This window comes from Geodermatophilus sp. URMC 62, from assembly GCF_052931475.1.
Map to the genome: position 1 here is coordinate 1 of NZ_JBRFHY010000002.1, position 45899 is coordinate 45899.

General features: G+C 67.7%; 43 protein-coding genes. 26 read left to right on the forward strand and 17 right to left on the reverse strand.

Translation table 11 applies throughout. From position 1 onward, the window contains the following. Positions 1-1099 precede the first annotated feature (1099 nt). Entirely contained in the window at positions 1100-1735 is a 636-nt protein-coding gene (locus ACU616_RS26815) for a hypothetical protein (RefSeq protein ID WP_446761544.1), read from the reverse strand. Further along, the gene (locus ACU616_RS26820) at positions 1732-2679 is read right to left on the reverse strand and encodes a ParA family protein (protein WP_446761545.1); all 948 of its coding nucleotides are present in this window, start codon (positions 2677-2679) and stop codon (positions 1732-1734) included. Before ACU616_RS26820 ends, ACU616_RS26815 begins: the two co-directional genes overlap by 4 nt. 715 nt (positions 2680-3394) lie before the next feature. On the opposite strand from ACU616_RS26820, the gene ACU616_RS26825 reads away from it, so the two are divergent. Genes ACU616_RS26825 through ACU616_RS26835 form a run of 3 tightly spaced genes read left to right on the forward strand, consistent with a single transcriptional unit; the run spans position 3395 to position 4526 of the window. After that, on the forward strand, positions 3395-3934 hold the full coding sequence (locus ACU616_RS26825; RefSeq protein WP_446761546.1) for an antirestriction protein ArdA: 540 nt from the start codon (positions 3395-3397) through the stop codon (positions 3932-3934). A 20-nt stretch (positions 3935-3954) separates the two neighbouring features. Beyond that, positions 3955-4146, forward strand: coding sequence for a hypothetical protein (locus tag ACU616_RS26830; RefSeq protein ID WP_446761547.1), 192 nt, complete (start codon positions 3955-3957; stop codon positions 4144-4146). After that, entirely contained in the window at positions 4143-4526 is a 384-nt protein-coding gene (locus tag ACU616_RS26835; protein ID WP_446761548.1) for a PIN domain-containing protein, read from the forward strand. The genes ACU616_RS26830 and ACU616_RS26835 overlap by 4 nt, the downstream gene beginning before the upstream one ends. A gap of 570 nt (positions 4527-5096) precedes the next feature. Here the strand turns inward: ACU616_RS26835 and ACU616_RS26840 are convergent. Further along, a complete protein-coding gene (locus ACU616_RS26840; RefSeq protein WP_446761549.1) occupies positions 5097-5405 on the reverse strand; it encodes a hypothetical protein in 309 nt (102 codons plus the stop codon). A gap of 708 nt (positions 5406-6113) precedes the next feature. Here ACU616_RS26840 and ACU616_RS26845 point away from each other — a divergent pair. From ACU616_RS26845 to ACU616_RS26875, 7 genes are all read left to right on the forward strand, one after another. Continuing rightward, complete coding sequence (locus ACU616_RS26845; RefSeq protein WP_446761550.1) at positions 6114-7856, forward strand: 2-isopropylmalate synthase; 1743 nt, start codon at positions 6114-6116, stop codon at positions 7854-7856. Between the two features lie 19 nt (positions 7857-7875). Further along, positions 7876-9426, forward strand: a complete 1551-nt coding sequence (locus ACU616_RS26850) for an amino acid adenylation domain-containing protein (RefSeq protein ID WP_446761551.1) — start codon at positions 7876-7878, stop codon at positions 9424-9426. Positions 9427-9502: 76 nt separating this feature from the next. Next, a complete protein-coding gene (locus ACU616_RS26855; RefSeq protein ID WP_446761552.1) occupies positions 9503-10459 on the forward strand; it encodes a chlorinating enzyme in 957 nt (318 codons plus the stop codon). Between the two features lie 52 nt (positions 10460-10511). Continuing rightward, the gene (locus tag ACU616_RS26860) at positions 10512-10739 is read left to right on the forward strand and encodes an acyl carrier protein (protein WP_446761553.1); all 228 of its coding nucleotides are present in this window, start codon (positions 10512-10514) and stop codon (positions 10737-10739) included. Between the two features lie 70 nt (positions 10740-10809). Next, positions 10810-12075 (forward strand): aminotransferase class I/II-fold pyridoxal phosphate-dependent enzyme, encoded by a 1266-nt coding sequence (locus tag ACU616_RS26865; RefSeq protein WP_446761554.1) that lies wholly within the window; start codon positions 10810-10812, stop codon positions 12073-12075. Further along, positions 12065-12913, forward strand: a complete 849-nt coding sequence (locus ACU616_RS26870) for an alpha/beta fold hydrolase (RefSeq protein ID WP_446761555.1) — start codon at positions 12065-12067, stop codon at positions 12911-12913. Before ACU616_RS26865 ends, ACU616_RS26870 begins: the two co-directional genes overlap by 11 nt. After that, on the forward strand, positions 12913-14184 hold the full coding sequence (locus ACU616_RS26875) for a cation:proton antiporter (RefSeq protein ID WP_446761556.1): 1272 nt from the start codon (positions 12913-12915) through the stop codon (positions 14182-14184). Before ACU616_RS26870 ends, ACU616_RS26875 begins: the two co-directional genes overlap by 1 nt. Before the next feature lie 47 nt (positions 14185-14231). Here the strand turns inward: ACU616_RS26875 and ACU616_RS26880 are convergent, their stop codons facing one another. Beyond that, entirely contained in the window at positions 14232-14987 is a 756-nt protein-coding gene (locus ACU616_RS26880; protein ID WP_446761557.1) for a helix-turn-helix domain-containing protein, read from the reverse strand. Positions 14988-15097: 110 nt separating this feature from the next. Between ACU616_RS26880 and ACU616_RS26885 the strand changes: the two genes are divergently transcribed. From ACU616_RS26885 to ACU616_RS26900, 4 genes are all read left to right on the forward strand, one after another. After that, positions 15098-15529, forward strand: coding sequence for a DUF2000 family protein (locus ACU616_RS26885; protein ID WP_446761558.1), 432 nt, complete (start codon positions 15098-15100; stop codon positions 15527-15529). A gap of 34 nt (positions 15530-15563) precedes the next feature. After that, the gene (locus tag ACU616_RS26890) at positions 15564-16571 is read left to right on the forward strand and encodes a DMT family transporter (RefSeq protein ID WP_446761559.1); all 1008 of its coding nucleotides are present in this window, start codon (positions 15564-15566) and stop codon (positions 16569-16571) included. Positions 16572-16806: 235 nt separating this feature from the next. Continuing rightward, on the forward strand, positions 16807-18609 hold the full coding sequence (locus ACU616_RS26895; RefSeq protein WP_446761560.1) for a BTAD domain-containing putative transcriptional regulator: 1803 nt from the start codon (positions 16807-16809) through the stop codon (positions 18607-18609). Positions 18610-18963: 354 nt separating this feature from the next. Then, entirely contained in the window at positions 18964-19629 is a 666-nt protein-coding gene (locus ACU616_RS26900; protein WP_446761561.1) for a 4'-phosphopantetheinyl transferase family protein, read from the forward strand. A 242-nt stretch (positions 19630-19871) separates the two neighbouring features. On the opposite strand, the gene ACU616_RS26905 is transcribed toward ACU616_RS26900, so the two are convergent. The 4 genes from ACU616_RS26905 to ACU616_RS26920 all read right to left on the reverse strand — a co-directional run bounded on the left by ACU616_RS26905 (position 19872) and on the right by ACU616_RS26920 (position 22668). Continuing rightward, positions 19872-20849, reverse strand: coding sequence for a tyrosine-type recombinase/integrase (locus ACU616_RS26905; RefSeq protein WP_446761562.1), 978 nt, complete (start codon positions 20847-20849; stop codon positions 19872-19874). Positions 20850-20948: 99 nt separating this feature from the next. After that, positions 20949-21575: a methyltransferase family protein gene (locus ACU616_RS26910; RefSeq protein ID WP_446761563.1), complete on the reverse strand. Its 627-nt coding sequence runs from the start codon at positions 21573-21575 to the stop codon at positions 20949-20951. Next, complete coding sequence (locus tag ACU616_RS26915) at positions 21572-22279, reverse strand: cation transporter (RefSeq protein WP_446761564.1); 708 nt, start codon at positions 22277-22279, stop codon at positions 21572-21574. Before ACU616_RS26915 ends, ACU616_RS26910 begins: the two co-directional genes overlap by 4 nt. Continuing rightward, positions 22279-22668 carry an ArsR/SmtB family transcription factor gene (locus ACU616_RS26920; RefSeq protein WP_446761565.1) on the reverse strand — a complete coding sequence of 130 codons (390 nt, stop codon included), beginning with the start codon at positions 22666-22668 and terminating at the stop codon, positions 22279-22281. Before ACU616_RS26920 ends, ACU616_RS26915 begins: the two co-directional genes overlap by 1 nt. A gap of 427 nt (positions 22669-23095) precedes the next feature. On the opposite strand from ACU616_RS26920, the gene ACU616_RS26925 reads away from it, so the two are divergent. The 5 genes from ACU616_RS26925 to ACU616_RS26945 all read left to right on the forward strand — a co-directional run bounded on the left by ACU616_RS26925 (position 23096) and on the right by ACU616_RS26945 (position 27897). Next, positions 23096-24082 (forward strand): hypothetical protein, encoded by a 987-nt coding sequence (locus ACU616_RS26925; RefSeq protein WP_446761566.1) that lies wholly within the window; start codon positions 23096-23098, stop codon positions 24080-24082. Then, the gene (locus tag ACU616_RS26930; RefSeq protein WP_446761567.1) at positions 24072-24665 is read left to right on the forward strand and encodes an O-methyltransferase; all 594 of its coding nucleotides are present in this window, start codon (positions 24072-24074) and stop codon (positions 24663-24665) included. Before ACU616_RS26925 ends, ACU616_RS26930 begins: the two co-directional genes overlap by 11 nt. A gap of 9 nt (positions 24666-24674) precedes the next feature. Then, positions 24675-25622, forward strand: a complete 948-nt coding sequence (gene hemC / locus ACU616_RS26935; protein ID WP_446761568.1) for a hydroxymethylbilane synthase — start codon at positions 24675-24677, stop codon at positions 25620-25622. Positions 25623-25720: 98 nt separating this feature from the next. Beyond that, entirely contained in the window at positions 25721-26650 is a 930-nt protein-coding gene (locus ACU616_RS26940; protein WP_446761569.1) for a hypothetical protein, read from the forward strand. Between the two features lie 143 nt (positions 26651-26793). After that, positions 26794-27897, forward strand: a complete 1104-nt coding sequence (locus ACU616_RS26945) for a pentapeptide repeat-containing protein (protein ID WP_446761570.1) — start codon at positions 26794-26796, stop codon at positions 27895-27897. 252 nt (positions 27898-28149) lie between these two features. Here the strand turns inward: ACU616_RS26945 and ACU616_RS26950 are convergent, their stop codons facing one another. The 8 genes from ACU616_RS26950 to ACU616_RS26985 all read right to left on the reverse strand — a co-directional run bounded on the left by ACU616_RS26950 (position 28150) and on the right by ACU616_RS26985 (position 38502). Beyond that, entirely contained in the window at positions 28150-28368 is a 219-nt protein-coding gene (locus ACU616_RS26950; protein WP_446761571.1) for a hypothetical protein, read from the reverse strand. Between the two features lie 217 nt (positions 28369-28585). Then, positions 28586-29488 (reverse strand): hypothetical protein, encoded by a 903-nt coding sequence (locus ACU616_RS26955; protein ID WP_446761572.1) that lies wholly within the window; start codon positions 29486-29488, stop codon positions 28586-28588. Positions 29489-29593: 105 nt separating this feature from the next. After that, positions 29594-30133 carry a hypothetical protein gene (locus tag ACU616_RS26960; RefSeq protein WP_446761573.1) on the reverse strand — a complete coding sequence of 180 codons (540 nt, stop codon included), beginning with the start codon at positions 30131-30133 and terminating at the stop codon, positions 29594-29596. 328 nt (positions 30134-30461) lie between these two features. Continuing rightward, positions 30462-31166 (reverse strand): hypothetical protein, encoded by a 705-nt coding sequence (locus tag ACU616_RS26965; protein ID WP_446761574.1) that lies wholly within the window; start codon positions 31164-31166, stop codon positions 30462-30464. Positions 31167-31255: 89 nt separating this feature from the next. Further along, positions 31256-31894: a hypothetical protein gene (locus tag ACU616_RS26970; RefSeq protein WP_446761575.1), complete on the reverse strand. Its 639-nt coding sequence runs from the start codon at positions 31892-31894 to the stop codon at positions 31256-31258. 200 nt (positions 31895-32094) lie between these two features. Next, positions 32095-32592 carry a hypothetical protein gene (locus ACU616_RS26975; protein ID WP_446761576.1) on the reverse strand — a complete coding sequence of 166 codons (498 nt, stop codon included), beginning with the start codon at positions 32590-32592 and terminating at the stop codon, positions 32095-32097. 56 nt (positions 32593-32648) lie between these two features. Continuing rightward, positions 32649-34685, reverse strand: coding sequence for a type IV secretory system conjugative DNA transfer family protein (locus ACU616_RS26980; protein ID WP_446761577.1), 2037 nt, complete (start codon positions 34683-34685; stop codon positions 32649-32651). Positions 34686-34728: 43 nt separating this feature from the next. Continuing rightward, complete coding sequence (locus tag ACU616_RS26985; RefSeq protein WP_446761578.1) at positions 34729-38502, reverse strand: ATP-dependent DNA helicase; 3774 nt, start codon at positions 38500-38502, stop codon at positions 34729-34731. 686 nt (positions 38503-39188) lie between these two features. Here ACU616_RS26985 and ACU616_RS26990 point away from each other — a divergent pair. Further along, on the forward strand, positions 39189-39866 hold the full coding sequence (locus ACU616_RS26990) for a LuxR family transcriptional regulator (protein WP_446761579.1): 678 nt from the start codon (positions 39189-39191) through the stop codon (positions 39864-39866). Between the two features lie 37 nt (positions 39867-39903). Then, positions 39904-40362, forward strand: coding sequence for a hypothetical protein (locus tag ACU616_RS26995; protein ID WP_446761580.1), 459 nt, complete (start codon positions 39904-39906; stop codon positions 40360-40362). A gap of 1271 nt (positions 40363-41633) precedes the next feature. Here the strand turns inward: ACU616_RS26995 and ACU616_RS27000 are convergent. Further along, entirely contained in the window at positions 41634-41894 is a 261-nt protein-coding gene (locus tag ACU616_RS27000; protein WP_446761581.1) for a hypothetical protein, read from the reverse strand. Positions 41895-42488: 594 nt separating this feature from the next. Here ACU616_RS27000 and ACU616_RS27005 point away from each other — a divergent pair. The 5 genes from ACU616_RS27005 to istB all read left to right on the forward strand — a co-directional run bounded on the left by ACU616_RS27005 (position 42489) and on the right by istB (position 45841). After that, positions 42489-42980: a hypothetical protein gene (locus ACU616_RS27005; protein WP_446761582.1), complete on the forward strand. Its 492-nt coding sequence runs from the start codon at positions 42489-42491 to the stop codon at positions 42978-42980. Continuing rightward, complete coding sequence (locus ACU616_RS27010; protein WP_446761583.1) at positions 42980-43174, forward strand: hypothetical protein; 195 nt, start codon at positions 42980-42982, stop codon at positions 43172-43174. Before ACU616_RS27005 ends, ACU616_RS27010 begins: the two co-directional genes overlap by 1 nt. Positions 43175-43376: 202 nt before the next feature. Continuing rightward, positions 43377-43556: a ribbon-helix-helix protein, CopG family gene (locus ACU616_RS27015; protein ID WP_446761584.1), complete on the forward strand. Its 180-nt coding sequence runs from the start codon at positions 43377-43379 to the stop codon at positions 43554-43556. Between the two features lie 273 nt (positions 43557-43829). Next, entirely contained in the window at positions 43830-45071 is a 1242-nt protein-coding gene (istA, locus tag ACU616_RS27020; protein ID WP_446758843.1) for an IS21 family transposase, read from the forward strand. Further along, positions 45068-45841 (forward strand): IS21-like element helper ATPase IstB, encoded by a 774-nt coding sequence (gene istB, locus ACU616_RS27025; protein WP_446758844.1) that lies wholly within the window; start codon positions 45068-45070, stop codon positions 45839-45841. Before istA ends, istB begins: the two co-directional genes overlap by 4 nt. Positions 45842-45899 lie beyond the last annotated feature (58 nt).

Here is a 45899-nt window from a genome sequence, read left to right on the forward strand (position 1 = left end):
ATGGGCGTGGATAAGCACGCCCCGAGGTCGGGCAGTTGCACAGCACCGAATGCGACTTAGGTCCGCTCGGACGGCTAACCACCGCCCGCAGTCCCGTCGTCGATCCGCCGCTACCCAAATCGCGGGCTCAGGGGTCGACCAGCCGCCACACATGGCGCAGAGAGGGGTTGTCGGAGCACGCCCACGTTTCAGCCCCCGGCTGGCGCGTGAAGTCTGGCCTCGCTCGACCCCGAGTCGACATGAGCGACCGCCAACCGCCTGGCGTGCACGGGAAGGGAGGTCAAGCCCATGACAGCTTCTGCCTTGGTCGGCAGATTCATCGCATGAGCCTTGGGGTCGACTCGGTTCCTCTCTGCCCATACGGCCGGAACCCCAGCAGACGAAGGACTCTCTTCCTCAGCGGCGTTGCACAACCCCTACCAACACCAGCTCCGGCCTCGAGTTGACGAGGATCGTGAGCTGGGCAGCCTCCCCTGCCGTCTCCTTGTCGAGCCACTGGCGTTCGGCTTTCATCCGGCGGCAAGTGCCGGCGCAGCCGGTGCTTGTCTCGACAACGAGCGAAGCGAGGCGTCAGGAACAACCTCGCCTCCTTCGGAGCCCCCTTCGCCGCCTGCGGCGGATCAGCCCCCCTCCCCCACGACCACCCGGGGTTTCGGGGTGCTCGTACTACTGCGCGAGAGATCAAGGAGGCGCCTTCGGCGCCGCAACGAAGGAAGGGGCGGCCATGGTCAACACCGCTGTCGCCGTTATCTCCCACATGCTGCCGAGAGCAGCTTGCTCGGACCACGACGCCACCCGAGCAGCGGATGGAGCCGGCGGCGGAACTGGAGCAGGTCCGCACGCTGGCCCCGACCGCATCGCCGGCGTGAAGTCCATACCGTCCGGAGCTGGGATGTGGCCGGGCATCTGCCGCACACCAGATGACCCCCGACGACGCCACTCGCCGCTACGCCATGCAGGACCTGCGCAAGATGCGCTCGCGCTACAAGACGGACGGCGTTTGGGTCACCTTCTAGCAAGCGGTCCTCGGGCAGGTCGTCCAAGACGACCAGCGCGCCGACACTGCTGGCCGGGTAGCTAGCAACCAGCTACCTGGTAGCTACCGACTGGTTACCGCAGGCAGATGCGCGTCAAGGGCCACTTCGATCAGGGCACTTCGGTTGGGAGCTGAGTGCTTCTCGACGAGACGGTCCATGACGTCGCGGACGTCGACCGGCGGGCGCAGCGAGATCTGTGCAGTCCCGCGCCGGCCCGGCCTGCGAGACACAGGCTGCGCGCTCTTGCTGAACAGTCCGGAGGTGCGGGACTCAACGTAGCCAGCTGCGGCGAGCAGGTCATCGAGACGTTCGTGTGTGGCGTCGAGTGCGTCGGTGACGAGCTGAAGGTGCGTGCGCCCACTCTGCTCCCCCGCTGCCCTTAGCCGCTCAGCCAGGTCGACCGGGAGGTAGACGATGATCTGCGTCTTGCTGGCCGTCGGCTTGTCGGCCTTGACTGCCCGGGTCTTGCGGGCTGGCGCTTCCTTCCGGGACGCCTCAGTTCGCTTCTCAGCCTCGGAAGCGGCTTCAGCCGCCTTCGGGGCTTCCTCGGGTTCTGCGGGCCTCTCGCGGACGTCTACAACCGTCTCCTGACGTCGAGCGCCCGGTCGCGGTGGGAGCTTCCCGGCGCCGGCGGTGCGCGTTCCGAACGCGCCAGCGAGGCTCTGCTTGCCGATGCCCTGGGGCTCCACGGAGGTCATGCCTGCACCTCCTGGCCCTCGAGGACGTCGACGCGATCGTTCAGATCGACCGTCTCGGCAGCCACGATGCGGTCGATCAGCTCCTCAGCAAGGCGCTGGTAGTCGCCTGCCACGGTGCCGGCACTGGCAGCGAGGGTCTCGGCCTTCCTGCCGGTCTTGAAGCGCTCGTGCCACTTGGGCGCCGTGGCCACGTCGCGCTCCAGCTCATGCATGAGCTGGCCGCGTTTGCGGGCGTCGTAGGCGGCTGCTTCGGCGTGGCGGATGGTCGAGATGAAGACGATGCCGGGGTTGTCGAGGTCCTGGCCGAGGTCGGCGCGAACGGAGTTCTGAACCCGGGTGGCAGTCGAGCCGACACCGAAGAGCACGACGCCGAGGAGCTCGATCCACGGGTTCACCTCTTCGCGGATCTCGGTGAAGAGACGCGCGACCTTGGCAAGGCCAAGGCGGCTGCCGTCGTCGCTCTTGGTCGGAATGACCAGCCAACGAGCCGCAGCCAGGCCGAGGCGCTGGAGCGGCTTGTTACCCGGAGGGCAGTCGATGAGCACGAGGTCGTAGCTCTCGGCGACCTGGGCAAGCGCGGCCGCGAGGGCGGTCACCCCCCCACCGTGGCCCGCCTCGAGTGCGTCGGACAGCTCGTCGAGTTGCTCGCCGCCACAGGCCACGTCGAGGTTCGGCCGCACGTTGGTGAGCGGAATGATCGCGTGTCCGGTGCTGATGGCACTCACGAGCGCTTTGCCGTCGTCGCTGCGGCCGGCGCCGATGTAGCCGAGGTCGTTGCCGACGTTGCCCTGCGGGTCCAGGTCGACGATCAGCACCTTGTAGCCACCGCCGGCGTAGAGGCCGGCGAGGTTGGCGACGAGGCTGGTCTTGCCGACGCCGCCCTTGCCGTTGACGAAGGCAAGGCAGCGGATGAGCTGCTCAGGGCTCCACTTGAGTTCAGGCACGGGTCCTCCTTCAGGGCTAGGTGATCCTCGGCCCTGGTAGCTGGTTGGTAGCTACTGCCACGCCGAACGACGGCAAGTTGGTAGCAACCAGGTAGCTACGTACTAGCCGCTCCCGAAGGGCCATGCGGGGATGCATCATCAGGTAGCAGGCGGCCAGCTACGCGACTGCCATCCGGTAGCAGGTAGGTAGCAGTCAGGCGGCTACCTCTCAGCTACCAGGTAGGCGAATCTGACTGGGCGGCAGGCAGGCGAGGTGCTTGCCCAGACCCCACTCGTGGCGGGCACTAAACTCGACGTGGGCCACCCAGCCGCGGTCGTCATCGTAGAGCCGCCACGCGAACTGGAACCCTGGCCATCAGTGGCCGTCGCGCTCGATCTCCACGGGGCGTGGGGGAGTGAACCGGCGCTCGTCGAGCAGGCGGATCACCACGGAGCCGGACCATACCCACCGTGGGGGGTCCTCGGGCGCGGGCGCATCGAGAGGGAGTGGGCGGCCTCGGTCGTCGCATTAAGCGCTCCCGCGAACTTTCCAGCGCGGCAGCTGAGGAGCCGGCTGGGCCGGCGCTGTCACACCTCAACTCCGCCAGCCAAAAACTCCGCTCCCGCTGCTTGACCCGCCGCCCGTGTCCACCCGAGGGGGGCAGCTATCACCGCTGCAAGGGAGCAGCGGCGTCCTTGGAGAAGGGCGCGAAGCGCAAGATCAGGAGCGAGGCCCATGACAACTGAACAAAGCCTAGAACCCAAAATCTATGTGGCGAGCTTGAGCGACTACAACGCCGGAAGGCTGCATGGTCGCTGGATCCACGCGGCCCAAGGCGTCGAGGCCGTGGAGGCTGAGATCGTCGACATGCTGGGCGAGTCCCGCGAGCTGGTCGCCGAGGAGTGGGCAATCCACGACTACGACGACTTCGGAGACATCCGGCTAGGGGAGTACGAGGACCTCGGCCACGTCTGCGAGCTGGCCGCGGCGCTCGTCGAGTACGGCGAGGTCTTCGGTGCTTGGTACGCCAACGGCGGCCACGAAGACGGCCAGCCGCTAGGCGAGCAGTTTCAAGAATCGTTCTGCGGCACCTTCGACGACTTGGGCGACTACGCCGAGGAGATCGCCGCCGAACTTGGCGAGGTCACCGACCAGCACCTGACGACCTGGCCCTTCCACTGCATCGACTGGGACCTCGCGGGCCGTGAGCTGGAGCTTGGCGGCGACATCTGGACCGCGCCGGCGCCCGTTGGTCGGATCCACGTCTTTCGATGATCGGCGATACTGTGTTGATCATGAGCGAGAGCGGAACTGTCGAGGAGGACCCCCTCCGGGGGTTGGACCCACGACGCCGCGTAGCTCTTGAGCGCATCCGGCGCGAGTTCCGAGAGGCTGGCGGGAGCCGTGTGAGCCTCAGTGACGAGCTGGTCGCCGAGCGCCGATTGGAGGCGGCCGCCGAAGACGGCGACCTGTCCGACCGCAGGTGATCGTCCTCGACGCCTCAGCTTGCCTTGCGCTGCTCAACGACGAGCCCGGCGGCGATGTCGTCGCCCAGCGAGCAGCGAGCGACGACGCCACCATCAGCGCGGTCAACTACGCCGAGGTGCTCCAGAAGGCCGCGCGTATCGGCGTGCTGGCCGAACGAGTCGATGCGACCCTCGACGACTTCGGGATCACCGTCACCCCCTTCAGCCGCCTAGATGCTCGCTTGTCGGCCTCGTTCTACCGACACCGCTCAGGCCTCAGCCTCGCTGATCGGGTGTGCCTGGCGCTGGCGCGCAGTCTGTCGAGTCCCACCTTCACGACCGATCGCCTCTGGTTGAGCTTCGCGGAGGACTTCGGCGTCGAGGTTCAAGTCATCCGCTGACCATGGAACCCAGAGGGCCATCGCCCTCTGGCTGGGAGTCCGCCATCACCTCGTTAGGGGCACCGTTTCGACGCGCCGGGCCGGGAGTCAAGGACGCTTCGCGCTCTGGCGAGTGGCGCTGCGCGCCATCCTTGACTCCCGGCCCGGCGCGTGAAGAGCCTCTACTAGCGAGTTGATGGGCAGGGACTGCGACGGCTCGAGCTTGCATGCAGACCCGCTCTAGCGGGCCGGCAGCTAGCCTCGTGGAGGCCTAACGGGCACGCGATGATGCAACCGCCGGTACGGTAGCTACCTGGTAGCTACCAGGGACCATTGAATGGTGCTCACCGCGCTGCCCGTTGGTCAGCGGCGGGGCGAGGCGGCCTGGTCGGCGTGTCCTCGTCAGCCGCGCTTCGGTCCCCCTGCCAGCGACGTCCGGTCCGGTAGACGTGTGTGCCGCCGCAGGGGCAGGTCACGGTCAGGGCGATGTGGGTGGGGTGGTTGGCGAGGGTGCGGATGTGCCGGGTGGGAACCAGTTCGTCGAGCCCACTGACCGGACAGGTAATCCACAGCACGGCTGATCACCTCAGATCAGGGTTGCAGGTGGCCGGCCTGGGGCCAAGATGCCCCGGGCGGTGATGCGCTGGTCAAATCGGGTGCGGTGGATGGCCGCACGGCGGTGGGTGCCGCGGCGTCGTCAGCGGCCTTGACGGCGAAGGTCAGCTGCCGGCCCTTGTCCGCGGTCGGCTCCGCCTGCACGCCGAGAGGCTGCTCGCTGGGATTTAGTTGGTCGGTGAGGGCGCGGATGCCAGTCCACTCAAGGACGTCAACTAGATAGTCGGTGACCTGTACCGGCGGTAGGGCGGCGAACGCGGCCGACTTGGGCAGCAGGTGCGGCACCGTGCGTTCCGCCGGACCGGGTACTCCAGTCGGGCGGTCAGCCCGGGCCGCAGGGTCGCTCTCATCGGATGCTCATCCTGGCCAGCCGGAGATTCGCGCTGCGCAGGTGGTTCTGGTGTCCAGGGCCAAGGAGCGGTCCAGCTGCGGAGCGATCCAGCTGCGCGGCGCTGAACAACAGCTCAGAGAAGTTCAGCAGCGCCGGGTCGGCGACCAACTGCAGCAGCCGCAGGCAGGTTGTCGCCGGCAGGCCAGTGGCCCGCTGGACCTCGCGGGCCGAGAGAGCCGGTGCCCCGGGGTGAGCACGTCGAGTACCTGGCACATCTTGCGCAGGACCAGGACGGGCTTGGGGGACGACCTGGCTGGGGCATGCCGCCAGACGCCCGCCCTCGTCGTGCACTAGGTCTGTCATCCCCCTTCCCCGCCATGACCGGGTGGGCTACCGCGGGTCCACACCGTGGACATGTCCCTCACTCTGACCGATCGCGTCCCCGCTTCGTCACCGCGCGAGCGGGATGCGACGAGGACGGCCGAAGGACACCTATCCGCAGGATCGGTCGTGCCGCCTCAATCCCGGAGGCGCTCGTTCCCGGACTCACCAGGAGGTGGCCGATAGTGCACACCCAACCGCCCACGAGCACGGAGGCCGCGGCGGCCGCGGGGGGCCGGGGGCCAGTCCGGTCCTGGTGGAACCCGCAGCAGGCATCGCCCATGCGCTTTGACCGGTACCGGCGGGTCGACCGCAGCGCCCGGTTCGGCAACGCGCCGCGCTCGTGGCCCGACCGGACCCTCGACCGGGCGCCGTTGTGGAGCTCGGTCGACCTCCGAGACGGCAACCAGGCCCTGCCCAACCCGATGAGCCCGGCCCGCAAGAGCGCCATGTTCGACCTGCTCGTCCGGCTGGGGTTCAAGGACATCGAGGTCGGCTACCCGTCGGCGAGCGAGGCGGACTTCACCTTCGTCCGAGACCTCGTTGAGGGCGACCGCATCCCCGACGACGTCACCATCTCCGTGTTCACCCCCGCCCGACCGGAGCTGATTGACCGCACATTCGAGGCCGTCCGCGGTGTCCGGCGGGCCGTCATCCACCTCTGCAACGCCACGGCCTGCCTGTGGCGGGAGACGGTGTTCGGGTTGACCCCCGACGAGGTGCGCCGGATGGCCACCGACTCCGCCGAGCGGCTGCTCCGGTTGACCGACACCACACCCGGGTCCGACCTGCGGTTCGAGTACTCCCCGGAGACCTTCAATGTCACCGAGCCCGAGTACGTGCTCGACGTCTGCGACGCGGTTGCCTCGACGGTGGATGCCAGTCCCGACCGGCCGCTGATCCTGAACCTGCCTAGCACGGTCGAAACCGACTCGCCTAACGTCTTCGCCGACCAGGTCGAGTGGATGCACCGCAACCTCGCACGGCGGGACGGGATCATCCTTTCGGTGCACCCACACAACGACCGCGGCACCGCCGTGGCCTCCGCCGAGCTGGCGCTGATGGCCGGTGCCGACCGCGTCGAGGGAACCCTGTTCGGCAACGGGGAGCGCACAGGGAATGTCTGCCTGGCCACCCTGGCGCTGAACTTGTTCAGCCACGGCATCGATCCGCAGCTCGACTTCACCTCGATCGACGAGGTCCGGCGCACCGTCGAGCACTGCAACGAGCTGTCGGTGCACCCCAGGCACCCCTACGTCGGCGACCTCGTCTACACCGCCTTCTCCGGCACCCACCAGGACGCGATCGCCAAGGGCTTCGTTGCCATGGAGCGGTGGGCCGCCTCCAGCGGGACACCGGTGCGCGACCACCCCTGGCAGGTGCCCTACCTGCCCATCGACCCCCAGGACGTCGGGCGCTCCTACGAGTCAGTGGTCCGGGTCAACAGCCAGTCCGGCAAGGGCGGCATGGGGCATGTCCTCCGCAACGTCTACGGACTAGACCTGCCCCGGGAGATGCGGGTGGAGTTCGCCCGGCACGTGCAGCAGGTCGCCGACCGGGAGGGCACCGAGCTCAGCTCGGCCCGGCTGTGGCAGTGCTTCCGGGACAGATACCTGCCCCCCCGTCCTCGCCTGGTGCTACACGAATGCCACGAGCAGACCGAGGACGACGGCGTCGTGCTGACCTTGGTCGTCGACACCTCCGACGGGTTCCGGCGGCGCGTCCGCGGATTCGGTGGGGACACCGCGGCGGCCTGCTGCCAGGCGCTGTCCGCACTGGGTCACCTCGTCCGGGTCCAGCAGGCCGGCCGTCCCTCGCTCACCCGCCTCGATGGGTGCCCCCTCGTGGTCTTCACCGAGGTACAGGCAGGGGACCTACGGCTCTGGGGCGTCGGCCTGGCCGCCACGTCGTCCGAGGCCCTCGTGCAGTCCCTCGTCAACGCCGTGAACCGCGTGCCGGGCGTGCCCCGGCCGGCCGATCCCGCCGATCCGAGCAAGGAGAAGGCATATGCCCCTCATCGGTGAGTCTGTCTGGCTCCCGGACGTGCCCCTCGCCCACCGGGAGTTCGAGCGCCACGCGCGGCTGGCCCCAAACCGCACGGCGCTCACTATCGGCGCCGAGCGCCGGACATACGGGGAGTTGAACGCCGCCGCCAACCGGTTCGCGCACCACCTCCTGGCACTCGGCATGGGGCGGGGAGCCGTGGTGGGCGTCTGCCTAGACCGCTCGGTCGACTTGGTGGTATCGATCCTGGGCATCCTCAAGGCCGGGGCCGCCTACGTCCCGCTCGACCCGACATACCCCGTAGAACGCCTGGGGCTCATGGGTCGCCAGCTCGACACGCTCGCTGCGGTCGTGGCCAATGACGACACGGCCGACCTCGTGGCGACGATGCGCGCTCCGGTAATCAACCCTGCCATCCTGCCGCCCGTCCTCGCCGCCTACCCGAATGCCGATCCGGAGGTTTTACTGAGCGGGGACGACCTCTGCTACGTCGTCTTCACCTCCGGCTCCACCGGCACGCCGAAGGCGACGGCCGTGCGGCACCGCGGCTGGTACAACCTGCTCAACTGGCTGACCCTCGAGTACGGGCTGGACGAAACCTCAGCGAACCTGCTGGTCAGCTCGTTCGGCTTTGATATCAGCCAGCGCAGCCTGATGACCCCGCTGTTCAACGGGGCCACGTTGCACATGCTGCCCAGCCGCTTCTTCGACGTCGGCATGGCATACCGGGCGATCGGCGCGCTCGGGGTCAAGACCCTGCACTGCGCTCCGAGCACGCTGTACCTCCTGGTGGACCGGGAGGTCGCCACCGGGGGCGACGCCCTGGCCCGGATGGATTACGTGTTCATCGGTGGCGAGCCCCTGAAGCCTGCCCGGGTGAGCGCCTGGGCCACCCGGCCGGATAACCGCTGCGTCCTGCTGCACCAGTACGGGGTGGCCGAGTGCACCGACGTCGCCACCTCGCACGTGATGGCGGACTACACCGCGTATCGCTCGGGGGTCGTCCCGGTCGGCACACCGGTCTACAACACCCGCGTCCACGTGCTGGACGACGACCTGCACGAGTTGGACACCGGGGAGGTCGGCGAAATCTGCATCTCCGGCGCCAGCGTGGGTCTCGGTTACCTTAACCCCGATCCGCACAGCACCTGCCGGTTCGTCGAGCCCGTCCTGGACGGTCGACGGGTCCGGCTGTACCGCACCGGCGATCGGGGCTACACCACCGCGGCCGGCGAGCTGGTCGTCGTGGGTCGCATGGACTCCCAGGTCAAGATCCGCGGGATGCGCATCGACCTGAACGATGTCGAGCACGGGGTGCGCAGCAACCCCCGGGTCCGTGACGCCGTGGTCCTCGCGGTGGCCATCGACCCCGGGGACCCACACCTGGTCGCCTTCGTCATCGGACAGGACCCGGTGCTCGATCCCCGTCAGTTGCGCTCGGAGCTGTCCGCGGTGTTGCCGCTGAACATGATCCCGCGGGAGTTCGTCCAGCTCCCGGCATTTCCGCTGAACCCGAACGGCAAGGTCGACCGGAAGCTCCTGGCCAACGCCGCGCGGGCCGGCGAGCCCGTCGTGGGCACGACGTCCTGATCCTTTCGCACCACCGGGCACCGGATCGACCTGGCCGGCTGCCCGCGTACCCGTCCCATCAAATAAGGAGTCAGTCATGAGCGAGACCCAGATTCCCGTCCCCGTCCCCGTTGCCACGGCACCCACCGCCGTGGTGCCCGACGACATCCGGGACGACATCCGGCGGTTCACCACCGACGGCTTCATCGGCCCCATCAAGCTCTACGAGCCCGACGAGGCCGCGGAGCTGATCCGGGAGATCAGGATCCGCAACCAGGACACCTCCAAGGCCCTGTACCGCAACAGCGTCAACTACGACCGCCACTTCGACATCCCGGAGCTGGGCCGGCACGTCGCGCACCCGACGATCGTGAAGTACCTCACGGCCATCTTCGGGCCGGACGTCCTGTGCTGGCGCACCGAGTGGTTTCCCAAGTTCCCGGGGGCCAAGGCGACTGAGTGGCACCAGGTTCGCGACTACAGCTACGCAAACGGCAAGCCGCAGCTGCTGCCGACCGAGACGGACTGGAACGCGTTCATCGACATCACCGTCTGGACCACCTTCACGCCCGCGACGCGCGAGACCGCGTGCATGCGGTTCGTCCGCGGCTCGCAGCGCGACCTCATCTTCGATGAGCACAAGGCGACCGCGACCGGCCGGTCGGAGGGCTACGACGTGGCTTACGCCAACACCGGCTTCTTCGGCTATGACTTCTCCGACTTCGCCGTCGACCCGGACTGGGAGCCGCGGCCGGAGGACGTCGTGGAGATGGAGATGCAGCCGGGGGAGGCGGTCATCTTCACTGCGTCCTGCGTGCACGGCTCGCTGCCCAACATCACCAAGCGGCAGACCCGGTTCGCCATCGCCGCCCGGTACGTGCCGACCCACGTGCGCGTGTACCCGGACCAGGACACATTCTCCGCGCACGGCGCCACCTTCGACCTCGATGAGTACGGGAGCGTCCTCGTCAGCGGTCAGGACGCCTACGGCCACAACCGCCTCCGGTCGACCGACAACCACGGTCAGCCCTTCGTGGGCACCTGGCCGGCCTGACCCCAGCCCCTTTCGACAGACCACCCTTAACTGACCACAGGAGGACAACGGCGTGAACCGAGACGTGATCCGCAAAATCTGGAGCCGCGAGCTGGAGCTCGACGATTTCTCCGACGACGACGATTTCTTCGCCCTCGGGGGCCACTCCCTGATCATGGCGAAGATCCAGCACGCCATCGGCGAGGAGCTCGGCATCGAGGTCCCGATGGACGAGCTCTTCCGACACTCCACCGTGAACTCCATCGCCGCTCACCTCGCGGCCCAGCCCGCGACCGCGTGACCGCGGCGGCGCCGGTGGGCACTCGTCCACCGGCGCCGCCGCGGCGAGACCCTGCAGGTGAGGAGCCGTCATGCAGCTGTCGAGCCGGGGCCTGAAGATGGCACGACGCTCCGGCGTCCGGGCCATCCTCGAGGACATCGCCGTCGCCGCCCGCTCGGGGGGCAGCGAGGAATGGATCAACCTCAGCCCAGGGAATCCGGCGCGCATCCCCGACGTGGAGCAGGTCTGGCAGGAGCTGGCCGAGACCGCGGTGGCCGAGTCCTTCACCGCGGCGTCTAGCCGCTACGGCCCCTCACGGGGCATGGACCGGGTGGTGGAGGCTGTCGTCGACCACTTCAGTCGCAGGTACGGCTGGCCCTTGACCACTGAGAACGTCACCGTGGGGCCAGGCGGGCAGATGCTCTGCTTCGTAGCCGCGGCGCTGTTCGCCGGGGACCACGCCTCCGCCTCGCGGCCCGTCGTGCTGCCGTCCGTCCCGGAGTACACCGGCTACCAGGGGCTGGTGCAGGACAGCTGTGGAGCGGTCGGGGTGCCGCCGCGGATTCGGCTGCAGGGCGACCGGCTGTTCCGCTACGGGATCGACATGGAGCGGCTACGGCGACTGCCCGAGATCGGGATGCTGCTCATCTCGAACCCCAGCAACCCGACCGGCCGTGCCCTCGAGCCGGCGGAGCTCGACCACCTGATCCGGGTGGCCGAGGAACGGGGGGTGCCGCTGATCATCGACCACGCCTACGGGGAGCCCTTCCCACGGGTGGCACGGACGGCGGTCGCACCGCCCTTTCACGCGAACGTGGTCAACTGCTTCACCCTCTCAAAGGCAGGCTTGCCCGGTGAGCGGGTCGGGTTCGCCATCGGGCCGGCGGAGGCCATCGACCCGGTGGTCTCGTTCCTCTCCAACTCGGTGCTGCACGCATCGCAGAGCGCGCAGTGCCTCCTCGAGAGTGGGCTGCGTAGCGGCCGGCTGGAGAAGCTGGCAGACGCGGTCATCCGGCCGTACTACGCAAGCAAGCGGCGTGCCGCCGAGCAGCTGCTCCACGAGCTCCTCCCGCCGTCGGTGGACTGGCGGCTGCACACCGCTGACGGCGGGCTGTTTTGCTGGCTGTGGATCAACCACGACTGGTTCGACGACCTGGTCCTCTACGAGCGGCTGAAGCGGCGGAAGGTCTTCGTCGTCCCGGGCCGCCACTTCTTCGTCAACCCCGAGGACGACGGCTCGCTGGGCGGCCACGCCACCCGGTGCGTGCGGCTGAGCCTCAGCGTAGAGGAGCCCGACCTGGCCGAGGGCGTGCGCCGGCTGGCCGAGGAGCTGGAGGTCATGAGCCGTGCAGCATGACGTGCTCCTCGCGGGCTCGGCCGAGCTGACGCTCGCCCACACCGCCCACGACCGGCCGACGGTGCTCTTTGTCAACGCAGTCGGCATGTCGTCGCAGATCCTGGCCCCGGTGGCGGCGGCGTTCGACCGGGCCGGGATGGGCTTGGTCACCTGGGAGCTGCGCGGCAGCCCCGGTCCCACCCCGAATCCGGTTGACAGCCGGCTAGACGATCACGTCGCTGACGGGCTGCGGGTCCTCAACCGGCTAGGGGTCGGCGCCATGCACGTGGCGGGCTGGTGCACCGGTGCGCCGGTGGCGGCCCTCCTCGCCGGCCGGCTGGGGGAGCGGGCGCTCAGCTTCACGTCTGTCGACGGCGCTTTCCTGTTCGGTGGGGTCCCGGGTGGGCCGCTAGGAAACGCGATGTGGGCGATGTGCGGCGAGATCGTCGCCGACACCTCCCGGGCCGAGCACTTCGAGCCGATCACCCGGCCGCGGGTGCAGTCGGCCGCGGTCATGGGGCTGGACGGCGGGTCGCCGCTGTTCGCTCAGGTCACGTTGCCCTACCGGCGCGGCGTGGAGGGATTGCTCCGCTACGCCCATGCCATCCGTGCTGCCTGTCCGCCCGACCCGGGGAGGACGTTGCGTGAGATCCGCTGTCCGGCGCTGTTCACCGCCCGTCGCGACGACCTCATGGTGAGCCATCGCAACGCGCAGCAGGCCGCCCGGCTGGTGGCCGGTGCCCGCTTCCGCCTCTACGAGTCCGGCGGCCACTACGGCCTGTTCCAGGACCCGGACACCGTCGCGGAGCTCGCCGGCTTCATGCGGTCGGCGGTCGGGTGCGTACCGGTGCGGTCCTGATGCACGGGGTGGGCGAGGCCGCTGCCGCCAACGTCCGGACGCTGCTCGCGGTGGCCGTGGTCATCGCAGGCGTCCGCCTGGTCGGCTGGCTCGTGGCGCGGATGGGGCAACCGCAGGTGATGGGCGAGATCGTCGCCGGCATTGTGCTGGGTCCGAGCGTCCTGGGGCTGGTCTGGCCAGACGCCGTCGGCTACCTCTTCTCGGCCTCGGTCATCGACGCGTTGCGCGTGCTCGCACAACTGGGCCTGGTCCTGTTCATGTTCTTGGTAGGGACCGAGCTTGACCACGCGGCGCTGCGGGGCCAGCGGCTGCGGGTGGCCGTGATCGCTCAGGCGTCCGTCGTCGTCCCCGTCGCCATGGCCGTCCCGCTGGCCCTGTGGCTGTACCCCCGCCTGGGTGACGGTGGGGACCTGCTCGGCTTTTGCCTGTTCGTCGCCGCGGCCATGGCGGTGACCGCCTTCCCCGTCCTGGCTCGCCTGCTGCGCGATACCGGCCTGGCCCGCTCGCGGGTCGGGGTGCTCAGCCTGGTGTGCGCCGCGCTCAACGACATGGTCGCCTGGTTCCTGCTCGCCGTCGTGGTCGCCGTCCTGCGTGCCGACGGCCCGGGTGAGGTCACGAACACGCTGGTCCTCACCACCGGGTTCGTGACGGTCATGCTCGGGGTGGTCCGGCCCTTGCTGGTCCGTCTACCCAGTCCGCCGCTGTGGTGCGCCTTGCTCGTGGCCATCCTGAGCGCGGCGGTGACCGAGCAAATCGGGACGCACGCGATCCTCGGCGCCTTTGTCGCCGGTGTGGTCATGCCTCGGCGGGAGGAGTGGCGGGAGTCTCTGCACGGCCGGCTGGACGGCGTCGTCTCGGTCGTCCTGCTGCCGATTTTCTTCGCAGTCGTCGGGCTGTCCACCCGGATCGACGAGCTGACCGGGTACCACCTGGCGCTCGCGGGAGTGGTCGTCGCGGTGGCGATCGCGGGCAAGTTCGGCGGCTCCTCGCTGGCCGCGCGGTGCGCTGGCGAGCGGTGGCCCGAGGCGATCACGATCGGAGTCCTCATGAACACGCGGGGCCTCACCGAGGTCGTCTTGTTAACGATCGGGCTGCAGCTGGGAGTGATCACCTCAACGTTCTTCACAATCATGGTGCTGATGGCCCTGATCACCACGCTGATGGCCGCGCCAGTCCTCCGGCTGATCGGCGCCCGACCGGGCGAGCGGGCCGACGTCCCGATGCTGGTGCAGGAGCCCGGGCCGGTCGGGGAGACGAGAGGGGTGCGCTGAGTTGATCGCTGAAGGGGGGACCGGGTCCAGGGACGGCTGCGGGTCACTCACCGCTTGCTGCGCGCGTAGTGGGCCGGGCTGATGCCCAGGAACCGGCGGAAGTGACGGGCCAGGTGCGACTGGTCGTAGAAACCGGCCATGGTGGCCGCCTGGGCGGGTGTGTGGCCGCTCAGGAGGAAGCGGCGGGCGAGGTCCACCCGCCGGCCGGTGAGGTACAGATGCGGCGGTATGCCGAACTCCCGCCGGAACGTACGCACCAGATGCGCGGGGTGTCGCTCGTCGAGGATTTCGGCCGCCTCGCCGAGGGAGACCCCCTGCTCAACCCGGGCGTCGAGCAGGTCCCGCAGCGCCTGGGCCACGCCGGGGTCGCGGGACCGCGTCGCGGCGGCCCGCGGCTTGGCCCCCAGGTGCTGGAGCAGCCGCTCCCGGATCAGAACTAGGCGGCTGTGCGCCTCGAGGTCCTCGCTCCGGTAGGTCAGCACCTGGTGAAGCTGGTGGACCCGGTAGCGCAGCAGCGGATCGGCCAGACTGGGCTCGTCGACCGCCGCGCCGATCAGGCCGTCGTCGAGCACGTCCCGCTCTAGGTAGAGCACACGCTTGCGGAACCCTTCCGGGCCGACGGGGCGACCGTCATGGGGGACGTCGGGCGGCAGGAGGGTCACCCATGCCTGGACCGCTCCGTGCTCATACCGGTCCAGGCCGTAGCGGACCATGCCGTCGTCAACGATCAGCAAGGTCCAAGTGTCGTGGGTGTGCGACGGATAGCTGTGCTCGGTGAAGCGCGCGTGGAACACCTCGTGCACGCCCGGCACCAAAGGGCGCCACGCCGTCACTGTGTTGACCACGATAGGAACTTATTCGTTCTGTTAAGAACGTACTAGAGCGTCGCGCACTGTGACAGCATGGTTTCCTCGTGCAGACGCAAGACTCACCGATCCGTTTCGACACCAAGATCACCGTGTTGCTGCGGAACGATCTACAGCCGTGGCAAAGCCTCAACGTAACGGCCTTCCTGGTCAGCGGCATCGCCGCAGCCGTCCCTGAGCTCATCGGGGAGCCCTACGAGGACGCCGACGGCACGCCCTACCTGGCGATGTTCCGGCAGCCGGTGGTGGTGCTCGCTGGATCCAAGGAAGTGCTCACGGCCGCCCACTCCCGGGTGCTCTCGCGCGGGCTGCCCCGGTCTGTCTATACCTCGGACCTGTTCGCCACCAACAACGACCAGGACAACCGCGCGGCCGTGCGGGCCGTCCCACGGGACGAGCTCGACCTTGTGGGCCTGGCCGTGCATGGGCCGCGCAACGCGGTGGACAAGATCTTCAAGGGTGCTCAGATGCACCGGTGACCGGTGACGGGCGGGAAGTGAGGGGGAGACGACCGTGAAGACCGAAGTTCGGTCCGACGCCGAGTCCGGTGCGACGCCGTACGCCTACCTGTTGGTCACGATGGCGCTTTTTGGGAGCGCGTTCGCCAGTTCCAAGCTTGTGGTCGGCGAGGTGCCGCATCAGGTGGCGGCCCTCCTGCGTTTCGGCGGCGGGGCTCTCGTCCTGCTCCTGCTTGCGCTGGTGATCAGGAAGGGGCGGCAGCCGTTCTCGCGGGGGGCGGTAATCCGTGCTGGTGCAGCCGGCCTCGTCGGCGTGTTCGCCTACAACGCCTTCTTCTTCTGGGGTCTGTCCCTGGCCCCCTCGCTCGACGGCAGCATCATCGTCCCGGTGCTCAGCCCCGTCCTGACCACGACTTTCCTCCTCCTGACCGGCCGGGAGACAGCGGGAGTGGCGCGCGCGGTCGGTCTTCTGCTGGGCATGGCCGGTGCCGCTCTGTTCCTCGCCGGGATCGGCGCGGAGTCCGGGATGACCGGCGCGCGGCTCGCTGGTGACTTCATCTACCTGCTCGCCGCGGCCTGCTGGGCTACCTACAGCATTATGTCCAAGCGGATGCTCGGGGGCATCGACCCGTTGCGCGCCACCGCGTGCGCCACGCTGGTCGGCGGACTGGCGCTGGCGGTGCTTGCCGTGCCTGTGCTCGGACAGGTCCGCTGGACAGACGTCTCCGGGACGGCCTGGGCCAACGTCGCTTACCTCGTCGTCGGGCCCACTGCCGTGGCCTACCTCTTCTACTACCGGGGACTCCGTGCCGTGAGCCCCTCGACGGCAACCATCATGATGTTCGCCGTGCCCGTCTTCGGGACGGTGTGCTCTGTCGCCTTTCTGGGGGAGAGCTTCACCCTGACCCAGGCCGCTGGAGCGGCGGTCATGATCGTCGGCGCGCTCCTCGCCGTGACCCAGGGGCGCCTACCCCACTGGTCGGGTCCACGGCTGCTCCCGCGTCCGGTCCGGCGGCCCGTCGCAAGCCAGCCCGCGGTCGACACCGCCGACGCGCACAAGTAGGTCTGCTCCTCTTTAGTCCTAGACCGTTGCTGTTCGTCAGCGGTCCTCGCCGGACCCCGCAGCACCGCGGGTATCGCTCTGCAGCGATACCGGTACGCCCTTTCGCGGGCGCCGTCAGAACGAGGCCGGTCCGCGGACGGCCGACGCTTACCAGCAATGGGAGAGCTTTGTGGTCATCGGGCATTTCCGGGTCCTCGGCCCGCTTCAGTGCACTCTGGGTGGGCAATCAGTCGCCTTGACCGGCCAGCGCCAGCGGGTGGTGCTCGCCGTGCTGCTGCTCGCGCAGGGGCGCCCCGTGACGCTGGACCGGCTGGTCGACGCCGTGTGGGAGGTGCCACCCGACACGGCGGACAAGCAGGTTCGCAACGTCGTCTCGAGCCTGCGCGTTCCCGTCGGCCAGTTGGGGGCCTCGGTGGGACTGATGGAGGGCGGATATCACCTCGATCTCGGCCGCGCCCGGCTCGATCTCGACGAGTTCGAGAAGCACGTCCAAAACGCCCGCGACCGCGCGGCCGTCGGCGAGGCCGAGGACCGGGAGGGGGCGGTCGCGGAGTTCCGGGCCGCTCTGGACCTCTGGCGGGGGCCGGCGCTGGCGGGGCTGACCAGCCCGGTGTTGCGCAACCGGGTGCTCGGGCTCGACGAGCAGCGGGTGGCGGTCTTCGAGGAGTGCGTCGCCCTGGAGCTGTACCTCGGTCGCCACCGTTCCGTGGTGAGCGAGCTGTTCCAGTGGGTCGACGAGGAGCCCCACCGCGAGAGCCTGGTGGCGTTGCTCATGCGCGCTTTGATCGCCTCGGGCGCTCGCGACCTGGCGCTAAAGGTCTACGACCAGACCCGCGAGGTGCTCGCCAACAACCTCGGTGTGGAGCCGGGGGCCGAGCTGCGCGGCCTGCGCCGCCAACTCACCGCCGAGCCGGCCCGCCGGGCACCCACGGCCGGCCTCATGCCGGTGCCGCAGGGCCAGCTGCGCCCGGCGCCGTCCGTGGCGCAGGCCCCGCCGGCCCGAGGCCCGTGCGCCCTGCCTGCGGACATCGTCGATCTGGTGGGGCGTGGGTGCGAACTCGCCCGCCTGTCGTCCTTGGGCAAGACGACGCCGGATTCCCCGACGACCTCCACTGTGGTGGCGATCGACGGCATGCCCGGCGTTGGCAAGACGGCGCTGGCGGTGCGGGCGGCGCACTCACTGGTCGACGACTTCCCGGACGGTCAGCTGTTCCTAGACCTACAGGCCTATAGTCCCGGCCAGCCGCCACTCGACCTGTCGGCGGCCGTAACGTCATTGCTTGTCAAGGTCGAGGTGCCCGTGGGCATGCTGCCGACGCGGCTGCCTGATCGGCTGGACCTCTGGCACCGGCAGGTGGCGCACCGTCGCCTCCTGCTGGTCCTTGACAACGCGGTTGACACCGCACAGGTTTCCCCGCTGCTGCCGGCCGGTCCAGGGTGCCTGACCCTAGTCACCAGCCGTCGGCGGCTGACCGGGCTGCACGCGGCGGCACTCGTCCCACTGGAGCTCCCCGGCCCCGCGGAGGCCCGCAACCTGTTCGTACAGGCCGTGGGGGACCGGCGCCCCCTCGCGGAGGCCGTAGCAGTCGACGAGGTGGTGCGGCACTGCGGTCGGCTGCCCCTCGCGCTGCGCATCGCCGCCACCCGGCTGCGGCACCGGCCGGCCTGGTCCGTGGCCGAGCTCGCCGAGCGCCTGGCCGACCCGGCACACCGGCTGGACGAGCTCCGCACCGACGACCTCAGCGTCGCCGACGCGATGGCCTCATCGGTGCATCGGCTCGGCCCGGTGGGCCAGCGCCTGATGCGCCTGCTGGAGTACCAGGACGAGGAGATCGCACCGAACACCGTCGCCGCGCTCGCGGACCTCACCGAGAGCCAGGCCGGGCACATGCTCGAGGACCTGGTGGACCTACACCTCGTCGAGCCGCGGGGTCCGGATCGCTACGCCCTTCACCCGCTGCTGCGGGCCTACGTGTCCCGCCTGCCGGGGGCCGAGCTCTTCGGTGCGGGCTGGGGCCGCGACGGGCGAGCGGCCTGACGCGGCCGTGGACGATGCCGCCGAGGCGCGGGCCCTGGCCGCGCTCCTGGAGCAGGCGCGGGTCTGGTGCCGTTCCGTCGCACGGCTCACCGGGACCCGCCCGGCGCTCACCGTGGCGAGGGCCTACGCGGTACAGGCGGAAGGAGTCGCCTTGCGGCTGCGCGCGGGTGCCCGGCCGCGCGGTCTCAAGATCGACGTCACGACAACGGTCACGCAGCATCAGTTCGGCATCAGCCGTCTGCGGGCTGGTGGCCCCTGCTGCGCACGCCATGGCCGACACCCTGCCGCTCGCCGTCCTCGCCCGGTCCTCGACGGGACCATGGCCGCGCCGTCCCTCCCGGCCGGAGCGCCGCCGTGGTGCTAGAGCAGCTGCTACCGCGGTTCGTGGCCACCGCGGAGGCGTTTGGCGACGACCACGAGGTGCAACTCTTCCCATCGGAGGAGGCGGTGGTCGCCGCGGCCGTGGGTCGGCGGCGGCAGGAGTTCGCCACCGTCCGCAGCTGCGCGCGCCGTGCGCTGGCGCTCCTCGGCGCGCCGGTCGTGCCGCTCATCCCCGGCGCCCGCGGCGCCCCATCCTGGCCGCCGGGCGTGGTGGGCAGCATGACCCACTGCGAGGGCTACCGGGCGGCTGCCGTCGGCCGGGCCGGGCAGGTCTGTGCGCTCGGTGTGGACGCCGAGCCGCACGCACCACTCCCTCGCGGCGTCCTGGCCCTCATCGCCCGGGAGGACGAGCGGGCGTGGTTGCGTGAGTGGGCCGAGGAGGACGGGTCCGTGTGCTGGGACCGGCTCTTGTTCAGCTGCAAGGAGTCGGTTTACAAGGCATGGTTCCCGCTGACCGGGCTCTGGTTGGACTTCCACAACGTCGGGGTTGAGATCAGTCCGCGCAGCGGAACATTCACGGCCAAGGTCACCACGCCGGCGCTGCTAGGGCTGCAGGGGAGGTGGGCACGGTGGCACGGGCTGCTGGTCACGGCGGTCGCCCTCCCGGCCGGTTCTGCCGCCCTTGGCCCGTCGGGATGACCGGCCACCGGCAGTCGGAACCGTCCCCGCGCCGTCCCGCCGCGGCGGGGACGCTGAAAGGACAGTGCGAGGACGGCGAGACCGAGCATGGCCCCTAGAAATCGTTAACGGCGGACGTTACGAGCTCTGCTGACAGCTGGCGCAGCCCGCGCTATGCCAGAGGCGGGAGGTATCCCGATGGCGGCGGACTGACCCCAGTCCTCGGGGTTGGGTGGGACCGCCGGTGCTTACGAGCAAGCTGATCAGTCGTCGCTGGTGAAGGCTGCGGCGATCGCGTAGTTGGGGGAGCGGTCGTTCTGGTTGCGCTTGGCGATGTAGCGCCGGGTGGTGCGCGGGTCGGCGTGGCCCAGGCCGTCTTGGATGTCTTGGAGCGGAACGCGCAGCCGGTCTGCCTCGGTCGCCCAAGCGTGGCGAAGGCTGTGCGGTGTCACGCCGGCGGGAAGCTTGGCTAGCTTGCAGAGCCGGTCGAGCTGCTCGTAGGCGCTCTTGTACGGGTAGCGGCTCACACCGTCGGCGGCGAGGAAGATCGGCCCCGAGGTGCGCTCACCGATGTAAGCCTCAAGCGCGCGGACCGCCTGCGGTGGAACGACGGCACGAGCGGTTCTGCCGCCCTTGCGCGTCACCTTCATGACGCGGTGCCCATGGTCGTGGCCGAAGTCGCGCACGTCAGTCCCGAGCGCCTCGGAGATGCGCAGACCCACCGACGTGAGCAGCAGCACCAGGGCAGCCGAGCGAGGCGAGTGCGTGGTGGCCGTTGTGATCAGGGCGCGCACCTGATCTGTCGTCAGCCCAACGGCCTGCGACTCCTCGGAGACGCGCGGCCGTCGCACGGACGCAACGGGGGAGTGGGTGAGGACTTCGGCGGCGATGCCGTGGTCGTAGAAGCTGGACAGCGCCGAAAGGCGCCGGGCGACCGACGCGGCTGCTGCTGGCCGCCCTGTGCGCTCCTGGGGTGTCGTTGTCAGATGACGAACCCAGGCATCGACGTGGTGACGTTCGGCGGCGAACGGGTGGACGCCGAGCCCCGCGCACCATGAAGCCCACGCTTCGAGGTCGCGGCGGTAGACCGTCGCGGTGCGGGTCGGGTAGGCGAGGAGCCACGCGGCCGCCAGGCGCAGGAGCGGATCATCGGCCGCGGTGCCCGGCAGCCGGTCGAGCGGCTCGGCCCGCACAGCGGGAACCGGAGCGGCAACGTCGACGGCTAGGGGCACCAAGGTCACGTCGTCGGACGCTAGCCCGAGGGTGCGACAGCGCAGCCAGTCATGTTCGGGCGTCAGGTCAGACGTTGTCCGAACCGCCTGCGTGATCATGGCCCGCGCTCACTTGACGTTCTCCATCTCAGTTGTGGGCTGAAGGCGCCCGATGCCAAGGACGAAGCGACCGGTGCGGGCGGCGTAGCGCTGGTAGTCGCCGCCATGGGTGGCGAGCAGGTAGGGCTCTTCGATGAGTCGCACCTGCAACTCAACGGCCGTCATGAGCGCAACGAGGGCGATCACCGACAGCCAGGTGGGCACCATCAAGGTGAGGCCCAACTGGGCCAGGACCATCGCGGTGAAGATCGGATTGCGGACCAGGGCGAAGACTCCAGTGGTCACCAGCTCGGTGCGCTCTGTCTCTTTGACCCCGATTCGCCAGGAAGCGCCCATGCCGGTCTGAGCGGCCAGGGTCGCGACGAAGCCGACCAGCGCGAGGACCACACCGAAGGCCGCGACAGCCGTTATCCCTTGCATCGGCGCCACCGCACCCGCAGCGGCCAGAATCAACGCAGCAAGTTCGAGGACGAGGGCAGCGATGAAGGAGACGCCGGCCCACCAGCGCAGCGATCCAGGCTTGCCCGAGATGCCGTTGAAGCCTGACGAGCCGGTGCGGCGGATCTGCATCCAGGTACGGACCCCGAAAACAACGGCCAGGCCCACCAGGTAGATCGCCAGGGCCGCGACCGTCATGACGCGTCCTTGGGTCCGCAGCAGTCACAGCCCGGCTTGCAGCCACAACTGTCCGCGGCGCCGTGTCCTCCTGCGAAAAGGGCCTCGGCTGGCGAGCAGCAGTTGTCGCCCCGCCAGGCCTCGCGGCCTTCCTTCAGCGCAACGGCGGCGATGACCAGGGCGGCAATCGGGTCGGCCCAGGACCAGCCGAAGAGACTGTTCAGCGCCAGGCCGACGAGCAGCACACCAGATAGGTAGGTGCACAGCAGTGTCTGCTTGGAGTCCGCCACCGCCGAGTTCGAACCAAGCTCACGGCCCGCGCGGCGCTGGGCGTAGGACAGGAACGGCATGACCGCCAGGCTCACCGCGGCAAGCACCAGGCCGACCGTCGAGTGTTTTGCCTCGCCCGATCCCAGCAGCGAACGCAGTGCGTCGACGGTGACGAAGGCAGCCAGTGCGAAGAACGAGACGGCGATGACCTTGAGGGCCACCTTCTCGCGAGCCTCGGGGTCACGGCCGGCGAACTGCCAGGCCACCGCCAGAGCCGAGGACACCTCGATCACCGAGTCCAGCCCGAAGCCGATCAACGCCGACGACGACGCCGCGGTGCCCGCGGTGATCGCGACGACGGCCTCGATCACGTTGTAGGTGATCGTCGCGGCCACGAGGAAGCGGATGCGCCGGGACAGAAGCTCGCGGCGATCAGCTGCTACGACGGTGGTCATCACTCCTTGATTCCTTCGCGCGCTGCCGAGCCGTAGGTCGGGCAAAGGTCGACGGCATCGCCGGTGAGGGCCAGCAGTCGCTCAGCGGCGCCGAGCAACTCGAGCAGCTCGGCGCGCGTGGTGAGAGAGAACAGGGAGGCGCGGCCGACGGGGCGGGACTCGATGAGGCCGCAGTCGCGCAGACAGGCCAGATGCTTGGAAACCGTGGACTGCGCCAGGCCGAGGTGCTCGGTGAGATCGACGACGCGGTGCTCGCCAAGGGAGAGGTGGCGAAGGATCGCCAGGCGGGTCGGGTCCGACAGCGAGTGGAACAACGACGCCGCTGGCGACAGGCCAGAGGTCTCCAGCCGGGGAGCGGCAGCTTCGGTGTTCTCTGCTTTCATCGCCATATAGCGATGTTATCGACATACTCGCCGCAGGAGTCAAGTGGGATCTTGGCGACCCGCAGAAAATGTCCTTTATCTGCGGGTGTCGGAGAAGACCGTGATGGGCTACGTCCTGCCCTCGACGAGACTCGCTCCGGCGCTTGCCTACCTCGTCCGCCGGGGGTGAGCACAACACGCTCGGGGAGGTGGCAGCCCAGCGGGGGTCGACGCGGTCGGGCAGGCGTCGTCCGTCGGGTCGGTTCGGTCCCACAACAGAATCCCTTTATGTTGTGCCGGTTTGCCGTTTTAGCGGCGTTGTACTCGGCGCCCGAGGGGCGGCCCAGACGGAGACTCACCGGCTCCTGGACAGCGTGTTGGTGGGCCCATTGCGCTCTTGGCGCTTGCCATGCTCCTGTGATGCGGTCGTGTTGCGGGCTGCGGAGGTAAAACGATGAGCGCGCTGAGTGAGGCCTCGGAGTTGGCCGCCGAGCTGATCGGTGTTAACCCGCGCCGCGCTCGAGCCTCGGTGCGGGCCCTGTACAGCCGCCCTCGGCTCATGCCGAGAGACTTGACCGCACCGCTGCTCGTCCAGCCGCAGGCTCTTGGCCCGGCGACACTACCCGGAGCAGTGGCTCTCGGCGACATACAGCAGGTGATCCGGCGGTGGACTGCCTTGGGGATCAGGGGAGTCAAGATCTTCGTCGCCGGCGCTGACCGGGATGAGCGAGCCGCGGCAGCTGTGCGCCCCGGCAACCTGATGACCCAGGCTATCGAGGAGACCCGGGCAGCCTCGGCCAAGATGGTGATCACCACCGAAGTGTGCGGTTGCTCGTGGACGAGTCATGGTGACTGCACGCTCCTCAGCACGAGCGGCCAGATCGACCTTGAGGCGACCCTGGAGCTGATGTCGTCGATGGCCCTGCTTCACGCAGAGGCCGGTGCGGACATCGTGTCACCTACGGCCATGCTCGACGGCTCCGTCAGGGCTGTGCGCAAAGCCCTCAACGCCGCGAGTAGGCCCGATGTCGGCGTCTGTCCCAATGTCGCAATTCACTCGGTCCTATACGGACCTTTCAAGGCGCTCATGGGCACCGATCCCGCCCGAGGGCATCGTCGCGGACTCCAGCTTGAGCAGCAGGATGCGGATCGTGGAGCTCTACAGCAGGCAGAGATGTGGCTTCGGGAGGGGGCAGACTCCCTCACATTGCAGCCGGTCATGTCAGCTGTCGACGTGCTCGTCAAGCTGCGAACAAACGTCAATGTCCCGATCATCGCGTATTCGACTTCAGGCGAGTACGCGGCGCTGCAAGCCATGGGTAGCAGCGCTTCGCTGGAGTACCACGCAGCTCTCAAACGCGCCGGAGCAGACCTTATCCTCACCTACGCGGCCGAGGAGCTGGCCCGCACCCTTGTCGAGGGAGGTGCCAGTGGTGAATGACGAGCCATATAGCTTTCCTACAGGGCTGGCCTCGATCACGGTTGATGCCCAGCAGGTTGGGTTCGCGATGTCCTGTGACCCGCGTACCGGCTCACTCTTGGCGACGCTTGCGGCCTCTAAGCCCGGTGGCCGGTTCATAGAGCTCGGGACCGGTGCAGGAGCCGGATCTTCCTGGCTGCTGCACGGGATGACTCTGGACTCCCAGCTGCTGTCGATTGATGTTAGCGACTCGACTCAGCGGATCGCGCGGAGACACCTCGGGTCGGATCCGCGAGTTTCGTTCGAGGTGGCCGATGCTGCTGCCTGGATCGACGCGTATGCGGGCCCGCCATTTGACATGGCCTTTGTCGACTGCCGGCCTGGGAAGTTCCAACGGCTGGACGTCTTCCTCCGGCATCTTGCAGCAGGTGCGCTCTACGTCGGCGACGACCTGCTTCCTCAGCCAACGTGGCCAGAAGACCATCAGCAGCGTGTGGACGGCTTCCTCGAGCGCTTACCCGGCATCGGCGAGCTGATAGCGACACCCATGGCATGGGCTTCCGGGCTTGTAGTCGCTACCAAGCGCGCCTGTCCGGAGAGCTAGGCTTCTGGGGTGAGCAGGTCACCGGATGCCTCGCCTAGCCTGCGCGTAGGCACGCGCTCGTCGCCGATGGCCCTGGCTCAAGTTGAGCGGCTGAAGGCTGAGCTAGCCGGCGCACAGCCGGAGGTGGCAGTTGAGGTAGTCGCGCTGACCACGAGCGGGGATCGCTGGCAAGGGAACCTGTCCGCGCTGGGTGGTAAGGGAGCCTTCACCAAGGAACTCGACCAGGCCCTAGTCGCGGGGACGGTCGACGTGGTCGTCCACTGCCTCAAAGACGTCCCCGGTGATCGTCCCCTACCAGCGGGGACTCGATTCGCTTGCTTCCTAGAACGCGATGACGTCCGTGACGCTCTAATCCATCCCGGCAAGCTCCAGCTTGCTGCCATGCCCACGGGGTCTGTTATCGGGACATCCTCGGTTCGCCGCATTGCCCAGCTGCATCGCTACTTCCCTCAGCTTAAGACAGTGCCCATAAGGGGAAACGCCAATAGCCGTCTCGGCAAGCTGGACCGCGGGGACTTCGACGCGTTAATCCTTGCATACTCCGGTCTATGCCGGATTGGCATGGCCCAGCGGGTGACCCAGATCCTGTCGCTAGAGACGATGTTTCCTCCAATCGGGGCGGGAATTCTAGCTCTGCAGTGCCGCGAGGATGACTTTCAAACCCTTGATATTCTTCGCTCGCTCAACCACCACCCAACCGCAATGGTGGTACAGGCCGAGCGGACGCTCCTTTATGCGCTAAAGGGACACTGCAACAGTCCGATAGCCGGCCATGCAGCCGCGTCTGTCGACGGTGCGCTCCACTTGCGCGGACAGGTCTTCTCCGAAGATGGCAGCGCGCTGATCGCGGCTGATCAGGCGGGGCCCATTGAGCAGGCCGAGGACTTGGGGCGGTCGGTTGCTGCGGACCTACTGGGTCAAGGCGCCAGGAAGCTCATCGACGCCTCCGCGCCTTGAGCTACGACTATCGGTCGACGCAACTCGGGTCACTGCGACCAGGGAACGTATGAGGGCTGAAGGGGACGGCACCCGTGGGTGACACTTGGTGTTTTCGGGTGCGGTTCCGGATCAGCCCCACCGTCAGGATCGAGACGGACGAGGTCGAATGGGCTCTTACGAACCCGGCAGAGACCCCAGTGACGCTGAGGTCGCTAAATCAGGGGGAGCCGCTCAAAGACGCTGCGTCGATGCAGCTGCGAGGAGGCCCCTACTCGACGGCCGTCGAGGCGAGTTCGGCGGGCCAGCTATGGCAGTCCATTATCACGCGGGCATTTGCGCGATACTCGATCGGTGCGGACTACGGCAGCAGGGCGTTTGAAGGAAGGCTGAGCGCGGAGGGTCTGCGTTGGTATCAGATGACCTTCTACATCGGCCAGCCTTTGAATGACGAGTCAGGAGTGCAGGTCTTCGAGTGTTACCCGCCGCCACGCTTCATAGCGAGTAGCGCACAGGCTGTTGTGGGTCGGTACAAACCGCAGGTTGAGGAGGCTGTGCGGCTGGCCCGCCTAAGCGGGGAGCGGCTCGATGACCTGCATATGCTGGCGTTCGAGCTGTACAGCGGCTCCTTCTTCCAGCCCTCCGCCGATGCCCGGTTCCTGATGCTAATGATGGCGCTGGAGACCCTGATTCAACCTCGATCGCGCGCTCCGGAGGTCCGCGCGCATGTCGACGAGATGATCCGGTCGACCAACGTGGCCACGCTGCCTGACAACGAGAAGGCCTCCATCGTCGGAAGTCTGGAGTGGCTGCGCAGCGAGTCGATATCTCAAGCAGGCAGGCGAACTGTGTCCGGGCTCGGTGACAGACGGTACAAGGGGCTCAGACCAGGCGCCTTCTTCACCGAGTGTTACGAACTGCGCAGCGCGCTCGTGCACGGGCACGCCGCACGGCCACCGGCGACCAAGGTGAACGAGATGGCCGGCCCTCTGCAGGACATGGTGGGGCACCTGATCAGCGGCGAGCTGGCTTACACGCTGGCAGACTGACCAGACCCCACGACCCGCGGAACAAAGCTGCCTAGTACCACGACCGGCAACCTTTGCCCTTAGGCGGCTTCAGACACGCACTACGCCGACGATGATGCCCGCTGGTGCGACCTTCTCCGGCTGGCGAACGACACACTCTCGTCGTGAGCACTTGGTTGATCGCTGCCGGCTTGGTACTGGCCCTCGTTGTGGCCGGGGCGTTGCTCGCCTTGGTGCCGGAGCGGCCAGAAGGGGTGCAAGACCCCTACCACCATTGGCGGCCGCTCCCTCCCTGGCACCAGCGTGTACGCCAACGTCTACAGCGGCGGCACCAGCTCGTTCTGAGCTACCTCGGAGTCATCGCCGTTGCCGTCCTCGTGCTCGTCGTGTGGGTCTTGCCGTCGCTGCTCACCCGACATCCCCTCCTGATAGACGCAGCGGAGCGACATCAGGCGATTACTGGCACCCGCACAGGGTTGGTGGCCTTGCTCGCTGCCATCGGCGCCGCCGGTGGCTTGGCCTACACCGCCCGCACGTACCGACTCAGCCGAGAAGGGCATATCACCGACCGCTACTCCAAGGCCGTCGACCAACTTGCCAGCGAGAAGATTGAGGCCCGCCTCGGCGGCATCTATGCCTTGGAGCGGCTCATGCGTGACAGCCCGGCGGACCAGCCGACGATCATGGAGACCCTCGCCGCCTTCGTTCGCGTACACGCTCCCCGCACCTCGCCAGATACTCCTACTGACGGAACGTCCCCGTCGGTCCCGGATCACCCCGCCGGGGACGTGCAGGCGGTCCTCACTGTGCTCGGCCGCCGGCATACCATATGGGGCGAACCTCCCATTGATCTAAGGGGGACCAAGCTCACTGGCTTCTCTCTATACAAGGCGAGTCTGAATGACGCCAACCTTCAAGGCGCAGACCTGACCAACGTCTACCTCATCGGGGCAGACCTGACCGGCGCTTGGCTCGCGGGGGCCAACCTAATTGGTGCTGACCTAAGAGGGGCTAACCTGATCAAGGCGGACCTCTCATGGGCGAACCTGACCGGCGCCGATCTCGACGGGGCAGATTTACGCGGGACCATTCTCTTTCGAGCGACCATGACTCGTGGGTCCCTCAGCGAAGAGCAATGGGCGTACTCTGTGTACAACGACGAGATTGAATGGGTGGAGGGCCAGCCGCGGCCCGTCGTCCCCGATAGGCCGGTGTACGGCCTTCCAAGACCCCGGCCCTTGCCTCCTTTCAACCCTCCACAGACCTGAGTGGCGGGGCTCCCTCCCGATGGGTCTCGGCGGCTCGCCACAAGCTGGTCGATGGAAAGCCGTTCTCGGCGAGCGTCAGACACGTGCGAGGGTTGCACGGGGCGCGCGGGTAAAGCAGCCGTTCAATAACTCCAGCGTCGTCCTTTCAGCGTGAAACTTGCCCGTCACCCCTTCGCGGCCGCAACCGTCATCGACACCAGGGCTCGTGCAAAGTCCTAAATCCGCTGGTCGGTCGTCGGGTCTGCTCGGCGGTCAGGCTGTGATGAGGGCGTCGAGGACGTCAACCCGGACGAGTCCCGCGCGCAGCAGCCACCACGCTGCTCTCTGAACGTCGTCATGGCTCAGGCCAGCCGCCTCCTCCACCTCACTCACCGGTAGATACAGACCTGTCGGCTCCACGTCGGCCCGGCGCACCACTTCCCGGAGGACGGGGAAATCTCTGCTTTCCCATACGTCGTTCAGCAGCTCCATCGCATACCTCCTGGCGTCTGACAACCATGGCGACCGCTCCTCCTACGACGGGTTCAGTTACCAGCTCCAGCATGACGATGGGGTGTGACACCCCATCCATATGGCTCTTGAGAGCTAGAGGTCCAGAGGCGGGGAGCGCTCTCGGCTCTCTGGCAGGACTGCTTGACGGCTTTTCGTGCTTCGGTGTACTTGATCACCGCGGCGGTGGGGATGAGCGTCATGGCGCTGTCTCCTTGAAGAGGGGCACACCGAGTTCGCGAAGTGCACCAGGCCAGGCGGTCATCCAGTCGCTCATGACCTCGGCCAGCGCCGCGAGTCCCGCCGATGCCTCGTGTACGAGGGCTTCAGCGTTCGGTGGCTGGTGCTGGCTGGTGCCGTACATCGTGAGCTTGCTGCTCCCGTCGGCGGCCTGCTCCCAGGGGTTGAAGGTTGCTACGCCACCGGCGACGCTCTGGGGTCGCCAGCGGTGGAAGTCGACGTGACGCCGGCTAGTTAGGGCGACCCAGCGTGGGTCTTGGGTCAAGGCCACAACGCTGTCGGCCATGCGATCGACTGTGGGTTCTCCAGCAGCCGCAGCGGCGGTTTGCAGCAGCTTCGCCAAGCCTTTGTTGAGTGATACCCAGGCGTCGGGACGGGTGCTAAACGGCGCAAAACCCTTGGCTTCCTTGAGTTTTTTGTCCTGGTTGATGACGGCCGCTGCGCCGGAGTGAACTAGGAGCGTGCGCAACGTGACGTTGGCAAGGCCATGGCCAGCGCTGATCGCGTAGTACCCCGTAATCTCAGCCAGTGCCCGCGCGGAGACCGAGAAGCGGTCGCCCTTGGGTGCGTTCGGGCTCCGCCAGAGGCGCATGTCTTGCTCGCAGGTCCAAGCAAGCCCGAGCTGCTCGCCGGTTGCGGCGATTCGTCCGATGAGTTCGGACAGTCGCCCCTTCGGCAGCCGGTGGGTAGCGCCGTGCATCTCGGACCACGTCGCATGCGCGCCGGTGTTCTGCCACTCGAGGGCCGTCTCGACCGTCCGCGGAAGAGGTTGCGGCCAAGGTCCCGGATCGACCCCCGAGGACAGGGTGCGCAGGACAAGGGCGGAGACCTCTCCGGTCTCGTCGTCGGCTGCCTCAGTCACGACTCCGGACAGTACCTCCGGGTGTGACAAGACCCTTAGATAACTTCCTTTATCTACGGGTTGACCGGCGCGTTCGGCCAGGCGTCTTACCCGGCGCAGGGCGAGTTAGAAGACGACGCCGTGAAGCAGTTGCAGCCCCTCATGCGCCCACTGCTGAGCGTCGGCGCTGGCGGCCTGGCTTGCTCCAGTCACCATGCCAGCGGCTATTGGTGCCAGGACTCCCTTGAGGGCGGCGAGACCCTTGCGGATCGAGGAGCGGTCCGGCTCGGGCTTGACGACCTCGTTTAGGACGTCATTGCCGGCTTCTGCAGCAGTAGCGCGCTCCTCGTCACTTAGCGGAGCTTCTGCAAGTTGGCTCGTCAGGAGCCCGACGGCTCGGGCAAGTTCCTCGAAGCCTGGGGTTACCTGCTCAGTCTGTACCTGGTTCTGGGTGACGTGTTCGTTCCCGAAGGCGATCTGCACCCCGTGGCCATTGGAGTGCACCACCGGACCGTAGTAGGTGTTGTAGGTCGCGGCGGCACGAGCGACGTCGGAGCTGTCGGCGTTGAGGGGGATGCGTACTCCACCATCCTTGGCAAATTCTCGCTCGATTTCTCGCTTCATTTGAGCAATGCCTTGCTGGTTGATCTTGAATCCCGATGGCATGGATATACTCCCCGAATCGTTGGTGCTCTAAGGGTACGTCCTTCATCAACCAGCCCGTGGCGGGATCGCCGGGACCTCTTGAGAGCGTTCTTCGCTCAGGTTGGTGGAGATTCGTCGTGAGGCGGCTCGTCCCACCCATCGGATCGTGTCCGCATGTAGCGCGCTGTCCCGTTGCTCCTCGCCGAGAGACTCGTCGGTCAGGGGCGCCTCGCCGAGGGAGGCGCGGGTCGGGATGCCCCGCGGAGGTGGGCGGCGTTGTTCTTGACTGGCACCGACGACTAACCCGGTGAGCTGGCGGCGGGGTTGGTTGGATCGGTGGGGGTGGTCATCAGAACCCCCACTCGATGCCGCTGCCGCCCGTAAGGTTCTCGTAAATGATCGTGCCGGAGGTGGCCGGCACGTCGATCATGATCGACCCGGCGAACTGCTGGCCCGGCCCCAGGGTGGAGGGCAGCTGCTCGCTCTCGTCCAGGCAGCTGAACGCTGAGAAGGTGCCTAGCTGCCCGTTGAAGGTCACCCCGTCGGGGCCGACGAAGCTCATGTAGCTGTTGTTGAACGAGACGTCACTGACCGCGCCGGGGTAGTCGGTGGGCACGGTGGCGGCGCGCACGTCCAGGCGGACGAAGTGTCCGTTCTCCGGCCCGTCCTGCGCCGGGTAGTCGCCGGTACAGGGTGCGTCGACGGTGACGTCGTCGATGGTGACGGTGGCGGTGACGGTGTCGCCTTCGGCGGCCAGCGGTACTTCTTCTCCGAGCGCGGCCACCCGGTTGCCCCGAGGGCTGATCTCCGGTCCGGGCTCCTGCGCGTCCTCCGGTGTCGCTTCGGTGGTGCCCTCCTCGCTCGCTGAGGGCAGGGCCGGGCCAGAGGACTCTGTGTCGGTCGGCGTGGCTTTGGTATTGGCCTCTTCACTCGGTGAGGGCAGGGCCGGGCCAGAGGACTCGGTGTCGGTCGTGTTACCGCCGGCGCAGGCAGTTAGCAGCACTACGGCGGCGGCGACGTTGGCGGCGCGGGCAGTCAGGTGGGCGGTGCTCACAGGTCTCCTGTCGGTGAGGGACGGGGTCGTGCTGCTGATCCACAAGTGACCCCCTCCCAATTGCGGCCAGGGGTTCCTCCGCGTTACGGCTACCGACCTCGGAACGTCCACCCTCCGCTGAACACGTTCCGGGTCAGCGTGCCGACGACGGTACCGCCGCCACCTCCGCCACCGGCCATCATGCCGAGCAGTGCCCCGCCGACGACAATGATGACCAGCCAACCAATCGGATTGGTGATGAAGGTCTCCCACTTCTGTGCGTACATTTCGTCACGGCAGATGGGCTCCTGGTACGCATACAGCGCCGCTTCGTCGTCCGGGCCACCGCGATGTTCGCCTTCGCCCTCCACGGCATTCATCCCCGACTGCCCGGCCATCGCCATTTGAATGGCCTCGTCCCGGGTGTCTGCTTCGTACTTGATTCCCTCCAAGCGCATCGGGATTTCGGTCCGCTCGCCGTCATACACCACGGCCGGGTCTATCTCGTTCAGTACCGAACCGCAATCGACCATGCGCACCTGCTCAGTGCGCGTCCATTCGACAGTGCCGACGTAGAACGGTACAAGGGATTGTGTCGTGTCCAACACTCGTTCCATTGAGACGATGTTGAGCGGCGAATCGGTCCAGATGATGTAGCCGGACTCTTGGTGTTCCGTCGCCTTGTTGTACGACGGGATAGACAGCAGTGCCAGGACGCCCAGCACCACGCCGGCGATGATCAATTTCACGGTCGCGCTTCTCCTAGGCTTACGGGTCGCGGAACTGTAGCGCTGGGTCCCGTGGAAAGGTGCCGTCTCGCCTGTCCCACTGTCGACCCTCGAGTTCTCGTTCTGCGTGACCGTTCTGGAATACCTTGGGGCGGACGGTGCCACTACGGGTGACAATAGAGCCGTCTCGCCGGGCAGCTGCAAGTAGTTCGTTACGCGCTCTATTCACCAATCCAGTACTGACCGCGGGTACGAGGTAGAGGTGCATCGCCCGGCGGGATAACAGGGGTGAAGTCGTTGTCGAGCGTCTTGGCGATGAGGTCCAAGACGTGCTCGTTGCGGTGAGGTGCTTCGTAGTAGAGGGCTTGGGCCATGTCCATGGACTTGTCCGCGAGAAGCTCGGCAAATACGAGGGGTAGTGCGGGAGAGGTCATGTCGAGTTCACCGATGAGGTCCGCTGCCAGAGTCGCAATGTCGGTGATGTGGCCCCAGGGGTAGCCGCCTTCGTGGTACACGTCATCGGCCTTGATCTCCGCGCCGATGTCTTCGGTCCACCGCACGATGAACCAGTAGGACTCGACGTTGCCGTTCCATCCGGCGGTGACGCTTAGCTTGCTGTCCTTCTCGGTCGGAACCTTGCGCGAGGTGACGCGCAGAGGATTCTTCACAAACGATGGGCGTTCGTCTGGGGGGAGTCGGTCTGATGGCATGGTGGTCATCTTCTCGTGATCCTGGGACATTTCCAATACGGCGTGTTTGCGGTAGTCACGGCGGCTCAGCCAGCCGATGGCACTGCATCATCGTCGTCTGCAACCATGCGCAGCTGCCGCGGTGGGGGCGGCAGGATGGCGGACTGCACGACGGGAGGGGTGGTCGCCGGAGCAGCTGCCGGAAGTGCCGGCACGCGGCGGGGAAGCTCGCGTGGGGGGCTCGTTGGGTATAGCTGGGTGTTGCTGGTGAGAATCTGCAGCCACTTTCCGATGAGGTCGCCGCCGACTTTCACGATCTGCCACTTGGACCCGATCACGACAAGGGCTTCACCAGCGTTGAGCGAGGCAAGGTCGCCGGGGGTCAAGTGGCGTTCCTTGTGCACGTTCCTCGTCTCGCTGGTGCCGGCGGTGAACGATTCGCCGGAGTTGGAGCCCTGTGAGCGGGAATTGCTGGGCCAGCCAGCGCCATAAGTACGAGTGATCTGCTCGCTCGTGCCGTAGCTTTGCGTCTCGGACGTATTTGTCGAGTACGTGACGTATTCGCGGTCGTAGTCACCGCTCAAGACACTGAAGGCTTCCAGTGTTGCTGGGTCTGAGATTCCGCCGAAGAGAACCTTGATGTTGGCAAAGTCGGTGATCGAGCGACCCTCGCGGCCCCACACGGCCTCGGCTTGGGAGAGCGACTGCAGGAACACCATGGTCTGAAAGCCCTGTCCGAGGCCCTCGGAGAGGTACCGGAACAAATACGGGGTTGGTGCGATGTTGCGCGCTTCGTCGAGTGCGCACAGAAGAGGTCCGCGCTCGTGGGTCTCAAACGGAGAGACCCGGTCGTAGCGCGTCGTTGCTTGGTAAAGCGAATCGATCAGCGAGACGAACAGAGGAGCGGCGAACTCCTGCATCTGGGCGTCGCCGGCCATGTAGAGCGTGTCGCGGCTGCGCACAAAGGTGTCAGGGTCGAAGTTCTGGCGGCCGGCATCCATCATCGGGCCGGTGAACTCATAGGCCTGAATCATTGTCTTGAGCGTCGACCACACGTCACTTTCGTGCTTGACGTTGCGGTCGAGCATGCGTGAGGTGAGCGCGCTGATGGCAAGGGTCGTGCCCATCTGCGCGCGGCCATCCAGGCGGGCGTGAGCGGCCTGCAGAACCTCCAGGGGCTCATCGACGTTCTCGCTGCGAATCCAGTCGCGCAGCAGGTTCATGGAACCGTCGGGGTGGAACGAGGCGGCAAAGAGCATGGGGGCAAGCAGCTCCTCGGCTGTCAGGTCCCAGTGGCGACTGCTGGCGTCGTTCTTGGTTCCGTAGCGGTTGGCAGCAATCAGGGACTTGGCGGTGATCTTCGCGCTGTCCCAATCAAGAACGCTGGTGAGGGGCGTCCAGTAGGCGCGGAAGATCCGGACAGCGCCGCCGTGCTGGCGTGAGATGGCGTCGAGCTGGTGGTCGTCGACGGCGTGCAACGGGTCATAAAGCCACAGGCGCCCCGAGCTCGCTCGTGGCAGCGCCGTGTAGCGCATGCCGTCGAGCTTGGTGGAGGCGAACACGGCCGGGCCGGGGTGCAGTGAGACCGCGGGCACGGCAATGCCAAGGGTCTTGCCTGAGCCAGCGGGAGCAACGACGAGGGCGGACTGGCGCCGGCCACCGACCACCAGGTCTTGGTACACGGTGGTGTCCACACCGATGTAGATGGTGCCGCGGTTCGAGACGTAGGACGCTGCATCGACCTTGGGTCGGGGCGAGCGCGCAAAGGCGTTCAAGGGCCGGGTCCGAATCCACTCGGCCCACTCCTCATAGACCTGGCGGTTGTACTCGCCTTGCGCCTTCTTCTGCCATGCGGCTGTGACGTGCAAGCGCCGAAGTGATTCAACGCGCGCAGCGCCGTAGGCGCCGATGAGGAGGAAGAGAACCAGGGTGCCGAAGGTGGTCGAGATGAGGTAGCTGATCACCGTCACCACGGCAAGGAGCTTCCAGTGCTGGCGGTAGAAGCGGTAGAACGTGGCGTAGATGCCCACTGAGTTATAGGGCTTGGTGTCGTCGAAGCCGCGGTGATTCGGCGGCACGCCACCCCACGCCGGTGGGATGACCTGGTTGGCAATGACCTCCACAGAGGCTCCGTCTCTAGATCGGTGGGGTGGTGGGGTTGATCCTTTAGAGACCGAGACCCATGCCGTCGTCGCGGTTTATGTCTCGGCTCTGTTCGAGTCGCCGTTGGCGTGCTTCACGGGCAGCTTCGATCTGTCCCTGTGTGCGGCGTGCGTAGAACTCCTGGGATGACTCACCCGTTTGCTGCTTTCGGGAGAGCAGCGCTCGGCGTCTTGCAGCCGAGTCCGACCCCTCGCGCTCGCGAGCGGCTTCCTGCCCGCGTTCCTTGCGTGCGGCTTGAGCGCGCGCAATCCGGTCCTCAATTTTCGTCGACCGAGGTGTAACTTGCTCGGAGGTCCCTGGGCCATCGCCACCTGGGCCACCACTACCGGGGCCGCCGGGGCTATTGGGGCCGCCTGGGCCATCGGGGCCGCCTTTGGTCGGCGTCGGCTGGCGCCACTCCTTGCCCATGCGGGCAATCTCGTAGGCCAGGTCGGGGTCCATGCGCGGGCGCGGTGTCGGCCGCCCACGGTCGGCGGGACCGACCAGGTACGGAGTACGCGGGCCTTCCTCCGGGTGCTCTATCTCATCGCGCGTGACCTTCCGCGCGGTCTTCAGCTGCTCGTTGAGGACCTGGGCGGGGTGGTCGTTGTCTTCGAGGTCGATCCCGCGGGCAGCGTTGGCCAAGGTCCTACCCGCGTCGTAGCCCTCCTTGTGCAGCTGGTCGAGAGCCTTACTCAGCTCAGCGAGGTGAGGGTCGGCCTTCACCCGGTCGACCTGGGTTTCACCAGCGACGCGTTGGAGGGGGTAAAGGCGGCTGTGTTCCTTGGTCTCTGGAACCAGGTCGCGGCGACTTGTCTTCATGAGCACGGTTGGCTCAGGCTGCGGTGCCCCGTCGAGGACACGTCGAGCCGATTCGATCGGAGGAGAGGACTCGATGAGTTCGGCCAGGTGGGTCTTCGGGTCCTCGCCGTGGGTCTCGTGGTCGAGATAGACGTGGGCCTCGTCGGTGGCACGGGTGTTGGCTGAGTACAGATCCCGCTTGAGGTTCTCGCTGTGGGCCGGCGGAACGGTCTGCACGATGGAGTTCTCAGCACCTTGGTACTTCAAGTTGTGTACCGCATAGCGCGGCATGAGGGGCTGGGTGGGTGCCGATCTCTCCAGGGTGACTGCGGTTGTATTGCCGTCGTCGAGCTTGATCGACGCCCGGCCGGTGGCGAGGTCGACGTGGTCGACGGTGCCAACGGCTCCGTTCTTGATCTGCACTCCGTCGCTGGTCACCTGGTTCTGCAGGAAGATGATCGGGTCACCGTCGTGCAGCGACCATGAGCCGGCCCGGCCGGACGAGGAGGTGGCTTCGTAGGCGAAGCCCTCCCGGGGGATCTCGCCGTGGCGGATGCGGTCGTGCTGGATCAGCCGGTTGAGGCTGTCAACAGTGGTGTTGCTGCCGCCAGGAACGATCACCACCACATCAGGTGCTTGGTATCCGCGGTTGCGGAACGCCCGGTTGTCGGCGGCGATGCGGTCCCAGGTCTCCTGCTGGGTTGCACTCACATGCACCCGGCCGCGCTTGTCGAGGTTGATGATCGCGGCGTGGCCGAAGCCCTCGCGGATGGCGAGGTTCGCAGCCTTGTCGCGTTCGTCTCGCTGCCGGTGCACTTCGGTCAAGCGGAACACCGCCTTGGGGTGGTCGACTTCGGTGGCGTCTTGGAACCAGCCGCCGGCGCCGATCGGCTGGGCCTGCTCGGGGTCGCCGACGCCGACAAGCCGGGCCTCGCCGATCACTTCGAGCAGGGCGTCGATGTCTGGGGTGGACACCATGGCCACCTCGTCGATGACGACGAGGCTGCGGCGGTCCAAGCGCAGGTGGCCACCTTGGGCCAGGGTCACGATCCGCTTGATGGACCCGGACTCATCGGCGTCGAGCTTCTGGCCGGTGTGGTTTCCAGTCAGTGCTGCGGTAGAGACCACCACCACCTGGTCGATGACGCCGGCGGTGCGCAGTGCATCGACCGCAGGCTTCATGGCGGTGGTCTTGCCGCTGCCAGCATCGCCAACGAGAATGACCAACCCTGAGCCGCTGGCGATGGCGTCGACCACCTTGCGTTGCTCGTCATCCAGCGGGCGGGGCTGAGCAGCGAGGGCAGCATCGACCACCGCGGTGGGCGCGGCGGGGAACTGCGCGGCGGCCTTGGCTGCCAGGCGCCACCGGGTGCTCTCCTCGCGGCCGAGGTGCTCTGGAGTTGCCCGCGGCACGGTGTCGGGTGCGTAGGTCTTGCCGTCGGCGCCGACGTAGGCCGAGCCACCATTGATCGGGGTGGCGAGCACGACGGTGTGGTCGAGGACCTTGGTCTCGTAGTCGGCCAGCTCGTCGGGGGTGAAGTCCAGACCCTCGGCGCAGCGAAAGAGGGTGGCTGAGGCGTCGTAGGCGGTGAAGGACGAGGCCTTGTGGTGCAGCCCGTTGGGGCCTTCGAGTCGGCGCCACAGTTCGATCTCGCGCTCCTCGAGGGGAGCCCGCTGTACCTCGCGGGCGGGCTGGCGCAACTGGGTGACCAGGTCTTCGGTGGCGAGCAGAACGCCGCGGGCCGCCATCTCGTCGTGCCACCGGGAGAAGTCCGGATTGGAGTCCTGCTCCTTGTAGTCGCCGTCCTTGGGCAACTTGGACTCGGCCATCAGCCGCTTGGAGGTGGCCGGCGAGGGCACCCGGCCCTCGTGCTGAGCAGCCCACTGGGCATCCAGCGCGATGCGACGCGCGTGGTTGGTGCTCATGTAGCGCACCGCATCCAGATCGATGCCCTCGATCGTCCAGACCTGGCGGCCGTTGCGATCGCGGTCGAAGTCGTCGCAGACGGTCTTCAGCCCGCGCTCGGTCGCCCGGCGGTGCAACTCGCCGTCGACGAAGGCGGCAAGCTTGGTGGCCATGATTGCTTCGAGTAGGCCGTAGGTGTCGATCGTGCCCGTCTTACCGGTGGCCGGGTCGAGGTAGGTACGAGCGATGCAGACATGGGCGTGGGGGTGGAAGTCGGGCAGGCGGCCGTCGGCGACGGTCTCCTCGGTGGGCCGCGCGAGCCACTGGAAGGTGGTGAACATGGCCAACTTCACCGGCACCCGCTCGGTGTTCGAGCCTTGCTGACGCGTCGCCGGCGGCGCCTGTGCGACGGCGACCGCCGTGCCACCGGCAGCCGCCGGCGTGGGCGCCATCGCGGCGTCCCCGGCTGTCGTCTCGGCGCGCGGGATGGTGCGCCTGCCGAGGCGGGCGTTGTCCTCCAGAAAGGTCCGCGCGTCGGCGACGACCTCGTGCCAGTCGCGCATCATCTCGTCGAACAGGCTGGGGTTGACCTTCTGCGCCGCGAGCATGGTCAGCGCGTAGCCCTTGGGCATGGTCACCACGATCTGGGCCATGTCGGTTCCACCGGAGTGGTCGATGACCGGCTCGGGCGCGCGACTGAGGTCCGGTTCCCCGGTGATCGGATCGAGGGGGTGGGCCATCTTGCGCACGGGGGCGCCGTCGTGGTCGCGGGCCACCCGGCCGGTGGCAGGGTCGATCTCGCAGACCGGCGCACCGCGGCGCTGGCTCAACTGCTCGCCGGTCTGCAGGTGCTTGCCCGCAAAGAGGTTGGGCAGGTCGCCGGCCGTTATGCCTAGCTCGCGACTGATGCCCAGGGCCTCGACGGCGCCGCCGTCGATCTGGGTGCCGTCCCAGACCACGGTGTCGGCGGTGATCGTGCTGCGGTGGCGCCCGGCGGTGTCGTAGTACGCGGCGAAGGACTCGGGCTTGGCGAAGTACTTGGCGATGCCGAAGACGCTCAGGCCAGTCATCTTCATGCCCTGAACGCCCATGCCCACCTCCCCGCGGCACGTGAAAGAGGCTGAGGGTACGGACAGTTCCTATACGGAGGAAACCCCAAAATAGGACTACGTAGCGTGACGAGGAGTCCGCTGCACTCCGAGAGCGAGGAACCCGTTGACCTCGCGCGCGACGTAACGCGCGAGCCCGTAAGACCCAGTGCGACCCACACGCCAAAAGCGACGGAAACAGAGCTAAGAGCAGAGAGCACATGACGCAGCGGCTGCGCCGCTGCGTCAAGATCCGGCCTGCGGCCGGGGCCGGCTGCGCCGGCGGGACTGCACGCGAGTACCGCTCGCGCCAAGATCGTTATACCGCGCCAACTACTCACGGTGTTCGGTTTTAGCCGATCTTGGTGGACGTGTGGGACCACCTGGTGTGGTTGCCATAGGCAACACGCATGCCAGCGTGCGGCCATGGTCGGGAGGGCGCGCTACTCGCCCGGTGCTCGCACACCTCGGATTGGTCTGCAGCCGAGAGACCTCCACACTCCCGCCGGGCAAGTGGTCCGAGCCAGGCGGCGCGTCAAGGTCATGCGGTGGGCGGCGTCTGGTGCGGCGCATCGCCGAGCGGAGGAGGGGCGGCTCCGCACCATTGAGCGCGCGGTGCGTGCTCGGGATTGTCAGTGCCGGCGGGCACGGTGCTCGCGGCATCCCGCGCATCTTCCGGAGACTCCACGATGACCAGCGCACCAATCGGTGATCAGCGGCCCGAGCAGCGGGCGGTGCTCATAGCTGATCTCGACGGACAACCGTTGATCGTGTTGTCCGTGCTGGAGGAACTGCTGCGGGACCTGGCCGCGTGGGAGGAGTCCGACGCCGTCGACCCGCCACAGACCCGCCGGGCGCTGCGGCTGCCGGCGCCGCTGGCCGGTGGAGTGGCGCTGGCCGCGGTGCGGCGGCTGGCCGAGGCGCTGCAGCCGACCCAGTGCCCTGGCCCTGAGCGGGGCCGGCTGCTGGGTCCCGATGGCAGCCATGCGCACACGGCGCTCAGCGTGCTCCTGCTGCCCTGCGCCGACATCGAGATCCTCGCCGCCACCGCCCGCGCGCTGGGCCGGCCGGGCCTGGAACCTGACCTGGTCGATGTGCTCACCGCCTACGCTGACCGGTTCACCGGCCAGCTGGCCGGTCGGCACACTCCGGCGGATCGGGCCGAGTTCGTCGTCGGCATCGCCGGTCTGGCCGGACTGCTGGACCTGGCGCCCACCGAGGCCACTCAGCTGCTCGTGGCCCGCCTGTCGGCCAGCCCACCGGGCCTGGACCTCGCCCTGACCGACGCCGAGGAGGCCGCCTACGCCGACACGCTCGACCGGATCACGGCCATGTGGCCCCACGGCTGGGAGCTGACCCTGCAGTGACCCCGGCACCGACCCCTGCACCGCGATGACCGGCGACATGACCGCCAGCGGCATCCGCGAGGACGCCGGCGACACCAGCCATAGCAGCGCCGAGGGCGCTGTCGGGGTGGTGCACGTGCTGGCCGGCCATCACCTCAGCGGGGCGGGGCTGCGCGCGGTGTGCCGCTGCGGGCACACCGGCCCGCCGCGCCCAGCGGCCGAGCGCGCGGCGGCTGCCCTGGCTGAGCAGCATCCGCTCGATCTCCTGCAGTGCGGTATCTGTGAGCGCCAACGCGTTCCCCAGACCATCCGGCGTCGCCCGGAGGAGGTCGGGCTGGTGATCTGCCCGGCCGGAGGCGGACCCCTGCCCGACCTCGAGTACCTGGCCTGCGCCGATGACCTCGCCACCTGTGCGCGGCTGGCCACCCAGCTGCAGGAACACCTGGAGCACTCGGCCGCTGAGGCCGAGGACTACTGCCGCCGGCTGCTCCGGCGGCACCTGCGCGTGGTCCGCTAGCCACCCGGCACCACCCGGTGGCCCTCGGCCAGCGCTACAGCCGTCCGGAAAGCGGTGAGTGGGTTCGACGAACCAGGAAAGTAGTTCGAGGAACTTCGCGGCGATCGGCGTGCCGCACTGTTCCTGGAACAGGCCATCCGCTTGGGTAGAGCCATGGCTCGCCGAGGACATGGGGGTCGCCCCAGCAAGGGCGACCGCGACCACATCGTCACCCGCCCCAGTCGTGTCGTCGGAGACCTGGTTCGCCAGCGCGCGGACGAAGCCGGCCTAACGATCAGCGACTACGTCGCCAGCGTGCTCGCCAGAGCACATGGCGTGCCCGAAGCCGACCTGCTCACCCGTGACCGCGACCAGGAGGAGCTGCCGCTCGGCAAGACCGCCTAAACGCGGAAAGGGCGGCCCCCGTACGGGAACCGCCCTTCACCGCTAGATGCCGGATCGGTGCTGCCAACACCTACCCCGGCGACACATCCCCTGCCCTCAGTCTTGGGAGGCTTTGTGCTGCCCGCTCATCGTAAGACGATGCCTTCGTTTAGGCCACCGTCACACGGTCGCGACACGCACGAGTTCGGCGGTTTCGCCGGATTCGGGTGCTAGCGGCCGCGCTTCCAAGAACCACTCGTCACGTCGGTGCTGGCATCGAGCCTGCTCCCGGCACGACGGCACGGCTGCCGTCGTGGTGGAGCGCGACGGACTGGCTCGAGGGTGAGGTCCGCGGCGCCCTCGCCGAACGCCGGGACCTCTGCCGAAGCCACCATGTCGACCCCGACACCGTGGTCGCCGTCGCTCGCGGCATGGCCCACTACGCCGATCACCGCACCGGCCGCGACTGTCGGCCCACCAACGCCCGCCTCGTCGAGTTGGTGCGGGTGTCGCTGTCGACCGTCCAGCGCGCCCGACGCGTGCTCAAGGCCCTCGGTCTGGTCGTCGAGCTGATCGCTGGCCGCTCGGTCATGACCCGCTCAGAGCGCCTCGCCGCCTGGCGCCGCGGCTCGTCGCACCGACGCATCGCGGCCACCTTCGCGCTGTGCTCCCGCCGGCACCGTTCAAGATCACAGCCGCGGACTGTGGAGCGTGACACCCCACCCAGCGCTAGCGGAGCTAGGTCCTCAACTCACCATCGGAGAACTCATCTTCAAGCCACCACCGAAACGACGAGGGCCGCTCCGCGGCCCGCTCACAATCAAGAGGCTCCCCTGGGGGAGCGTCGTCGGCCCGATCCGGCGACCAGGCGCCTGGTCGAGGGCGTGAGAGCCCGTCTGCGATGGCTGTCAGACGTCTCGGTGCCCCGGCTGGCACCCACGCTGCACCGCTTCGCTCAGGCCGGCTGGACCCCCCGCGACGTCGACCGGGCGGTTGTCGACGCACTCGCCACCCGAGGCTGGCATCTGCCGCGCGAGCTCCACCAGCCCGCGGCGTACCTGGCGGCGCTGTTGCGCGAGGTCGACCCAGCGGACCGGCCGGGCGCCCTCGACGAATGGATCGCCGTTCAGGAACGCAAGCAGCGGGCCTATGAGCGTCTGCTTGTGCATGGGGCTCCGTGTGCCCACGGACAGCCGGCCGGCGATGTGCCGTCTCCACTGCGGGGACACCAAGCCTGCCCACTCTGTCGCGAGCAGCCAGCAGGTCCGTCAAAAGACAGCAGCCGAATGTAATACGGAGAGCCGCCATACTTTAAGTAGCAGTTGACTACTCGAAGTAACCGACACGCCTGGGTGGCTCCCTAGACGGCTGACATTTGGGGTCTCCGATTGCAGGTCACCAGAAAGGGGACGAAATTATGGGACGTCGCAGCTCGTGCGGAGCTTCGCGACCATCGCGCCCTTGGGCGTGGTGCTGACACAACACGCACACCGCCGAAGCTGGTTACTTCGGTATCTCGCATGCGCGAGAGCTAGCCCCCCGGGTTCGTCCCGTCGGGGCTATGCGTGTATACGCGCCTCGAGTTGCGCGACCTAGGTCTCAGCCCTCATCCTGCTAGAGCCCTCGTGCTCTCCCACGGGACCAACCAACCCAGGGGTCGAAGGCGCTGTGTCAGCACCACCCGCCCAGGGACCGGCGTACCAGCCGGTCCCTGAGCGGGACATCGATGGATCGCGAAACTCAACAGAGATGCGAGGGCTCTCATGAGTCTGTCCAGCATCGCCCTGCCTGAGCAGGGCGAATCGACCAACCAGCCGTCCTGGGCCAAGCGCCTGATCGCCACCGGAGCAGCAGCAGCGGCGATCTTCAGCGCCGGGGCCGCAACTGGCCCCGAGGCGAAGGCGGCGATCTACGACCGCGGCTTGGTGACCGACAGCGTCTACCTCAGCCGCGGCGAGACCAAGGCGCTCGCGCGCGAGGTCGACCGCAACTCGAACACCATCCAGGGCGCCACCGGCCTCGGGTTCGGTGCGGCCTGTGCCGCAACTGGCCTGGGTGGAGTTGCCAGCGCTGCCTGTGCAGGCGTTGGCGCCGTTGGCGCCGGCGTTGTCATGGACAGGTTGGCCAACGCGGCCGAGGACAACAACTGCTTCAGGATTCGCTTCGTGTGGGTTCGTCCGACGCCTAACCCGCTCGTCCGGGTGCCAGCGGTCGTTGGTGTCTACAACGACAGCAGCGGCTACTGTCACGACTGATGTCGATCATGAACCGCGCTGAGTACCGCCTGAGGTTGGCGGCGACCATTGCCGTTGGCATCGTGTTCGTGCTCATCGGCGTGGTCCTGGACGCCACGGACAAGGATGCAGGATGGCTCTTTATCGCCGCCATGGTGATCGCCATCGGAGTCATCCCCGAGGCAGTAGTCCGCCTCCGGCGCCGCAGCAGCTGAGCAGCGCCGACTACCAGTACGACACGAAGGGCGTCTTCCGTAGGGAGGCGCCCTTCGTGCTGTCCGGTGACGAAGCAAGCTCTCAGCGGCTCAAGCAATCCGCAGTGTGCATATGGTTAGTTATGTACGTAGGAACCTAATGCTGTCCGATATTGCCGAGGGTCCACCTGTTTTGTAAGACAGCCATCTACGTTGTCGACCCATGGCACGTCCTCGCAAGGAACCGGAAGGCTTCGCAGCCGGCACTCTGACCTTTCGCCTCGGCGACAGGCATCGAGCGATGCTCGATGAGGTGCTGGCGAAGGACCCGAAGCAATCGCGAGCTGCAATCGTTCGCGCCGCCCTGGAGGAATACCTCGAGCGCCACCCTGGCGCAGCCTGACCGACCTAGGAGGTCTTCGCACGCGGCGCTGAGGCGCTAAACAACCCCATAAATGCAACAAGGACCGGTGTTGGTAGCACCGATCCTTGCAAGTCGAAACCCACGGCCGCGGGCTCACCTAACGAATTGAGCCTTATCGTAGCGGAGCACGAATCGCTCTGCACGACATTCGGTCATGGGTGTCGACGACGCCTGAAAACTGACCCCCTCGCGACGCTCGAAAACTGACCCCCTCCCGAGACCCTGACTCAAGCCGAGCCGGGGAGGGACGAGGTGTTGTCCGTGGAGGATTGGGCGGAGATCCGCCGGCTGCATCGGGCCGAGGGCATCCCGATCAAGCAGATCGCGCGGGTGCTGGGCGTCTCGCGGAACACCGTGCGGTCGGCACTGCGGGCCGATGGGCCACCGAGGTACGAGCGAGTCGAACGGGCGTCGATCGTCGACGAGGTCGAGCCGCGGATCCGAGAACTGCTGCAGGCGTTCCCCACGATGCCGGCCACGGTGATCGCCGAACGGATCGGCTGGACCCGGTCGATGACCGTGCTCAAGAAGCGGGTGGCCGAGCTGCGACCGGTCTATCTGCCGCCGGACCCGGCCTCCCGGACCGCGTACGTGGCCGGCGAGATCGCCCAGTTCGACCTGTGGTTTCCGCCGATCACGCTGCCGGTCGGCCATGGTCAGAGCCGCACCGCCAAGCAGCTGCCGGTGCTGACGATGGTCTGCGGATACTCCCGCTGGGCGGCCGGGGTGCTCATCCCCTCCCGCGCGGCGGAGGACCTGTTCACCGGCTGGTGGCAGTTGATCGATGCCCTCGGGGCGGTGCCGCGGGTGCTGGTCTGGGACGGCGAGGGCGCGGTCGGCCGCTGGCGCGGCGGCCGCAGCGAGCTCACCGCCGACTGCCAGGGTTTCCGCGGCACCCTGGCCACGAAGGTGCTGATCTGCCGGCCGGCCGATCCAGAAGCCAAGGGCCTGGTGGAGCGGCTGCACGACTACCTGGAGCGATCGTTTCTGCCGGGCAGGACGTTCACCGGCCCGGCCGACTTCAACGCCCAACTGGCCGCTTGGCTGGGGCTGGTGAACACCCGTCCCCGGCGGGCGCTGGGGTGCGCGCCGACCGAGCGGATCGCCGCCGATCTGGAGCGGATGCTGCCGCTGCCGCCGGTCGCTCCGGCCACCAGCTGGCGCACCAGCACGCGCCTGGCTCGGGACCACTACGTGCGCCTGGACGGCAACGACTACTCGGCCCATCCCGCGGTGATCGGCCGCCGGGTCGAGGTGCTCGCCGACCTGCAGCGAGTGCGGGTGCTCTGCGACGGCCGGGTGGTGGCCGACCACGAGCGGATCTGGGCCAAGCATCAGACGCTGTCGACCGACGAGCACGTCACCGCGGCAAAGGCGTTGCGCGCCGCCCGGGTCGGGCTGCTCCGCCCGGCCCCACCCAGCGAGGAAGTCGAGATCCGGCCGCTGAGCGATTACGACACCGCCCTCGGCCTCACCGACGGAGGCGTGGCATGAGCCGGGACCTCGACGCGGAGGTGGCGTTCCTGACCCGGGCGCTGAAGGCGCCCACCCTGCGGGAGGCGGTGCCGCGGCTGGCCGAACGGGCCCGCGAGCAGTGCTGGTCGCACGAGGAGTTCCTCATCGCCTGCCTGCAGCGAGAGGTCTCCGCCCGGGAGTCCCACGGCGGCGAGGGACGGATTCGCGCCGCCCGGTTCCCGGCCCGCAAGAGCCTGGAGGAGTTCGACTTCGACCACGCCCGCGGCCTCAAACGCGACCTCATCGCCCATCTGGGCACTCTGGACTTCGTCACCGCCAAGGAGAACGTGCTGCTGCTCGGCCCGCCCGGCACCGGCAAGACCCACCTGGCCACCGGCCTGGCCATCCGCGCCTGCCAGGCCGGCCACCGGGTCCTGTTCGCCACCGCCACCGAGTGGGTCACCCGGCTGGCCGAGGCCCACCACGCCGGCCGACTGCAAGACGAACTACGCCGACTCGGCCGCTACCCGCTGCTGGTGGTCGATGAAGTCGGCTACGTGCCCTTCGAGCCCGAGGCCGCCAACCTGTTCTTTCAGCTCGTCTCCAGCCGCTACGAGCGGGCATCGCTGCTCGTGACCAGCAACAAGCCCTTCGGCCGCTGGGGCGAGGTCTTCGGCGACGAGGTCGTCGCCGCCGCCATGATCGACCGGCTGGTTCACCACGCCGAGGTCATCTCCCTCAAGGGCGACAGCTACCGGCTCAAAGACCGAGACCTCGGCCGCTCCGCGGCCGCCACCGAAGACGCATGACCACGAGGGGGTCAACTTTCGGCCGTCGCTAGGGGGTCAACTTTCGACCGTCGTTGAC

What these genes read in the sequence shown, in the direction of transcription:
- ACU616_RS26815 (WP_446761544.1), bottom strand. Translation starts at nt 1,735, where the DNA reads ATGACCTCCGTGGAGCCCCAGGGCATCGGCAAGCAGAGCCTCGCTGGC.
- ACU616_RS26825 (WP_446761546.1), top strand. Translation starts at nt 3,395, where the DNA reads ATGACAACTGAACAAAGCCTAGAACCCAAAATCTATGTGGCGAGCTTG.
- ACU616_RS26830 (WP_446761547.1), top strand. Translation starts at nt 3,955, where the DNA reads ATGAGCGAGAGCGGAACTGTCGAGGAGGACCCCCTCCGGGGGTTGGAC.
- ACU616_RS26845 (WP_446761550.1), top strand. Translation starts at nt 6,114, where the DNA reads ATGCGCTTTGACCGGTACCGGCGGGTCGACCGCAGCGCCCGGTTCGGC.
- ACU616_RS26855 (WP_446761552.1), top strand. Translation starts at nt 9,503, where the DNA reads ATGAGCGAGACCCAGATTCCCGTCCCCGTCCCCGTTGCCACGGCACCC.
- ACU616_RS26865 (WP_446761554.1), top strand. Translation starts at nt 10,810, where the DNA reads ATGCAGCTGTCGAGCCGGGGCCTGAAGATGGCACGACGCTCCGGCGTC.
- ACU616_RS26875 (WP_446761556.1), top strand. Translation starts at nt 12,913, where the DNA reads ATGCACGGGGTGGGCGAGGCCGCTGCCGCCAACGTCCGGACGCTGCTC.
- ACU616_RS26910 (WP_446761563.1), bottom strand. Translation starts at nt 21,575, where the DNA reads ATGACGGTCGCGGCCCTGGCGATCTACCTGGTGGGCCTGGCCGTTGTT.
- ACU616_RS26915 (WP_446761564.1), bottom strand. Translation starts at nt 22,279, where the DNA reads ATGACCACCGTCGTAGCAGCTGATCGCCGCGAGCTTCTGTCCCGGCGC.
- ACU616_RS26920 (WP_446761565.1), bottom strand. Translation starts at nt 22,668, where the DNA reads ATGGCGATGAAAGCAGAGAACACCGAAGCTGCCGCTCCCCGGCTGGAG.
- ACU616_RS26925 (WP_446761566.1), top strand. Translation starts at nt 23,096, where the DNA reads ATGAGCGCGCTGAGTGAGGCCTCGGAGTTGGCCGCCGAGCTGATCGGT.
- ACU616_RS26950 (WP_446761571.1), bottom strand. Translation starts at nt 28,368, where the DNA reads ATGGAGCTGCTGAACGACGTATGGGAAAGCAGAGATTTCCCCGTCCTC.
- ACU616_RS26960 (WP_446761573.1), bottom strand. Translation starts at nt 30,133, where the DNA reads ATGCCATCGGGATTCAAGATCAACCAGCAAGGCATTGCTCAAATGAAG.
- ACU616_RS26975 (WP_446761576.1), bottom strand. Translation starts at nt 32,592, where the DNA reads ATGACCACCATGCCATCAGACCGACTCCCCCCAGACGAACGCCCATCG.
- ACU616_RS26985 (WP_446761578.1), bottom strand. Translation starts at nt 38,502, where the DNA reads ATGGGCGTTCAGGGCATGAAGATGACTGGCCTGAGCGTCTTCGGCATC.
- ACU616_RS26990 (WP_446761579.1), top strand. Translation starts at nt 39,189, where the DNA reads ATGACCAGCGCACCAATCGGTGATCAGCGGCCCGAGCAGCGGGCGGTG.
- ACU616_RS26995 (WP_446761580.1), top strand. Translation starts at nt 39,904, where the DNA reads ATGACCGCCAGCGGCATCCGCGAGGACGCCGGCGACACCAGCCATAGC.
- ACU616_RS27000 (WP_446761581.1), bottom strand. Translation starts at nt 41,894, where the DNA reads ATGCACAAGCAGACGCTCATAGGCCCGCTGCTTGCGTTCCTGAACGGC.
- ACU616_RS27005 (WP_446761582.1), top strand. Translation starts at nt 42,489, where the DNA reads ATGAGTCTGTCCAGCATCGCCCTGCCTGAGCAGGGCGAATCGACCAAC.
- ACU616_RS27010 (WP_446761583.1), top strand. Translation starts at nt 42,980, where the DNA reads ATGTCGATCATGAACCGCGCTGAGTACCGCCTGAGGTTGGCGGCGACC.
- ACU616_RS27015 (WP_446761584.1), top strand. Translation starts at nt 43,377, where the DNA reads ATGGCACGTCCTCGCAAGGAACCGGAAGGCTTCGCAGCCGGCACTCTG.
- istB (WP_446758844.1), top strand. Translation starts at nt 45,068, where the DNA reads ATGAGCCGGGACCTCGACGCGGAGGTGGCGTTCCTGACCCGGGCGCTG.